Origin of the sequence: Nostoc sp. (genome assembly GCF_036917635.1) — a bacterium.
GTDB lineage: Bacteria > Cyanobacteriota > Cyanobacteriia > Cyanobacteriales > Nostocaceae > Nostoc.
Window position 1 is genome coordinate 1 of record NZ_JBALCW010000029.1, and the last position, 53,890, is coordinate 53,890.

Annotated in this window: 37 protein-coding genes and 2 pseudogenes; 20 read left to right on the forward strand and 19 right to left on the reverse strand. The window is 41.2% G+C overall.

What is annotated here, in order from left to right; translation table 11 throughout:
• The first annotated feature begins 1,291 nt into the window (after positions 1 to 1,291).
• On the forward strand, positions 1,292 to 1,462 hold the full coding sequence (locus V7K32_RS08510) for a hypothetical protein (protein WP_334992117.1): 171 nt from the start codon (positions 1,292 to 1,294) through the stop codon (positions 1,460 to 1,462).
• A gap of 102 nt (positions 1,463 to 1,564) precedes the next feature.
• Here V7K32_RS08510 and V7K32_RS08515 read toward each other — a convergent pair whose 3' ends face one another.
• The 5 genes from V7K32_RS08515 to V7K32_RS08535 form a co-directional block, all read right to left on the reverse strand.
• Entirely contained in the window at positions 1,565 to 2,320 is a 756-nt protein-coding gene (locus V7K32_RS08515) for a peptidylprolyl isomerase (RefSeq protein WP_334992119.1), read from the reverse strand.
• Between the two features lie 123 nt (positions 2,321 to 2,443).
• The gene (locus tag V7K32_RS08520) at positions 2,444 to 3,967 is read right to left on the reverse strand and encodes an HlyD family efflux transporter periplasmic adaptor subunit (RefSeq protein WP_334992121.1); all 1,524 of its coding nucleotides are present in this window, start codon (positions 3,965 to 3,967) and stop codon (positions 2,444 to 2,446) included.
• Between the two features lie 222 nt (positions 3,968 to 4,189).
• The gene (locus tag V7K32_RS08525; RefSeq protein ID WP_334992123.1) at positions 4,190 to 6,919 is read right to left on the reverse strand and encodes a peptidase domain-containing ABC transporter; all 2,730 of its coding nucleotides are present in this window, start codon (positions 6,917 to 6,919) and stop codon (positions 4,190 to 4,192) included.
• Positions 6,813 to 7,538, reverse strand: a complete 726-nt coding sequence (locus V7K32_RS08530; protein ID WP_334992125.1) for a helix-turn-helix domain-containing protein — start codon at positions 7,536 to 7,538, stop codon at positions 6,813 to 6,815. Before V7K32_RS08530 ends, V7K32_RS08525 begins: the two co-directional genes overlap by 107 nt.
• A gap of 635 nt (positions 7,539 to 8,173) precedes the next feature.
• On the reverse strand, positions 8,174 to 9,691 hold the full coding sequence (locus V7K32_RS08535) for a dolichyl-phosphate-mannose--protein mannosyltransferase (RefSeq protein ID WP_334992127.1): 1,518 nt from the start codon (positions 9,689 to 9,691) through the stop codon (positions 8,174 to 8,176).
• A gap of 376 nt (positions 9,692 to 10,067) precedes the next feature.
• Here V7K32_RS08535 and V7K32_RS08540 point away from each other — a divergent pair, with 376 nt between their 5' ends.
• Positions 10,068 to 11,759 carry a peroxidase family protein gene (locus V7K32_RS08540; protein WP_334992129.1) on the forward strand — a complete coding sequence of 564 codons (1,692 nt, stop codon included), beginning with the start codon at positions 10,068 to 10,070 and terminating at the stop codon, positions 11,757 to 11,759.
• Between the two features lie 410 nt (positions 11,760 to 12,169).
• Here the strand turns inward: V7K32_RS08540 and ppsA are convergent, their stop codons facing one another.
• The gene (gene ppsA / locus V7K32_RS08545) at positions 12,170 to 14,668 is read right to left on the reverse strand and encodes a phosphoenolpyruvate synthase (protein ID WP_334992131.1); all 2,499 of its coding nucleotides are present in this window, start codon (positions 14,666 to 14,668) and stop codon (positions 12,170 to 12,172) included.
• 179 nt (positions 14,669 to 14,847) lie between these two features.
• On the opposite strand from ppsA, the gene V7K32_RS08550 reads away from it, so the two are divergent.
• From V7K32_RS08550 to crcB (V7K32_RS08560), 3 genes are all read left to right on the forward strand, one after another.
• Complete coding sequence (locus V7K32_RS08550; RefSeq protein WP_334992133.1) at positions 14,848 to 15,252, forward strand: hypothetical protein; 405 nt, start codon at positions 14,848 to 14,850, stop codon at positions 15,250 to 15,252.
• A gap of 481 nt (positions 15,253 to 15,733) precedes the next feature.
• Positions 15,734 to 16,123: a fluoride efflux transporter CrcB gene (gene crcB, locus V7K32_RS08555; RefSeq protein ID WP_334992135.1), complete on the forward strand. Its 390-nt coding sequence runs from the start codon at positions 15,734 to 15,736 to the stop codon at positions 16,121 to 16,123.
• Between the two features lie 94 nt (positions 16,124 to 16,217).
• Positions 16,218 to 16,622, forward strand: a complete 405-nt coding sequence (gene crcB, locus V7K32_RS08560; protein WP_334992137.1) for a fluoride efflux transporter CrcB — start codon at positions 16,218 to 16,220, stop codon at positions 16,620 to 16,622.
• Positions 16,623 to 16,735: 113 nt separating this feature from the next.
• Here crcB (V7K32_RS08560) and V7K32_RS08565 read toward each other — a convergent pair whose 3' ends face one another.
• Positions 16,736 to 17,482 (reverse strand): hypothetical protein, encoded by a 747-nt coding sequence (locus tag V7K32_RS08565; RefSeq protein WP_334992139.1) that lies wholly within the window; start codon positions 17,480 to 17,482, stop codon positions 16,736 to 16,738.
• A 583-nt stretch (positions 17,483 to 18,065) separates the two neighbouring features.
• Entirely contained in the window at positions 18,066 to 19,994 is a 1,929-nt protein-coding gene (locus tag V7K32_RS08570) for an alpha-amylase family glycosyl hydrolase (RefSeq protein WP_334992141.1), read from the reverse strand.
• A gap of 609 nt (positions 19,995 to 20,603) precedes the next feature.
• On the opposite strand from V7K32_RS08570, the gene V7K32_RS08575 reads away from it, so the two are divergent.
• Positions 20,604 to 21,656: a hypothetical protein gene (locus tag V7K32_RS08575; protein ID WP_334992143.1), complete on the forward strand. Its 1,053-nt coding sequence runs from the start codon at positions 20,604 to 20,606 to the stop codon at positions 21,654 to 21,656.
• A gap of 798 nt (positions 21,657 to 22,454) precedes the next feature.
• Positions 22,455 to 24,326 (forward strand): protein kinase domain-containing protein, encoded by a 1,872-nt coding sequence (locus tag V7K32_RS08580; RefSeq protein ID WP_334992145.1) that lies wholly within the window; start codon positions 22,455 to 22,457, stop codon positions 24,324 to 24,326.
• Positions 24,327 to 24,432: 106 nt separating this feature from the next.
• Here V7K32_RS08580 and V7K32_RS08585 read toward each other — a convergent pair whose 3' ends face one another.
• The 3 genes from V7K32_RS08585 to V7K32_RS08595 form a co-directional block, all read right to left on the reverse strand.
• The gene (locus V7K32_RS08585) at positions 24,433 to 24,825 is read right to left on the reverse strand and encodes a salt stress protein, Slr1339 family (RefSeq protein ID WP_334992147.1); all 393 of its coding nucleotides are present in this window, start codon (positions 24,823 to 24,825) and stop codon (positions 24,433 to 24,435) included.
• A 27-nt stretch (positions 24,826 to 24,852) separates the two neighbouring features.
• The gene (locus V7K32_RS08590; RefSeq protein WP_334992149.1) at positions 24,853 to 25,458 is read right to left on the reverse strand and encodes a vWA domain-containing protein; all 606 of its coding nucleotides are present in this window, start codon (positions 25,456 to 25,458) and stop codon (positions 24,853 to 24,855) included.
• Positions 25,459 to 25,754: 296 nt separating this feature from the next.
• Positions 25,755 to 26,360, reverse strand: coding sequence for a vWA domain-containing protein (locus V7K32_RS08595; RefSeq protein ID WP_334992151.1), 606 nt, complete (start codon positions 26,358 to 26,360; stop codon positions 25,755 to 25,757).
• A 47-nt stretch (positions 26,361 to 26,407) separates the two neighbouring features.
• Here V7K32_RS08595 and V7K32_RS08600 point away from each other — a divergent pair, with 47 nt between their 5' ends.
• A complete protein-coding gene (locus V7K32_RS08600) occupies positions 26,408 to 26,629 on the forward strand; it encodes a hypothetical protein (protein ID WP_334992152.1) in 222 nt (73 codons plus the stop codon).
• Between the two features lie 256 nt (positions 26,630 to 26,885).
• On the forward strand, positions 26,886 to 29,600 hold the full coding sequence (locus V7K32_RS08605) for a PAS domain S-box protein (RefSeq protein WP_334992155.1): 2,715 nt from the start codon (positions 26,886 to 26,888) through the stop codon (positions 29,598 to 29,600).
• Between the two features lie 237 nt (positions 29,601 to 29,837).
• On the opposite strand, the gene obgE is transcribed toward V7K32_RS08605, so the two are convergent.
• Complete coding sequence (gene obgE / locus V7K32_RS08610; RefSeq protein ID WP_334992157.1) at positions 29,838 to 30,866, reverse strand: GTPase ObgE; 1,029 nt, start codon at positions 30,864 to 30,866, stop codon at positions 29,838 to 29,840.
• 73 nt (positions 30,867 to 30,939) lie between these two features.
• Positions 30,940 to 31,614, reverse strand: coding sequence for a Mo-dependent nitrogenase C-terminal domain-containing protein (locus tag V7K32_RS08615; RefSeq protein ID WP_334992159.1), 675 nt, complete (start codon positions 31,612 to 31,614; stop codon positions 30,940 to 30,942).
• Positions 31,615 to 32,107: 493 nt separating this feature from the next.
• Here V7K32_RS08615 and V7K32_RS08620 point away from each other — a divergent pair, with 493 nt between their 5' ends.
• From V7K32_RS08620 to V7K32_RS08640, 5 genes and pseudogenes are all read left to right on the forward strand, one after another.
• A complete protein-coding gene (locus tag V7K32_RS08620) occupies positions 32,108 to 33,208 on the forward strand; it encodes a glutamate--cysteine ligase (protein ID WP_334992161.1) in 1,101 nt (366 codons plus the stop codon).
• 625 nt (positions 33,209 to 33,833) lie between these two features.
• Positions 33,834 to 34,181: a hypothetical protein gene (locus V7K32_RS08625; RefSeq protein WP_334881217.1), complete on the forward strand. Its 348-nt coding sequence runs from the start codon at positions 33,834 to 33,836 to the stop codon at positions 34,179 to 34,181.
• Between the two features lie 503 nt (positions 34,182 to 34,684).
• A complete protein-coding gene (locus tag V7K32_RS08630; RefSeq protein WP_229468618.1) occupies positions 34,685 to 35,224 on the forward strand; it encodes a Dps family protein in 540 nt (179 codons plus the stop codon).
• Positions 35,225 to 35,745: 521 nt separating this feature from the next.
• Positions 35,746 to 35,928, forward strand: a complete 183-nt coding sequence (locus V7K32_RS08635; RefSeq protein WP_229455865.1) for a CsbD family protein — start codon at positions 35,746 to 35,748, stop codon at positions 35,926 to 35,928.
• A 187-nt stretch (positions 35,929 to 36,115) separates the two neighbouring features.
• A pseudogene (locus tag V7K32_RS08640) lies at positions 36,116 to 36,663 on the forward strand (Uma2 family endonuclease).
• Between the two features lie 19 nt (positions 36,664 to 36,682).
• Here V7K32_RS08640 and mutL read toward each other — a convergent pair.
• Positions 36,683 to 38,365, reverse strand: a complete 1,683-nt coding sequence (gene mutL / locus V7K32_RS08645; RefSeq protein ID WP_334992165.1) for a DNA mismatch repair endonuclease MutL — start codon at positions 38,363 to 38,365, stop codon at positions 36,683 to 36,685.
• Positions 38,366 to 38,577: 212 nt separating this feature from the next.
• Between mutL and V7K32_RS08650 the strand changes: the two genes are divergently transcribed.
• Complete coding sequence (locus V7K32_RS08650) at positions 38,578 to 39,234, forward strand: hypothetical protein (protein WP_334992167.1); 657 nt, start codon at positions 38,578 to 38,580, stop codon at positions 39,232 to 39,234.
• Positions 39,235 to 39,558: 324 nt separating this feature from the next.
• Here the strand turns inward: V7K32_RS08650 and V7K32_RS08655 are convergent, their stop codons facing one another.
• A complete protein-coding gene (locus V7K32_RS08655) occupies positions 39,559 to 40,608 on the reverse strand; it encodes an adenosine deaminase (protein ID WP_334992169.1) in 1,050 nt (349 codons plus the stop codon).
• A 367-nt stretch (positions 40,609 to 40,975) separates the two neighbouring features.
• Here V7K32_RS08655 and V7K32_RS08660 point away from each other — a divergent pair, with 367 nt between their 5' ends.
• A complete protein-coding gene (locus V7K32_RS08660) occupies positions 40,976 to 41,185 on the forward strand; it encodes a hypothetical protein (protein ID WP_094352741.1) in 210 nt (69 codons plus the stop codon).
• Between the two features lie 555 nt (positions 41,186 to 41,740).
• On the opposite strand, the gene sppA is transcribed toward V7K32_RS08660, so the two are convergent.
• On the reverse strand, positions 41,741 to 43,576 hold the full coding sequence (gene sppA, locus V7K32_RS08665; RefSeq protein ID WP_334992171.1) for a signal peptide peptidase SppA: 1,836 nt from the start codon (positions 43,574 to 43,576) through the stop codon (positions 41,741 to 41,743).
• Positions 43,577 to 43,659: 83 nt separating this feature from the next.
• A complete protein-coding gene (gene fni, locus V7K32_RS08670; RefSeq protein ID WP_334992173.1) occupies positions 43,660 to 44,709 on the reverse strand; it encodes a type 2 isopentenyl-diphosphate Delta-isomerase in 1,050 nt (349 codons plus the stop codon).
• Positions 44,710 to 45,381: 672 nt separating this feature from the next.
• Here fni and V7K32_RS08675 point away from each other — a divergent pair.
• On the forward strand, positions 45,382 to 46,137 hold the full coding sequence (locus tag V7K32_RS08675; protein ID WP_334992175.1) for a DUF642 domain-containing protein: 756 nt from the start codon (positions 45,382 to 45,384) through the stop codon (positions 46,135 to 46,137).
• 708 nt (positions 46,138 to 46,845) lie between these two features.
• Here V7K32_RS08675 and V7K32_RS08680 read toward each other — a convergent pair.
• On the reverse strand, positions 46,846 to 48,369 hold the full coding sequence (locus V7K32_RS08680; protein WP_334992177.1) for a phenylacetate--CoA ligase family protein: 1,524 nt from the start codon (positions 48,367 to 48,369) through the stop codon (positions 46,846 to 46,848).
• A 219-nt stretch (positions 48,370 to 48,588) separates the two neighbouring features.
• On the opposite strand from V7K32_RS08680, the gene V7K32_RS08685 reads away from it, so the two are divergent.
• Together V7K32_RS08685 and V7K32_RS08690 are read left to right on the forward strand one after the other, a co-directional pair.
• Positions 48,589 to 50,277, forward strand: a complete 1,689-nt coding sequence (locus V7K32_RS08685; protein ID WP_334992179.1) for a serine/threonine-protein kinase — start codon at positions 48,589 to 48,591, stop codon at positions 50,275 to 50,277.
• Positions 50,278 to 50,320: 43 nt separating this feature from the next.
• Positions 50,321 to 52,444, forward strand: a complete 2,124-nt coding sequence (locus V7K32_RS08690) for a serine/threonine-protein kinase (protein WP_334992181.1) — start codon at positions 50,321 to 50,323, stop codon at positions 52,442 to 52,444.
• Positions 52,445 to 52,512: 68 nt separating this feature from the next.
• Here the strand turns inward: V7K32_RS08690 and V7K32_RS08695 are convergent, their stop codons facing one another.
• Entirely contained in the window at positions 52,513 to 53,373 is an 861-nt protein-coding gene (locus tag V7K32_RS08695) for a TauD/TfdA dioxygenase family protein (protein WP_334992183.1), read from the reverse strand.
• 368 nt (positions 53,374 to 53,741) lie between these two features.
• Between V7K32_RS08695 and V7K32_RS08700 the strand changes: the two are divergent.
• Positions 53,742 to 53,890 (forward strand): annotated as a pseudogene (locus V7K32_RS08700) (photosystem II q(b) protein); the annotation flags it as partial.

Below are 53,890 nucleotides of genomic sequence, written 5' to 3' on the forward strand. Positions count from 1 at the left end.
CTGTGAGGCTGCTAGAGTATGGCATTACTACTTTATACAACTTTTGCGCTCACTTTACTTCAACACAGTAAAAGATGTCAAATGGGTTCTATAGTGGGTTTGGGAATTGCCTATGCTATTTATGAACTCACTACTTGACTCAAAGCAGATTTAAAGGAAGAGTCTTGCACCTTATAGCGACTATCTTTGCGTTCGCCTACGCCGGACACCCCGCGCCATCGCGCAGTTTGCGGCACGTCTTACCTGAGTGAGACAGATTGTAGCGAATAGCATGGGGTCTGCTCCTACCGCCAGAATGAAATAACCCTAAATTTTTTTCGTTCAGTCCAAGAAGATTCTTGGGCTGATTTTTTATTGGTTCTTCTAATTTATATCAATGTAAGCAAAAAAGAAGGAGAAAGGACATAAACATTTTATATATTTCATCAAATATCAGGTAGTTTATCCAAATAAATATCATATTTTTGTTTTCCGAGCAATAGCGCATTAAATTTGATTAATAACCAACATATAACTGCATTAATTTTGGCATACATATTCCTTAAACAAAGATTTAAATAATTAATTAAATAAGATAATATAGTAATAGAAAAAAGCAATTAAAAGTCTAATTACAACTGAAAACACTTTACTTAGGAGTACATTCAAAATGGCTAACATTGAAATTTCTGACTTGTGTCCGGTTGACGCAGGCCTTGAAGTGGTAAGTCTGACTGACAAGGAGTTATCAGTGGTCATTGGTGGAGATATGATAAGTTTTTTGAGTGGCAACCATGACTCTGTGAGTAGGACTCCTGGCTCCGGTATGTGGTGGGTGAGGGATGGTGGTTTAGTTTTTTAAGCATTCGTTCTTAAAAAGTTTTTGCAACATAACCCTATTTCGTACGTATCCTGATTACACCTCAGATTGTAGCGAATAGCATGGGGTCTGCTCCTACCGCCAGAATGAAATAACCCTAAATTTTTTTCGTTCAGTCCAAGAGGATTCTTGGGCTGATTTTTTATTGGTTCTTCTAATTTATATCAATGTAAGCAAAAAAGAAGGAAAAAGGACATAAATATTTTATATATTTCATCAAATATCAGGTGGTTTGTCCAAATAAATATTATATTTTTATTTTCCGAGCAATAGCGCATTAAATTTGATTAATAACCAACATATAACGGCATTAATTTTGGCATACATATTCCTTAAACAAAGATTTAAATAATTAAATAACAGAATATAGTAATAATAAGAATTAAAAGTCTAATTCCAACTGTAAACACTTTATTTAGAAGTACATTCAAAATGGCTAGTATTACAATCTGTGACCTGAATTCTTCCGAAAACTTTCTTTGTGATCTAACAGAGGATGAGCTAGGCTATGTGTTAGGTGGTGGTTGGTTGAGTAACGTTCTTGACTTTATTGAGGCTCACCCTGTTTTAGTAAGTATTGCTGTAGCAATAATTTTGGCATAGTTTTAGACTTGCAGTCTAAGACAGTAAACAATGCCCTCTAATTATCAGAGGGCATTATCTGTTAATGATTTTGAATGCTTGACTTTTGAGTTTAATTAAAATTTAAGTTATCCAATTGCTAAAGTTAAGTTTATTAGTAATTTCAACTGGCTCTATTTGCTGCTTTATCCAGGCTGTAAACAAATCCTCAAGAATTTGATAGCGCAGCATAGGCTCCAATTGTGGTTTAATAATTTCCTCAACCAAAATTAGGTGTACTCCTTTAGAGGCTACGATGGGTTTAAGAACCTGGGGAGGCGTGGCAGCAAAAACATTTGTTGAAATCTCCGGTTTCAACTCCTTGCGTTTGACTATTCCTCGATATCCTCCTTTGCGGCTTAATTCCTTATCTTGTATGTATTTGTGAGCAACATCAGAAAAACTCATTTCACCTTCCTTAATGGCATAGAAGAGTTCTATCGCCAAGTCTTCATCATCCAGAATAACCTCATACATAACCACACCAGCATAATCTAGTTGATTTTCAAAGAAATAGGGTTCAACTTTATCTGCAAACAGATGAACAGCTAACTTTCCAGAAATGACGGTGTTGTAGACAATTTCTTCATAATCATCTATACAAAGACTATGTTTTTCCAACCACGCCCAGGTATCATCAGCACTATTAAGTTTGTTGATTAACCGGAGTTGGTCTGCTGCTTTCTGAAGTTCCTCAGTCTCTACTTTTATACCTGCCTCGGTTGCGGCATTTGTAATGATCTTGCGGGTAACAATTCCCTCGATGAACTCAGGAACTTTGCAGGATAGCTTGACTTGAGCAAGAATGTCTTCGTTAGTAATGGTAATAGCTTGAGACATGATTTTTCTCCTAAGTAAATAGACGAGATTAAAAGTTAAATCCCTAGATGCTAGGTTTCAGAAGGCAGAGCCTCCAAAAATTGCGTTTCCAGGCTGAATCTAGGAAGGAGGAAAACAGACACTTTACAATTTCACCCCACCCTGCTGCAACTGCTTAAACGGGTCAAGTAGAAAATCAATAATCCGACGCTGGCGCACAATTACCTCAGCTGTCGCTGTATCCCCAGGATGCAAGGCAATACACTTATTAGCTGAGGGAATACAATTTTGTTTTAGGGCAATTTCCAAGTCATAAGCTGCTACCTTTCCATTAGGTGTATCCACTTCTATAGTAGTAGGAGAAATCTCTAACAATTCTCCTTCCAGCACGCCATAATCCTGAAATGGATAAGCATCAAACTTTAACTTTACTGGTAATCCTCTTCGCAAAGATCCACTCTCAGTTGTCGCCATTTGCGCCCGAATTATTAAAGGCGAACCTTGGGGTGCAATCTCCGCAATCATTGCTCCAGGCTGCACTACAGAGCCAGCCCGTTGTATCGGTAACTGAAACACTCTACCATTCACCGTGGCTCTTAACTCTCGTTGTCCTAACTGAAACTTTAACGAGACAATCTGACTCTTGCTTTGAGCAATTTCTGCCTGAAGTGTAGTAATTTCTGTCTCCAGATTCTTCTGTTGTTCGTCGATTTTTAGCAAAGACAGCTTGCTGGAACGAGTTAAGGTCTGATAACTCCTTTCTTGTTCTTTCAGTCGCAACTGTGCCTGCTCAATATCTGCATTTGCTTGCCGAATAGTCCGCTCATAACTACTCTGTTGTTCTAACAAACGTAGTTTCGCCTGCTGAATATCTGACTGATTTTGTTCGTATAATTGTTGCTTGTCTTTAGCTATATCTTGCTTCTGGACAACATTAATTTCTGGAACAACCCCTGACTGCCAAAGACTGTTATAGCGTTCAACTTCTCGCTCGGTACTCGCTAAACTACTGTTTACTAACTTATTTGCTGTTTGATTATGCTCAAGAGTTTGCCGCGCCTGATTGACTTGAGCCAACTTTTCATCTTTCTGTAAATCATAAGAATTTTTAAGAGCATTCATATTTTGTCGCGCTTGGTCAATTTGAGCCTGCTTTTCTAACTGTTGAGATTGGTTCTGTTGCTGCTGCGTTGTCAAAGATACAACTAACTGACTTTTAGATGAATTTAATTGAGAAAGTCGATTTAATTGTCCTTCTAACTTCTCCTGTGCCTGCCGCAAGTCCGCCTTAACTAATTCCGATTCCAACACCAATAAAGTTTGCCCAGCTTTAACTGAATCACCTTCCTTTACCCGAATCTCGGCAACAGTACCCGCCACAGCAGCATCCAGCCTAACTGTCTTTCCCTTTGGCTCAAGTCGCCCTCTTGCCGTACCCGTTTCATCTACCTTAGATAGCATTGCCCAAGGTAAAATGATCGACACAAACACCACTAAAAAATACAGCAATCCCCTTGTCCAAACCTGGGGCAAGCTATCAAGTAAATCCTTGGTCGCGTATGCCCAATCATCAGTTGAGCTAGCTGGTGTTTGCTCCCTGAAAATTTCCTCGTGCTGTTCTACCTCATAAATTTGGGTTTGAACCCTTCCATTTAATGTGTTTGGCATGATTTTTCCTGATATCAATTTTGGATTTTGAGAGTGGGGAGTGGGGTGACAAGGGGACAAGAAAATTAGACCTCTTGCATAAATATTTGAAAAGAGGAACGAACCGCAGAGGCGCGGAGGACACAAAGGAAGAAAGAGAGAAAGAAAATTTGGTGCAGCCGCTGTTCATAATTTGATTCATGCAAAAGGTCTATTGTCTCCAGTCATCCTTGTCCTCTTTTTTTACCCTGCAACGTCCAACTGCTGATGATTGAGATAAAAATAATGTCCCCGCTTGTCCATCAACTCTTTATGAGTCCCACTCTCAATCAACACGCCACGATCTAGCACTAAAATCAAATCTGCATTCCGTACAGTTGAAAGGCGATGGGCAATTACTAAGGTGGTTCTGCCTTTGAGAATTGTGTTTAAATTCGTCTGAATAATCCTTTCTGACTCTGCATCTAGATGGGAAGTCGCTTCATCTAAAACCAACAGTTTGGGATTACCTAACAACGCTTTTGCGATCGCAATTCTTTGTCGCTGTCCTCCAGACAACATCCCCCCTCCTTCACCAATCTGGGTTTCATAACCCATAGGTAATTTTTTAATAAACTCATCAGCACCCGCCAATCGCGCCGCCTCAATAATAAGAGCCAAAGTAGCCCCAGGATGTGCCAAGCTAATATTTTCCCGAATTGTTCCGCCAAACAAAAAGGTGTCTTGGTCAACTACCCCAACTTGTTCGCGTAGAGAACGCAACGAAAGACTGGTAATATCGTGACCATCAATCAACACTTTGCCATCTGTAGGCGGATATAACCCCAAAACCAGCTTAGAAATTGTGGTTTTACCCGAACCACTCCGTCCCACCAGGGCAACCATTTGCCCACTATGTATTTCAAAACTGAGATTTTCTAAAATATTGATATCGCCTTCAGGGTGATAGCGAAATGTCACGTTGTCAAAACGAATGTTACCTTGAATCGGTGGTAAAGATTGCCGCGCCTGATGCTGCAAATCCTCTTCTGGTTCTGCATCCAATACATCATTAATGCGTTCTACCGCAATCACAACTTCTTGCAATTGATTCCACAAAACTGTTAATCGTTGGAAGGGTCTAATAATATTTCCTAGCAACATATTAAATGCCACTAATTGCCCAATTGTTAACTCGTTGTGAATAACCTGGTACGCCCCAAACCACAGCAACATAGTAGTTACCACTGCTTCAATTGTGTTGCTGAATATTTGCAGGCGATTGCTGATAACTTGCCCAGAAAAGTTAGTTTTTATTTCTTTACTTAATAACTCTTCCCAATGCCAACGCACTGTTTGTTCTACTGCTGTAGATTTAACTGTTCTTACACCAGAAAGGGCTTCAATCAGATAGCTGCTTTCATTAGTAACAGCGTTAAATATTTCTCTAGAAATCTTTTGTAAAAAAGGTGTAGCAATCAATGCCAGCAGGAAAAAAGGCGGTACAATCACCAATACTAGCAACGCCATTTTCCAACTGTACCAAAACATCAATCCTAAATAGATAAAGACAGTGACTAAATCTAGCAGGATAGACAACGCTTCACCGGAGAGGAAGCGTTGAATTTTACGGTTTTCCTGTACACGAGAGATAATATCGCCCACATAACGGGACTCAAAGTAACTCAAAGGTAGCCGCAGAGTATGACGAATAAATCCGACAATTAGTGCTAAATCGAGCTTATTCGCTGTGTGGTCTAACAGATATTGCCGCAACCCCGTCATCGCCACACGGAATAAACTAAAAATTAGTAACCCTAACCCCACCGCCGTTAAGGTTAGTTCAGAACGTTGCACCACTACGCGGTCTAAAATTAACTGGGTGAATAGGGGTGTAACAAGTCCAAAAATTTGGATAAATAAGGAAGCGATAAACACTTCTAGCATTACTAAAGAGTGAGGCTTCATTAATTCAAAGAATTGCCAAAAAGGAGTAGAAGTCTCTTTGGTATCCTTTAGCATGGCTGTGGGTTGCAGCAGCAGTGTATAGCCAGTCCAGTTGGCTTTAAATTCGGCGTGGCTGAGGCTGCATTGCCCGATCGCGGGGTCAGCTACAATGACGTGTTTGGGGGTAATTTCGTAGACAACGATGTAATGTTTGCCTTCCCAATGGGCGATCGCAGGTAATTTTTGCTTCGCTAATTGGTCAAGACTCGCTTTCACAGGTCGCGTGGAAAACCCAATACTTTCCGCCGCCGCCGATAATCCCCGCAGTGATGAGCCATTGCGGTCAACATTGGCGATATCCCGCAGGCGATTTACACTAAAGTTTTTCCCCCAATAGCGAGACACCATCACTAAACAAGCTGCACCGCAATCCGATCCACTCTGTTGGGCAAAAAACGGATAGCGCCGAATCACACGCTGTAATAAATGCCCTACTCGCTGCGTGGAGTTGGGAAAATAGGCTTTGCTTATTTTTGGCTCGCGTGGCTTGACTGCCGGAGTTGACAAAATCTTCGTTTCATGCAGCCGTTTTAAGTCAGATGGCATTACTGGGGGGTTATCCGAGTCCACCTGTTGGGGATTACGAGATCGAGCCTTAGCCCACAAATGCTCCCGAATTTGGGGATATTTAGCCATCAATGGCCATAACAGTTCACCCGGAACAAAGCATAATTGTAAGTTGACTGAAGCCCTTGCAGCGTAAGGTCTAAAGCCAACCTCCTTCAACAAGGTAAATTCCCCAAATGAGTCTCCCGCCTCCAAAGTGGCGATTAACTCATCGGCGTTATCTAGCAACCTGACCTTACCAGCGATCGCAATATAGATTCCTGGTTGAGCATCAGTTCCTTGCCAGAATTTGCCGACTTTCGGGTTGATAAATTTAACTTGTTGAAGACAATGTTGAAATTCCTCTGTCGAAAGAGAATAACCCAGAGTATTGTTGAATTGTTCCAGAGAAACCAACTGAGCAGATATATCTTGCGCCATAAATGTCTGAATCCTTTCCTAATGTTGCGAAGTTCAGAGACATAAATTCGGAATCATCTGGAATAGCTGCCGATTTCAGGTCACTAATCAAGATTTTGGAACTTTTAGCCTGCTCATGGCTGTTTGCTTCAGAATTGCTGGGTTTTGGTAGTGTCGATAATCCCATCTGTTTGAGCAGTCGCTTGATATGGCGATCGCTCACCTCAATCCCAAATTCTTTCGCTAGATGTTTCCCTAGCCAGTTTGTTGTCCACCGTCGAAAAGCATAGCCATGATCGCGGGGACTACTTTTAATCAGTTCTTTTAAACGTTCTAAATACTCCTCATTTACTGCTTTCGGGCGACCAATGGGGCAATCTTGCCATTGGTGCGCCATCCCTGTCCGGGCTATGTGCATCCAATGTCTTGCTGTTGCTGGACAACACCCCAAAATTTGACAAATTGACCTTTGGGTTTTTCCCTCATCTGCCAACAACATGATTTCAATCCGTTGTCGGTACGATTCAGGTAAACTTCTTTCTAAACTTATTAGTAGTAATTTACGCTGAAATGGTGTTAAGTACTTACCGTTAGTTACTTTTATATATCTTGTTTCAATTTTCGCATTGCAGTCGGACATATACATATTATTAACTAGGTTTGTGGACACACGAATATCTTATGAACGATTCATTATTTGCCAATTATCTCTAAGGTTAAGTAGAAACATTGCAAAAAATAATTTTTTTTGCAACTGTAATACTTATCACCATTTAGTTTGAGTTTTATGCAAAAAATAATTTAGTTAAGTGATATTTCTGACATTTTTTTTGAATATTGCTTTTCTAGATATAGATTAGGCTACAAATCCAATTTGTAAATTCCGAAAATAGTCGCTAAATTTTAGTAACGTTTTTGTAAAGATAAATTTCTGGTGAGCAGAGAAAAAAGAAGTCAAAAAAGAGGAAAAGGGGCAGGGGAGAGAACCCCATACATAAATTTAGGGCTGCTGAAAAGTTGGACGCATTATTATTTCTGACTTTGCCCGTTAAGTCCCTCTAGCAAGCTGCCAACCCTCACAGAGGTCATGCAATTTTAACCAGCCCTGCCATAGTTCCTGGATACCAATGACTCTATTACGTCGATGTTTTAAGTAACCCCCTAAACGAGCTAGCGATGCCTACGGCGGGCTTCGCCTACGCAACCAAGCGCGACAGCTTAACTTTAAGAATAAGTTAGGAGTTTCAAGTTATTATTCATCCAATGCCCCTTTAATCAAATCCAAGAGTTGAACCACATTCGCAGCTTATAATCGTGGGGTGAGAGGGGTAAACCCAAATAAATGGGCATCCAGAAAATAAAAGCAGCCAGAATGATAAAAGTAATGGTGACACCTAGCGCCCGGAGTTGTTGATAATAACTGCGAAGACACTGATCGACAAACCAGGCGATCGCTAAAAATACAAACACCACTGCACACATGTAGTGGTAGATAAAAACGCACCTTGTCACTTCCACCCAAGGTAATAAGTTAGCAGCATAATTTATAACTAAATACAAGGCAATCCAAGTATCAGCACTAAGAGTTTTAGGTACAGAAAAACGCTTTTCTTTTACCCAAAGAATTACGGCTTGTGACACCAGCACCCCTAGTAAAAATAATATGGCAGCCACACCAAACCACCACAAAAAGGGATTGCCCATTGCATGGACATCATAAATAACTTTTCCAGCACTGGCAGGTAAAGGCGGACCCATCACAGGTAAGGGTTCGGTGATACTTTTAGCTGTTTCATAATAATATGCCATTGGTCGAGTCATCAACGGCCATTTGTACCAGGCAGCACAATAAGGATGCACGTTAGGACTATTGCCACCTAAATGTAAATGAAACTTTAAAATTTGCTGATGTACTGCAATAAATCCATAAGTTTTATCTAGTTGAAGGTGAGGAATCCAGATAATGCTGTAAATCAAAGCTGGGATAATTCCTAGATAAAACAGCATCTGAAAAATATTTAGCTGAGTTAGGCTTTGTAGTGGTGTCTGAGATGAGGGGGATGAGGGGGAATAAGTACTAGCTTCTAAGTCCTGACTTATAGTTTGTGGCTCCTTCAATGAGAAGGATGTAAAAAAGAGTTTGGGGTTAGGAAAATAATGTATTAAATGGATTACCCAAGCTGCTATCCAAATGAGATAGGCACCTGAGAGGAACCATAAACCGTTCCACTTAGTACCGACTGAAGCACCAAAAGCAATGCCAGCAAAAACTAACCAAAAAGAACGTCGCCGATTTTGGTTATCTAATGCTAATAATAAAAACCAATGTCCTAACAAACCAAAAATGACGATATAAATATTACTTAAAGCATAGCGAGACTCAACTAAAAAGATGCCATCACAAGCTGTGAACAAACCTGCAAGCAGAGCAAAGCTACGACGATAACTCAATTGATAAGCGATCGCACCTACAACTAAAGGAATAAATGAGCCAGTGAGGGCATTTAACCATCGATAAGTCCAAGGCGATCGCAATGAACCTGTCAGCCCATTCACGGTATCGTGCCAAAAAGGAATGTGACTGCCAATCCAAATGCCGATGCCGATCATATATTGACTTAGCGGCGGATGAGCATTAAAAAATGGCGTATGCGTGAGATAATTATTACCAAATTTTGCAAAGTAAACTTCATCAAATACCAGAGTGTTAAATCGCTCCAGCCCCCAAAACCTCAAGGCAAGTGAGAAAATAAATACACTCACCATCCCAATTCGGAACCACTTTTTTGTCATTTGTCATTTGTCATTTGTCATTTGTCATTGGGCATTGGGCATCGGGCATCGGGCATCGGGACAATAAGTCGCCATTAAAAATACTATAGCGGTTCTCGTTTACGTGAGGTACACCCGTAGGGGCACGGCACTGCCGTGCTAGACGTAGTGATGTAATGTTGTGTTGTACCGCATCTGAATTGGAACCGCTATAAGATACTTTTCCGATTTACTGCTCATTTCACCCCACTAGTCAAAATTAATCAGAAAAAATCAAATCTGGACTGGTTTTCGTAGTGATTTTGTATGATTTTATGTCGGACATTTTTTTGACCACCGGTGAACCGTTACAATTATCTTTACTTTTACTCAATCTTCATTAAGGAGCATCATTATTATGAGTGGATTTGGTCACGGTTCCGTTGGCACACGAGAACAAGCATTTACGACTCTGCTGGACTTAAGAAAAGAAGGCTATCCCCCACATAAACTTGTGAAACTTGCCGAAAATATTAAGGGAGCAGTTGATACGGTCAAAGACGGCCCCGATCCCGAAGAAAACCTTTGGGTACCAGCAGGTTATACCTACTTTGGTCAATTCATCGATCACGATCTGACCTTCGACAATACATCATCATTAAACCCAGCAGATACTGGAGAAGAAGATCGTTTACCTACCAACTTGCGTACCCCACGCTTTGATTTGGACTCTTTATACGGCGATGGTCCTGATGCTCAACCTTTCTTATACGCCTCGGACGGTGCCAGTTTGTTGTTCAAAGATAGCAATCAGAGCCAATCTCAAACAAGTTATGAGCAAGCAATTCAAGACTTACTGCGTAGCCCCAACGGCCGCGCTATTATTGGCGACAAGCGCAATGACGAAAACTCTATCATCAGCCAAATTCAATTGGCATTTGTCCAATATCACAATGCAGTGGTTAAAAAAGTTAGCGAAAAGGATAAAGAATTAACTGGGACTGCCCTATTTAATCAAGCACGCAATGAGGTACGCTGGACTTATCAAAAGCTGGTGATTGAAGACTTTTTACCGCGCATTGTCAAAGCTGAAGTGCTTGCTGACCTTCAGGAAGCCACAACACCTGAAGAACGGGAAAACCTCTACGCCCTTTATACTCATCATAAACGTAAAAATTTACCCCGCGAATTTGTGGTTGCGGCTTACCGCTTTGGACACTCAGGAGTGAGGACAGGTTATCGGCTCAACAAAGAGACTAGCTTGACTATTTTCCCATCCAGCAATACCAATCCAAAAGATTCAAAACCAGATGACGACAGTTTACTGGGGTTTGACCCGCTCCCAAAAGCCCATGTGATTGATGACTGGGGTCGTTTTTTTCCAAATACGCAACCTGGAGTTTTCCCCAGCGAAAATCGGGACAAAGCCGCAGATAAGACAGTAAAGACTGAAGTCCGGCTACAATTTGCTTACAAAATTGATACTACGTTGGTAGATCCACTTGGTGTTTTGCCACCCAACGTACTACCGACGAGCGCGACGGTTGGCGGACTGGTTAAGGAAGTTGAAGATACAATCAGCCCTTGCAAGTTACCAGACAAAGTGGCTCATCCCCCGCGCCCCTCGTTAGCCCTGCTCAACTTACTTCGTGGTAACACATATAAAGTGCAAGGTGGACAAGCGATCGCACATGCACTTCAAAGAAATGATTTACCAGTTGAAATACTTGAACAAAAGTACCTTTGTACGCGAAATCAGGTTAAAGATGGAGTTTTCAAATTTAACCCAATTGATTCAAGTCTTCAAAGAGACACTCCTCTGTGGTTTTATATCTTGGCCGAAGCCCAAGCCTCGGTTGTAGATGCAATCAAATTAGATCCAGATGGGACGTTTAGTGACGAACAACTACTCAAAGAAGATGGAGCAAAAACTCAGCTAGGCTGGGTGGGCGGTCGGATTGTAGCCGAGGTGTTTTATGGTCTGTTGGATTCGGATCGTGAGTCCTACTTCAATGCAGCACCTGAATACTGGGAACCGATACTAGGAGGTAATGGAGAAGTCATCTTCGCTAACCTTCTCAAGTTCGCAGGACTAACCGTCGGGAAATGAGCAAGTGGGCTTTTACCGCTCATTAAAACCGATGTAAGGAACTTCCAAATAAAAAAATGTTCCAAAACTGACGCAAAAACTCTCTCTATTTCTTCTCTCTGCGTTCTCTGTGTCTAATAAGGTTCGTTTATTGGAATAATTTCTTTCTTGTCAGTCCCAAAATTTAGAGACACCCAACTCACAGGTCAGAAAATTTTTCTCCTACCAGTTCCAATACGGTTTAGTTAAGAAAGTTAACAGTGTTACTTACAGCTATTTTCAGGTAACTAGACCACGCGGTAGGGGTTTAGCAATGTGCTTTACCCCTACGACATCTGTGGTTCAAATACATGAAAACTGCTGTAAAATAAAAATACTCCAGAAATTAAGAATTACGTAGCTTGCTTCTCGCTGGAGACCAATATTACGAATTACGAATTAGCACTCTCGACTTTTGCCACTTCCAGCATTGTCTTTAAAACCGAATCTGGATTTAGACTAATTGAATCAATTCCTTGTTCAACCAAAAACTGAGCAAATTCTGGATAGTCGCTGGGTGCTTGTCCACAAATGCCGATTTTGCGATCGCATTTTTTCGCCGCTTCTATGGCCATTTTTACCATTCGTTTTACAGCTGGACTGCGTTCATCAAACAACCTCGCTACTAACGCTGAATCCCTATCTATCCCCAATGTCAGCTGAGTTAAATCATTAGAACCAATCGAGAAGCCATCAAATACCTCAGCAAAGTCCTCAGCCAGAATAACATTACTGGGCAACTCACACATCACATAAACCTGCAAGTCGTTAACACCTTGCTTTAAACCATTTTTTGCCATCTCTCCTAAAACTAAACGCCCTTCATCAGGAGTCCGACAAAACGGAATCATCGGAATAACATTTGTCAAACCCATTTCTTCCCGTACCCGCTTGATGGCATGACATTCTAGGGCAAAAGCTTCTCTGTAGCCTTCATCATAATAACGCGCCGCCCCCCGCCAACCCAGCATGGGGTTTTCTTCATGGGGTTCAAACTGGCGCCCACCTAACAAATTGGCATATTCATTACTTTTGAAATCTGACATTCGCACAATCACTGGTTTGGGATAAAATGCCGCCGCAATTCTACCTATGCCTTGGGCTAATTTATCTACAAAATACTGGGTTTTATCGGCGTAAAGTCCAGTAATTTCAGCAATTTTAGCTTTGGCAAATTCATCTTTTAATAAGTCATAGTGAATCAATGCCATTGGATGAATTTGAATTTGGTTAGCAATGATAAATTCTGTCCGTGCTAAACCGACTCCATCGTTGGGAATTGCCGATAAACTCAATGCTTCTTGGGGATTACCCACATTCATTAAAATTTGAGTCCGGGTCCGGGGTAAGTTCTCTAAAGGAACTTCTTCGACTTCAAAAGGTAATAAGCCTGGATAAACTTTTCCCTCTTCCCCTTCAGCACAAGAAATTGTTACCTCTTGACCAGGTTTTAAAATTTCTGTAGCATTGCCGCATCCCACGATCGCAGGTACACCCAATTCTCGCGCAATAATTGCTGCATGACATGTCCTACCCCCAGAATTAGTGACAATTGCACTGGCGCGTTTCATAATTGGTTCCCAATCGGGGTCAGTTCTCTCTGTCACCAAAACTTCCCCAACTTGAAACTGTTCGAGTTTCTGAACATCTAAAATTAGGCGTGCTTTCCCTTGACTAATAGCTTCCCCAATCGCACTTCCCGTAACAAGAGGAATTGGAGATTGGGCTGAAGGGAGTGAAGAGTGGGAATTTTCACCATTCCCTATTCCCCATTCCCTATTCCCTAATAGCAACCGATAACTCCGCAACACATTTCCCCTCTTCTGCGACTGCACGGTTTCAGGACGCGCTTGCACAATAAAAAGTTGATTTGTAATTCCATCTTTTGCCCACTCGATATCCATTGGAGTAAAAATACCGTGGATTTGGGAATAATGGTCTTCAATTAAACACGCCCAAGTTGCTAGTTGTAAAATCTCTTCATCACTCAGGGCAAATTTCCCTCTTTCGCTGGGCGAAACAGATACATTTTTCGTAAATTTGGAGCCGTCATCATAAATCATTTTCAGTTCTTTACTGCCCAATTTTTTATCAATAATTGGGCGGAAACCAGCTTTTAAAGTTGGTTTAAAAACATAGTATTCATCAGGATTGACAGACCCCTGAACAACATTTTCACCTAAACCGTAGGCGGCTGTAATCAGTGCAGCATCCTTAAATCCGGTTTCTGTATCAATGGAGAACATCACCCCAGAGGTTGCTAAGTCAGAGCGCACCATTTTTTGTACACCCACAGCTAGAGCAATGCTAAAGTGGTCAAATCCCTTGGTGTGACGATAAGAAATAGCGCGATCGGTAAATATGGAAGCAAAGCATTTATGACAAGCTGCTAAAACTCCCTCAACACCGACAACGTTGAGGTAAGTTTCCTGTTGTCCAGCAAAACTAGCATCTGGAAGGTCTTCGGCGGTGGCGCTAGAACGGACTGCAACATCTGTCTCTGCGTTGTATCGTTCACAAAGATTTTGGTATGCTGTAGCGATCGCCTCTCGCAATTCTACAGGAAATGGGGTATGGATTAATAGCGATCGCGCTTTTTTTCCCCGTTCTCGTAAATTTTTGACATCCTCAACATCCAAGTCAGCAAAGAGTTTGCGTAGCTTTGCTTCTAAAAGAGCTGATTCAATAAAATAACGATAAGCGTAAGCTGTAGTGGCGAATCCTGTGGGAACGTTAATACCTTTGGGCGTTAGCTGTTGAATCATTTCGCCCAGTGAGGCATTTTTACCACCAACTACCGGGATATCAGCAATACCAACTTCATCAAACCACAAAATGAGCGATCGCTCTTGGGAAAATTGAGATAATGTGCTTTTAGATACTGTAACCATAATTCCCTTTTAAGTTTATACTCAGTTTGTCAGTGCGTAACCGCTAGTATATTTTTCCTATATTCAATTTTATATTTTGCACTGGCTTGATTTTCTATTGTGTAATTAAATACCATATAGTCTATAAATAACAATTATTCGAGATAATGGCTGTATTGTAATATTAGATGCAATGCACAATGGCGCAACTAGAACGACTGTTAAAAATGGCAGAAGATGAGCTAACTGAGTACAGCACTGATGCCCGCAAAATTGAAAAACTACGGCGCAAAATAGGTTTGTCAGTATCCGCAGCCGAACAGCGACAAGTCAAAGAGGCATTACTCGCTACTAAGCAATCTTCTAATATGATTACTCAAATTGTGGAAGAACAAAGACAAGCAGCAGCCTTACCATTTTGGGGAATTGCTGGATTAGGTTTGTTATTCGGAATTTCTTTAAATCAACCTGTATGTTTGTTAGCAGCTATAGTAGGAACTGTATTAGCTTTTAGAATTCAGAAATGGGGTTGGCAATTGCAGGCAAGTCGTCTATTGTTACAAACATTGGAAGATATTGAAGCACGTATTGCCAAACCGAAATAGCGATCGCTTCTAAATAAGTCGGCACAATGAAACTAAACTAGGTAAAATATTGATGCACTAGGCTAAAACTCTCTTCCATTGTGCTTTCTGCCTCCTGTATCCCAACTACAAATATTTCCGCCAACCTCCTAAATTTTTGGGTTTTATGTATTGGTTTGACTGGCAATTGTTACATATATTTATTGCCAAATTCATATTTTGTATTGTATAATCTACTCCAACGATTTTTTAACTGAGACTTTCCAAAAATTATATGCAAGACAATTCCAAAAGCGATCGCAGAGAGTTATAAACCACGTCTATCTTGAAACCAGGAGTTCAAATGTTTTCAAAAGGATTTGCCCTCATCCCCCAACCTATCCCCCATATATAGTCCAAGAGGAGCCAGAATTTCAAACTCCCTCTCCCAAATAAATCTGGGAGAGGGATTTAGGGAGAGGGTGAAAACTACGGTTCTCAACTAAGATTTGGTTTAAAATTAGTGGCAGACTTAACTAATATTCTCTCAATTGCGATAGGTGCAGTTCCTGGAGCGTTATCTCGGTTTTACATCACAGAATGGACAAAAGCTAAATTAGGGACAAAATTTCCCTATGGAACATTTATGATTAATTTGACTGGATGTTTAGCAATGGGTTTCTTTTTCACAATTTCTAAAGGAATTACAGGCTATCCTAATGAATTGGATTTACTGATTAGAACTGGATTTTTAGGTTCTTACACCACATTTTCAACCTATGGCTTTGATACTCTAATCCTATGGCGTAGCAAACAAAAGACTGCGACAGTCTTTTATTGGGCTGGGAGTGCAATTCTCGGTTTGGGAGCGGTGATTTTAGGAGTAGCGATCACCAAGCTTTTCGTGAAGTAATATCAAATCGGGTAGCATTTGAATGATTAAAAAACCGCTCCAGACGCAGAGGGCGCAGAGGTAAAAAATCATACATATTTTTAGGTAAACAACAATGAATCTTTTGAGAGGACGTTATCCCCTAGCTATTGCGATCGGGGCAATTTTTGGAGCGTTGAGTCGTTTTTATCTAACCGAATTTGCAAAAGCTATTTTTGGAAAAGATTTTGGCTTTTATGGGACATTCTTTATTAACGTGACTGGCTGTTTAGTGATTGCTTATATTTTCACTCTAGTAGTCGAGAATATTCGCATCATTTCGCCTGAACTTCGCTTGATGACGACAACAGGTTTCTGCGGTGCATACACTACTTTTTCAACTTATTGCTTGGAATCAAAAAATTTCTTAGATAAAGGCGATATTATAATGCTGTTAATTTATTTTGTTGGCAGTGCGATCGCCGGAATGATTGGTATCCAAATCGGTGTTTTATTGGCAACAAGCAATCAACGAGGTTAAATTAAAACTCAGAAAGCAGATGTAGCACGAAACACTGTCCATTGGTGTCAACTTAACCTAAAAATTATGTCCCGCAAGGAACTTTAGTTCGTATCTGAAGATAATTATTATCCTTATTGCCTCCTCAGAGCAATTGTGTAACTAGGTAGATGTGAGGCATCTGTTTGAGTTTTCACAAGTCGCCAGTCATTATCTATATATAAATGCTCAAACACTTGAGAAGTTGCTAAGGATGTTTTTTGAAATCCATTAGCATGATTTATCTCTATATTTTCTAAGTTGAGAGCTTTAGGTAAAACCCCTGTTGAGCTATTTAGGTTAACTTTAGTGTTAACTACATGAGTAAACCAGTTGTAGACTGATTCTAAAGTTAGAGGAATTTCTCTATTTGTAAAAGCCTGAAATCTATCAATGTTTTGAAGATACCATTTACCATTTTGAACGCCATATTTTTGGATTATCATGAAATCATAAGCTGGTAATCTTGATTTAAAATCCGGTGATACAGACGGCTCTTTTCCCATTATATAGCGAGCTACACTAGCACAGTAACCATCATGCTGGAAAATTTGGAAAGACTGCTCTTGTATTCTTTGCGGTAAACTTTCATGAAACGATATGGTAGACCAGATTGGTGTCCAAACACCAACTAAAAGCCGTAATTGCTCCGTAACACTAAAAACAGGATTTTGTTGGCTCAACTTGATAAAATAGGGAAGCAATTCTGTTTTATAAAATTTTATTTCGTCATTTAAAGCTTCTGGATTTCGACCTTGAACTCGTGCCAAAATTTCCTTTTTAAATTTTGCTTTTTTGGGAGCACTTAATTGATTTTTTAATAAGAGGTCGAACATTACCATTTACCTTTTTCTCATTTTTTTAGATGACTTGGTTGGTAAGTTTTAAAAACTTGTGAATTTAGCGATCATCAAGGTATCATCTATTCTTTTATCCTGTAAAAGATAGAGGCTTTTGCCCCTTTTTTTAACAGTTATTGCGTGATTATCTGCTTGATATTACTTATTTTTACTCACAAAATGGTGTGATCCAGATCACTATAAACTAAAATATATTGAAAAAGCATTTATAAATGAGAGTCTCAAATATTTCGCTGTCCCACTTTGGAATTTTGTAAGGACTATATTTATAAATAATAAAAAGTGAAGAATTAAAATTTTAATCCTTCACTCTTCACACTTTAAGTAAGTGGGTCAAATTAAATATAAAACCTTACCCTCTATCCGGCTTCCCTCTTTGTGAGTTCGGAGAGGGATTGAGGGTGAGGTTTTTTCTTATATTTAATTACGTCTACCTACTAGACATCTCCAGAAATTAAATATGCGTAACCTGAAACCCTTGTAGATACGCGAAATTGCACTTCGTGCCGCTACGAAGAAAGCGTCTCTACATTCATTGTCGGAGATGTCTACTTATTCGATATTTCTACGATTCTCTTCCCGATGCCCAAGTATCACGCCATTTTACAGTGCCTTCTTTGGCAATCACCCAGCGACGGTTAACGAGATTTTCGCGCAGAGGCGATCGCCCTTCCCGCCACATGGCATATTTATAAGCAATCAGCTTACCAGTACTCTCATCAAAGGGAATCTCAGCAGACCAGGTATTCGAGTTGATGTACTCTAAAGGATAGGCTTTGCTGATATCCCAGTTACCCAACTCTGGGCAATCTCCTGTCACCACAATGATTTCACCGGGTTGGGTATCCACGCCATTGAGTTGGACGCGGACAATTGTCTGTGCTTTAATTCGTTCGCCAACGTGGCTAAAAACAAGCACTCCCCGTTCTTGTAGTACCAGATTATAAATCTTGCCGTCTTTCACCTCATACTTATTGCGAGTCACCACGCAAGTATGTTCTCCATCGGGCAATTCTGTTTCTACTTCTGGTAGAGTAACTTCTCCTCCCCGGTTTAAAGCTACAAAACACACAGAGTCACGATAGCGGCGTACATAACAGTATATATCTGCTGTTAAGTATTTTTGCCAGTGGCTACCCATTGACACGGCTGGATTCAGTCGCCGTAAGCCAGACAGCAGCCTGATGCAACGATAAACCTCACTCTCACTATCCCAATTTTCCATCATTGGGCGGTTATACGGATCGTTACCGCCATTGGTGTCGTCATGCAGATATTGTTCTGTGCCGTAATAGATGCAGGGAATACCGCGACAGGTCATAATTAAGGCGATCGCAACCTTCAACATCTTCTCGTCGGGGTTCAGCGATTGAAAGCGGCACATATCATGATTATCGATGAAGGTAACTAGCTCTGCTGCCCCGTTATAGCGATAATCTTGGTCAAAAATGTATTGAATTGTCTGGAATCCCATTTCTGAACCTTGTCCCAGTGCGGCTCGAATTGCCACGCACAACCCAAAGTCTAGAAGTGTCATACCTGAGTGGTTAACAAATTCCACCGAGCGATCGTCGGTAGGATTACTGTAAATCCATTCACCAAAAATGAATACATCTGGTTTATGATTGCTCATATCGCCAGTGAATTCTTGCCAAAACCAGATCGGCATGTGCTTGACAGTATCCACCCTGAGTGCATCTACACCCCGGTCTAGCCATTGTTTAATGGCTGATTTGATATACTGACGATATTCGGTATTGTTTTCATTGAAGGTTGCTAGACCAGATAATTCACAGTTCTGTACTTGCCAATCGTCTTCCCAGTTTTGCACTTCGCCGTAGTGGTGATACCAATTATTGACATCATCATTGAAGTCAGCAATTTTCACTCCATCGTCATACAATTCACCTTTACTACCGCTAGTGTCAGGGCTGCTATGGTTGCAGACAATATCTAGCACCAGCTTCATATTCCGCTTGTGCAGTTCTGTAACTAACCGATCAAAGGTCGTATTTTTTTCTTCTTGGGTAGCGTTTAAAGAAGGATTTTCTCCATCAGCAATGTAGCGAGGATTGAGCCGCTTAAAGTCTTTTGTCCAATAGCCATGTAGGGCTGCATTGCCAACAAATAAGTCTTCAACCTGCTCAAACAGTGGAGTTAACCAAAGGGCTGTCACCCCCATGTTTTTGAGATAATCTAATTTATCGATGATACCTTGCAAGTCGCCACCCCAGTACTTACCCCAATCTTGTCTGTTTGGATCGTACAGTTCTGAGTTTGCACCTTCGCTGTTATCTGGATCGCCATCATGAAAGCGATCGACCACAAGAAAGTAAATGGTTTCCTGACGAAATTCAATATCTCTGGTATAAAGAAACTCTAAGTCAATCTCAGCTTCTGATGGTGGTGTTTCTATAATAGCTTGTACTTTTTCATGTGCAGAATCAACCTTATATTGATCTGGTGAAAACTGAGATGGAGGAGTTTGTACCATAAAAGAACTCAAAATTTAATGTAATTCATACTTGTAGACCAACACTACAACGTTTCGAGTATTGTGTGTAGCTACAAACTTTTGTATTCTCACATCCGGCCTACGGTGTAGGTATCTATCGCTAGCTAGTTTATAATTCTATCGATAGATATAATTCATCTGCTAGAGGATAAAAAAAAACAAATATAGCACTTATTAACGGTAGTTGCTTTATAACAAAAATTTACAATAATATTTAATTAATTGAGTTGCGGTAAATATTGAGCCTAAATAGTGTTTAAGTGTAAGTAAGTGGGCGCAAATAATCATCACTGGCTCGTAGTTGCGCTAAAGCGCAAGAGGGCGCAACTACGAGCCAAATACAGAGATTTTACTTTTCGTTACATAGTTTGGTTTTATCTTGCCTACCTACTTATATTCGACAACAGATTTTAGAAAACCTAAACTCCTTGGAGATTAGCTGCCAACAATATTTTTTTACACTTGACCGATACTGAGTAAACCACCTATTAGCCAACTTTTTCTCTAGAAAATTCGCTCTATTGGTAAACTGACCATTGTCACTTTCAATCTGTTATTACTATCAAAGAATTAATTTAGGTAGCATTTATGACCAAATATGACAAGGTTTTTAACTCACCAAAGACATCAGAGGAATCGCTAAGTCCAGAGGAAGCGGTGGCGGCGATCGCAACTGTGACTGCGATCGCTGATTCATTGATTGAAGATGTCGATGCAGAAAGTTTAGCGGGTATCCTCTGGGAATTCGAGGTTTTCGAGGAATATTCAGAAGATGAAATCACAGAAATTGTTGATAGGCTGATCTCCATTGCCCAAGAAGAGGGAATTGGGCCATTGTTTAATGTCGCCAAGGTATCTCTCTCAGATGAATTAGTACTGGATGGTTTTGCTGCTGGGGTGATAGTGCTTTTAGACGATGAACTCGCCATCCCAAAATCGAAACAACCCTACCTCAAAAAGCTACAAGCAGCTTTAGAACTTGAAGATGAAGAAGCAGAGGAAATCATCAAGGAGGTAATTGCAGCCTTTAAAGAAGCAGAAGAAGAATATACAGACGATGAAGATGAAGATGAGACAGTAGTCATCGAAGATTTTAGTGAACAGACATATCAATCTCCTTTAAGTAATTTTACTGTGCCGATTCCGGTTGATCCGCAGCAGGGCGGTAGAATTCAAAGTCAGGAAGGAGTCGTTGGCTTTTCCGATGACATCGGTACTCTGCTGAGAATCGATTATTATCCTTTTCCCCTGGAACAGTTAGAGGAACTGGAGTCTGTTGGACAAGAAGAATATTTGCAGACAATTTTAGTAGATAAGTATGTACCCCAAGCGATTTTTGTCAATGTACCAGATGCTTCTGTGGAGTATACCGAATATCTGGCAGACACTTTGCGAGGCGCTTACTATGTATTAATCGATATGCCCAAAGGTTCCACAATTTCTAAGCAAGAAAATAATGGAACTGCGATCAGATTAGACGCTTACCGGGGGCTGCTTACCTTTATCAATGGTGAATTTTTGTATATAGTTAGTAGTCAGCACAGCTTTATTAACGGCGAAACTCCCGATTCTCTAGAAGAAGAAGCTGAAGATATCAAGGAGAGTATTTTAGAGTTTGTTGAGACTATAGAGTTTACTTAGCGCATAAAGGGTTGGAAAATGTTGGCTTGACTCACCCGCCTGGAACTAAAGTTCAAGCCTACAAGCTTTAGTCTGCTTAAGTAGACTAAGGAATGTGAATTAAATAACATCCAAATATGGTTTTTAACCTCACCCCGCCTTTGACAAAAGTCAAAGTCTCCCCTCTTTGTGAGTTCGGAGAGGGGTTGGGGGTGAGGTTTTGTACTTTATTAAATCCGCACTCCTAAAGATTTTTGGTATATTTAAACCGCGTCTATCTTGAAACCTGTAGTTCTTCGGGGATGAAAAGGATTTGCCCTCATCCCCCAACCCCGAATCCCAATTTTCGGATTCGGGGAGCCAGAATTTCAAAGTCCCTCTCCCATATCTGGGAGAGGGATTTAGGGTGAGGGCAAAAACTACGGTTCTCAACATAGATGAGGTTTAGTCATCAGCAGCTATACTTTTGCGATTAGTAAAAAACTGAAGTTCCTTGCGGGACATGAGTTTTACCTGAAGTTTACACTAATGGGCAATGTTCCCGACAGAAATCTATATGTATGAAGATTTTCGTAAATTGCGATTAGGAACGGATGCAATACTGCTCGGATAAGACCAAAAACCTTGTGTAGAGACGCGAAATTTCGCGTCTCTACAGGTCTAAAACACTATCGAAAAATCCAAAACCCGAGCAGTATTGGGAACGGATGGCGTTCAAAATTTCAGTCATGAACTTATCTGATGTACATTTGGAAAGGGCAATGTCTGACGACAAGCCCAGAGGCAAAATGTCTCCGGTGTTTACGCTTGTGATTTTTCATGACTTTAACCCTGCTAAACAATCGCTATCAAATTATCCAAGTAATCGGCGCTGGTGGGTTTGGCGAAACCTTTCTAGCAGAAGATGTCCACATGCCTTCTCGCCGTCGCTGTGTAATCAAGCAACTAAAGCCGATAACCAATAACGATCCACAAGCCTACCAACTTATCCAACAAAGGTTTGAACGGGAAGCAGCAACCTTAGAGTATTTGGGTGAAAGTAGTAACCAAATTCCGAAACTCTACGCCTACTTTTCTGAGAACGGGCAATTTTACCTTGTCCAAGAATGGATTCACGGCCAAACCCTAACAAAAATTGTCGAAGCCAAAGGATTTGAGAGTGAAACTGCTGTTCGGCAAATTCTCTTGAGTCTGCTTTGGGTTTTAGATTATGTCCACAGCAAAGGCATTATTCACCGGGATATCAAGCCTGAGAATATTATTCTCCGTTCTGTTGATGCCAAGCCAGTTTTAATTGATTTTGGTGCAGTCAAAGAAACAATCCGTTCTGTGGTGAATTCTCCAGGATACCCTACGCGATCGCTTGTCATTGGTACGCCTGGTTATATGCCTAGCGAACAAGCCGTTGGCCGCCCAGTTTACGCCACTGATATCTATAGTTTAGGCTTAACGGCGGTTTATCTGCTGACTGGCAAACACCCGCAAGAACTACCAACTGATCTCAAAACTGGGGAAATACTTTGGCAAGATCGCGCTCCTCATGTCTCTTCCCAATTGGCAACAGTAGTCAATCAAGCAATTAAGCCTCATGCTGGCGATCGCTACACCACTGCTAGTAAAATGCTACAGGCTTTGCAGTCTGTTAGTAATATACCTTTTGAGTTAGCTGCAAATACTTCTACAGTTAGTTTTCCTCCCACTACATTAACTCGACAAACCCAGACATTATATTCTCCGCCAAAAAATTCTGCGTTAGCGAAGCTCACCGAAGGTATCGCACCCTCTTCTGGTGGAAACTGGCAAAAACCTGCTGTGATTGTTGGTAGTTTGCTGATAGGCGGCTTGCTTGGTGCAGTAGCAATTTCTAACTTCACTCGTCAGCAACAACCAGAAACAACCATTGCCACAAGTCCGACCCCATCGCCAGAATCTTTACCCACTCCTGCATCTACCGAACCGCCTGTTTCTTCCCAAACTTCTCCAGTCCCAGTCGTACCAACCACACGACCAAAACGGCGAGTAATTCTCAATCCTTTGCCCACCTTTAATCCCCCAATTGTATCCATACCACAGCCAGAAAAAGAGCCTGTAACTTCAGATACTCCAGCACCAGTAGCAGTATCCACACCACAGCCAGAACCAAAGAATGAGGCGATCCCTGTTTTGGTCAATCCCAGCCCAGTTCCCATACCAGAAATGTCTTCCACGCCACAGAAGAAGCCGCGCAGCAAATTAGCTGCCACTAGCAGCAACCAAAGCGTTCCCGCATTCCCTACAGGTACACCAAGAAACATCGTAGAAACTACCCTCGGCAAACCAAATCAAGATTTAAGAGGCTCATGGGGCAAGACTCGTGCTGTCGTTTACAAACTAGTGCCAGATAAAATTGACCTTGGCTACTTATTTGATCGTAATTCTAAAGTTTTGCGTCAAACTGAGGTATCTTTTGCCCAATCGGTAGACCCGCAGGTAATGGAGACTACTTTAAATGGAATGTTAAATGGGCAAGCCACTGAAAAAATTCAGCAGGGACTCAAACAAGTACAACAGCGTCAATCTGATAATTTTAGTTTTGATAATGGCTCAGTCAAGGGTCAGATTATCCGCCAAGAATGTGATTTTATTTACATCAGCATTTGGGATGAAAATTTACATGATTTTGTGAGTCCATCTACAGCTAAAAAGTGTTAATTTCCTGCTAAACATTGCCCTTAAAGCGTATCCGAAGTATTGATTTTGACGCCTCGGCGGAGCGTCTTTGGCTCCGCTCCTGAATTCAGGATAGCTGAATTCTTCTTCAATCATTACTTCTTAAATATTCAATCGCTGCCTCTAATTTTGAGGGGTAACTTTCCGCAAACCTTTCAAACCAAAGCCCTTCGGAAGAAAGTGGATCTACTTTGGCTAACCATTCTTTTGCTTGCACTTTCAAAGCCTCTAGTTGTTTGGCTTTAAGTTGTTCTTGTCGAATTCTTTCCTGTTCTAATCTTTGCTGTCTTTTTAACTCAATAGCAGCATCCTCTTGGGCAAAATCAGCCTTAACTTCTGCCAAAATATTATCTATGAAAAATGACGACTTTGGCAATGATGGAATGAACGATTTAGCTGTGGCTGATTTTGACTGCTGTTGAGGTTGTACTTCTTTGTATTCCGTTTGGAGTTCAGCTAATAGCTTATCAATGGAATCCATTTTGGCAATTCCTAATAAATAGTATAGTTAGTCATTAATGGCATTGAGTAGCACTTCCGATAGACTCATATCTTCCATATCTTCCATAGTAATGGTGTCGCAGATATCAAACTTAGCACCAGCACTTTGGAGTTCATCGTCTAAGACTTTGAGAAAGCGGGTAGCTTGCTGATCTGTACCAACTTGAATAAAGGAAATAGCTAATTCTTCATCTCGATCGATGCGGCGAGAAGCTTCAATAATTACCTTCATTACTGCTTTGCGATCGTCTGGTTCACCATCAGTAACCACTAAAATTGTTTCACCATTTGGCTTGGTTTGACCGGCTGCTTTGCGTTGAAGGTAATCATCAGTTGCATGTTTTAACACACCTGCTAAGTCAGTTGTACCAGAAGGATCATTTTCTTGAAAAATTTGTGCTACTTTAGTGGATGTCACATTTTCGTATCGTTTAAATTTACCAGAGAATACATAAATAGTGATGCCATCTGGGTCAAATTGCTCACACTTACTAGCTAAAGCTAAAGTAGATTCCTGGGCTGCAACCCATCTAGTTCTACCACCCTTTTGATCTTTGGTTGCCATGCTGCCGCTTTTGTCGATAATCAACGTATAATCACGATTTTCTAGCATTATTCAATTCTCCAATTAAGAGGCAATCAATTTTGTATTTTAGATTAACCGTTAACCTAAAAATAGGCTATTGGGAAGTCAACTGCCATACCCACTCTTGGGATGTGGCTTGTAACTAGGAAACAGAACCCACTCTTGGGATGAGGTTTTACGCACGATCAATAAATTTGCGATTTGAGATTTTTTTATAGTTGAGATTAGTCGCTCTGAAACCAAATTAAAATTTTGAATTCTTCAATCCAAAATTTAAAATCTAAAATCTAAAATTGGTTACTGGACTATGGGCGATCAACACATTAGTCAGTTATTGCGTTCGTCAAGACATCTACAAGGCTCATTTCTTCTAAATCGTCTAAAGTAACCGTGTCACAAATATCAAATTTAGCACCGACACTTTGCAACTGATCGTCTAAAGCTTTGAGGAACTTAGTTGCTTGGGCATCTGAACCCACTTGAACGATGGAAATTCCTAATTCTTCATCACGTTCCATCTGGCGAGTCGCATGAATGATCACTTCAAACACAGCTTTGCGATCGTCTGGTTCACCATCGGTGATGACTAAAATTGTCTCTCCGTTTGGCTTGCTTTTGCCGGCAGCTTTGCGTTGAAAGTAGTTATTGAGTGCATCCTGAAGTACACCTGCTAAGTTTGTTGTCCCAGAAGGGTCATTTTCAAGAAATATTTGTGCCACTTTAGCAGAAGTGACATCATCATAGCGTTTAAATCTACCGGAAAACACGTACACGGTAATGCCATCGGGGTCAAACTGTTCGGCCTTTATTGCCAAAGCCAGAGTAGATTCTTGGGCTATCTCCCATCTACTTCTACCACCCACTTGATCGGGTGTGGACATACTACCACTTTTGTCAATGATTAATGTGTAGTCGCGATCGCTCATCATAATATTCCTATGATTGTTGCCCTGTGGTTCTAGTCTAGTCTAGGAATTTGACGATACAGCAAGCACTAATCGGTTTTGTATCAATCCTGCTAGTTAAAAAAGCCCTGCCACAGTTGATGCTAGGCGATCGCCTAGCATCTTTGAACAAAATCTTCCAGTCCCTAGTCTCCTGGAAACACCAAAAGTTAGTATTGGTTTGCTTGTTGCAACCTATATTTAGTCTGGGAATAATAAATACTACTACTACTGGCACACACAAAGCTAAATAAACGTGAGTTCGCCAAACCTCTCTCTGGCTTGAACTTCCATTAAAGTGTATCCCTCCCCGACGAGCGAGAGGGACGATTTTATCTAGTAAGTAAGTAGGTCAAATTAAATATAAAACCTCACCCTCTATCCGGCTGACCCCGACAATAATAAGGAGAGGGATTGAGGGTGAGGTTTGCTCTTATATTTAATTACGCCTACCTACTTAAAGCCAGGGAGAGGTTTCTTTATTGCTCAATTTTAAAGATAAATTCGGGTATGAACCATCCTAGATTTTTAAATAACCCCGTGGAAAAACAAAACACGCAGCAAAACTTCTCCCCAGCATTTCTGCATCAGATTATCGATAACATATCTGACCTAATTTTTGTCAAAGACCGTCAACATCGCTGGGTATTACTTAACGATGCCTACTGTGATTTTGTCGGTCATAGCCGAGAAGAATTAATTGGTAAGTCAGACTATGATTTTTTTTCTCAAGCAGAAGCCGATGTGTTCCGGGAAAAAGATGAACTGGTTTTCACGACAAATATTGCTAATGAGAGCCACGATTTTTTTACCGATGCTCAGGGTATAACCCATCTTATCTCTACAAAAAAGTCTTGCTTTGAGGATGAGACTGGTAATAAATTTCTGGTAGGTACTATTCGAGACATCATTTTACACAAAGAAGCCGCTAAAGTTCCGGCTGTACCTGGTATTACAGATATTACCGATCTTGACGAGCAACTCTTAGAGACGCCACGCGAACGCTTACGCCAGCAAGTAGAGAAAGACCTACACCGCATTAATGCTGTACTGCAAGCTCAACAAGAAGCTTCTATCGACGGAATTCTAATTATTGATGAAAATCGTACAGTTACATCATCCAATCAAAAATTCTCCCAGTTATGGCAAATTCCGGCGGCACTACTCCAAACAGGCGACGATCACCAGGTCCTCCAATGGGTAGTAGACAAAGTAGTAAATCCAGATGAATTTTTAGCTAAGGTGGAATATCTTTACCAGCATCCAGAAAAAACTAGCCGTGATGAAATTTTGCTGAAGTCTGGAAAGATTTTTGAGCGCTATTCTGCACCCGTCCTTAAACACCAAGGATCTGATGATGAGACATCACCTTTAAGAGACGATTACGGTAGAATTTGGTATTTCCGCGACATTACCGAATATAAGCAAGCAGAGGCAGAACTTAGGGCTTCACAGCAAAGACTGGCGTTGCTGATTGAACAAACACCTTTAGCCATTATTGAATGGAATACCAACTTTGAGATTCAGACATGGAATCGGGCAGCAGAAAGAATCTTTGGCTACACCACAGAGGAAATGCTGGGGAATAACTTTGAGATCATAATATCTGAAAACGCCAGAAAGCACGTAAATGAGATTATCACTGCCCTGTTAACACAAAGTGGAGGAAGTATTAGTGTCAACGAGAACGTCACTAAAGATGGCAGAACGATGGTCTGTGAGTGGTATAACAACCCGTTAGTGGCTCCTGATGGCCAGATAATTGGCATTGCCTCAATGGTGTTAGACATTACAGAACGCAAACGAGCTGAAGAGGAACAGCAAAAATTTGTAGCGTTGGTTGAAAACAGCAGTGACTTTATTGGCATTTCTTCAATGGAAGGGCAAGTTGTCTATGTGAACCCTGCCGGACTCAAGATGGTAGGGCTTAGTAGCCTGGAAGAAGCCAAAACCAAGCCCGTGGGTGATTTTCATTCACCAGAAGCTTTTGCAGAGTTTCAGCAACAAATTTTTCCTTTGATGCTTCAACATGGTTCCTGGCAAGGTGAGTTTCGCCATAGGCATTTTCAAACGGGCATAGAAATTCCTACTGATTGCAGCCTGTTTATGGTAAAACATCCTGAAACAGGAGAGCCTTTCTGTCGGGTAGCTGTCGCTAGGGATATTACAGAACCTAAACAAGCTAAAGAAGCCCTGCTAAAGTCGGAAGCGCAACTAAGAAAACAAGCCGAAGAACTTAAAGTTGCACTCCGCGAACTTCAAAACACCCAAACTCACTTAATTCAAAGTGAAAAGATGTCCAGTTTGGGTCAACTAGTCGCAGGAGTGGCACACGAAATCAACAACCCGGTCAATTTTATCTATGGCAACCTCGCTCCTGCCAAGGAATACACCCAAGATTTACTTTCACTTTTGCAACTTTACCAAAATCATTATCCTGAACCTGTGCTAGAGATTCAGGATTTTGCACAATTAATCGAACTGGACTTTTTGAAATCAGATTTGCCACAAATAATCAACTCAATGAAAGTTGGGGCAGACCGCATTCGAGAGATTGTGCTTTCCCTGAGAACTTTTTCGCGCTTGGATGAAGCCGAAATGAAAGCTGTTGATATCCATGAGGGAATCGACAGTACTCTGATGATTTTGCAAAACCGCCTCAAGGGTAATGACCAACGCGGGGCAATTGAAATAATCAAAGAATACGGCAAACTACCGATGGTTGAATGTTACCCAGGGCAGCTAAATCAAGTATTCATGAATATTTTGTCAAATGCGATCGATGCTTTAGAAGAGGGAGTGGGGAGTGGGGATGAGGGAGCAGGGGGAGTAGGGGGAGTAGGGGGAGCAGGGGGAGAAGAACTAGTGATTATTGACCAATGCCCACTTGCCCTGAGCGTGAGCCTAGCGTCTCTAAGAGTTGCTGAAGGGATTCCCAATGTCCAATGTCCAATTCCAACAATTTGCATTTGCACTCAACTACAAGAGCAAAATCAGGTAACAATTAGCATTGCCGACAATGGATTGGGAATACCAGAAAATGCTAAAAAACAACTATTTGACCCCTTCTTTACCACCAAGCCCATCGGCAAAGGTACGGGAATGGGACTTGCCATCAGCTACCAGATCATTACAGAAAGACATGGCGGTTCCTTAGAATGTATTTCGCAGCTAGGACAAGGCGCTGAGTTTGTGATTAAGATTCCCCTGATTCAGGATACATAATTCTAATTCGTAATTGACAATAACGTTCCTGCGTCGCTAAGGTAATTCGTAATTTTAATATCATAAGTAAAAACACACTATTTCCGATGCCAGCACCTACTTCCGTTTCAAACCCTTTGGAAGTAGTAAGCTAATCGGCATTCAAATTGCATGATCAGGGCAGATATTAAGAAAATTTTGATATGCAAATTAGATGTGTTTTAGCTTAATTACGAATTACGAATTACGAATTACGAATTATCTAAATACCTCCACTTCTTGAGGAACCTTCATTTGGTCGAGAATTCCCCAAATTTCCTGTAACATCGGCTCTAACCCGGTGCGGGTAACTGCTGAAATCACAAAAACCGGCGCGTATGAGAGATGATTAAGTTGGGTAGCTAACGCCTCCAAATCGACAGTTTCCCGATCAACTGCATCAATTTTGTTCAGCGCCAAAATTTGCGGACGTTCTGCTAAACCCCGTCCATAAGCTTGTAATTCTTCTTTAATTGTGTTATAATCTCTAACCACATCATCGCTAGTGGCATCAATTAGATGAAGTAGCACTCGCGTGCGCTCGATATGACGTAAAAAATCGTGTCCCAACCCTGCACCGTGAGCCGCTCCCTCAATTAATCCGGGAATGTCGGCGAAAACAGTACCATCGCCAGTAGGTTTTCGTACTACACCCAAATTTGGGATGAGGGTAGTAAAAGGGTAGTCTGCTATTTTTGGACGTGCTGCTGATAAAGATGAAATTAGAGTGGATTTACCAGCATTTGGTAAGCCAATAATCCCTACTTCTGCCAAAAGTTTCAACTCTAGGCGCAGCTGCCTTATTTCCCCTGGTAATCCTGGGAGGGCGTATTCTGGGGCGCGGTTACGGTTACTCAAGAAATGCTGATTTCCTAGTCCACCTTTACCACCTTGGGCAATCAGCAAACTCTGCTTAGGCTCAATTAAATCACCCAACAATTCGGCAGTTTCAGCATCATAAATGGTCGTACCACAGGGAACTTCGATGATTAAATCCTTTCCTGCTGCTCCAGTGCAGTTATTTGGCCCACCACGAGTGCCTTTTTCTGCCTGAAAGCGATGGTTATATCTGAAGTCCAGCAAGGTTTGCAGGTTTTCGTCGGCAACGAAAAATACCGAACCGCCTCTTCCCCCATTACCACCAGAGGGGCCACCAGTTGGCACGTATTTCTCCCGCCGGAAGGCGACAATACCATCGCCACCCTTACCAGCTTCAACTTCAATTTTTGCTTGGTCGATAAATTGCATACTTAAATAATAGTGAAAAGTGAGGAGTTAGGAATTAGGAGTTAAAATTATAACTCCTCACTCTTCACTTTAACTAAATATATGGTGAAACATCTTCACCGCATTTATCTGCCAGATAGCAGAGGGCGCGGAAACGTAAGCCCACCAGTTGCTCATACAAGGGGTTAATTTTACACATCGGCGGTATGTGGACAATCTTGTGTCCAAATAAGGTAACATCCCGCTCAAAGGGACACTGGGAGGGAATCATTTTACACAAAAACCGGGCTACTCTTGGGTCTTGAATATCTAGCCTATCCAGCCAGTCGCGCAGGGGGCGTAGTGCGTCAATTTGACGCTTTGTAAGCACAGGGCTGGCGATAGTGGGGGTAAGCTGTGGGTGTTCTAGGGTGTGGCGAAGGGCTTCTAGTAAATTCTCTGGCTGTTCTAAGGCTTGGCAGAACTGATGCAGAACCCGATCTTCGCTGGGAGAATAAGTGCCATCTGCGATCGCTACCATTATCCCTGTCCTTAAAAAATTTTCCGCAGCTGGTGTACCTTTACCCAACACTGCGGCTAATTCTTGTGGCGTAATTACCTCTAGTGAGTCGCATTGAATCTTGGGAGCTAATTCATCTTTGGTGATGGTAGCAATTAATTCCTGTTCTTGATCGTCAAAATTACCATCTGCCCAAGCAATGGTGAGCAGTCCACGCAACCAAGCGGCAATAATATCGCTGCTGTAGGGGGATTGAACGGTACTTGTCATAAACATCACGTCTCAAGCTTTCCTGAGTTACTACTAAGCTATCCTACCCAGTGATTATGAAGATAGTGAGACAGCAGAGAATAATCAGAAACCGCGTAGGCTTCGCTACCTCAAAACATAAACCAGAAAAGTTTTCAAATCGCAACAGTCGGTCTTGGGGTAAAATCCATTTGAGAGGAATCTTCAGAATTTTTTCTACTTAAAACTGAAAAGGGAAATTTAATCTGTGTTCTGGAGGTATTCATAAATAAAACCAAAGTTCACCTCAGCATCATTCAAGAAACACTACTAATACCGCTCTGGGCTAGAACTTGTCAGCTTGAGGCAGCAAATATAATTAATTATAGTAGACCCGAAATCATTTGAGCCTACCCTAGGCATCTCTTACAAATTTGATTAAATTATTACTACAAATTTTTCTTACAAAGGCTGTTTTTTATGAGGAACTATCGTCTACAAGTGGTTACGCACCTACACAATAAAGGTATACATAATGTTTTTATTTGGCATTGAGCATGAAGTCGCTTTTCTAAACAAAGAAGGAAAGTTTGCTGATTTTTCCCGCACCCAATTTGCTGATTTAAATCAAATTATTGAAAAGCTACCTACATACCCCAGCGACTATCCTCAACTACGCATAGGGGATGCGGGTATTAAGATGAAGAGATGGTACATTGAGGGATTTGAAAGATTTGCAGATTCCGACAAGGTGATAGACTGTCATGTTAAAGGTATTGAAATTAGAACGACTATACATTCTGACATTCAAGGCGCTATTACTGAATTATCAGAAAGTTTTCACTTACTACGTGAGGTTGCTGCTAACTTTGGTTTCTCACCAGTTTTAGTCAGTTTTAATCCCTATAATCCGGTTTTTGAACCTCATCCCCCATTAAACGATTACGAAATTCAAGAGCTACAGGCTTATCCTGACGAACAAACTGCTAATATTCACATGGTGTCTTATGGGCCTGATTTAAATATTTCAGTGGTAAATTTGTCTACTGAAGATGTGATTGATATTGGCAGAAAATTAACTTATTATAGTCCCTATATCGTCCCTTTTAGTTATAGTTCCCCTTTTTATAAAGGAGGTTTATGGGATGGGCTATCAGTAAGGACATTTGTGAGAACAGGGAAAAGACCAGCAGCCCTAGTTTTTGTTCAAAAACAAGAACAACTAATTGATAGCACACCTTCATTAACAAAAATCGCTCGGATTCCGGCTGAAGTGGGACGCATTGAATTTAAGGCTTGTGATAGTTGTGATAACTTTTTAATCTATGCAGCTTTACTGACATTATTAAAAGGTTTGGTGTTAGATAAAACCTTGCTGGGTAGAGAAACTGTACCCGATGCAGCATTACACCAACTTTCGGCAAAAGAAGGGTTTGACAACGAGGATATTTTTGGAAATGCGACAAAAGTCTTGCAAGCAGCCGAAGTTGCTTTGGGAGATGACCCAGATGTTGATTATTTAACGCCGTTAAAAGCAATGCTGGCGATGCGAAAAACAAGAACCCATGAATTAATAGAAATGTTTCATCGCCTAAGTTCAATAGAAGAAGTAATAAGGCAGACTTATCAAGTTTAGAAGAAATTGCGGTTTTCTGTTTTCTGGTTCATCGACCCACCGAATTCAGCCAAACCCTCAGCAGCACCGCTTCCCGGTACACAACAAACTCAGACGCCTACGGTCACTACAACCTCCTCACCGCACTTTTTTACGAAATGGCACATTTGGCAGGCTTCATGGCTAGCAACTCCAGTTATTGTGCCATGTTCCCTTCTAGTGATTGGATAAAGTCGAGCTAACTTAAGATAATAGTAAAGCCATTAACTTGGTAAAACTATATTAAGTCGATATACCTAGAGACTGATTTTATTTATAACTAAAGATATAGTAAATTTCACTCTAGAGATTGATGCAGGGGTTAGTATTTTCAAAGTACAAGTAAAAACAGGGAACCTTGACAGAAGATTGTCAATAAAAAACCTAATGATTTTGCTAAAGAATTAAGGTGGTATTTGCTTTTTATCCCTTAACTAGTTCGATGCAGAAATTCTTTGACAATTTCTTCGTCAGGTTCGTTTATAAAGGACTTTCAGATTGAAGCCTAGCTGGCTATTTTTATTATTGCTCTTTACCAAGTAAGGTGCGATATGCCGCTATTTCAGTCAAAGTTCTGCATTGTTAAAGCTGTTATCGAGGATTTCAAATGAAATTTATTGCTTCTGTCTTAAGTCCAGTACGCTTCCTAGTTGTGGCTTTTACTTGCGCCTTACTATTGTTATCTAGTGCTTTTCCTGCTTTTGCGATCGATAGCTATCAAAGTGAACCTACCGAAGGTACTACACAACTGCTTGACATTCAGGCCAAAACTGACAAAGCTGGTCAAGAGCCACCAATAGGATTGAAAAAGACTCAAAAAGAGACTAACGAAGGACTTAATGAGGTTCAGGGAGCTGCTGATATTGACAAGCAGAAGCGTCCAGAAAATTCACAGGCTTCAACATCTGTCGAAGAAAATATAAAGAAGGTGTTAGAGAAAGTTACAGGTAAGTAACTCAATTAATAGTTCTGGTAATTTTTCGTTAGTAATGGGTGATTGCATAAATGCAGTGACCCATTACTAATTAGTACTGTTAAGGTGAGGACTACAATTTAATTATAAAAATATGTTCGCCCTGAGCATCTATGGTAAAATAGGGCGTGCATATTTTTGGTTAAAGATATCTTAATTAATAATTAGTATATAGGACTAATATTTTATTTCTGAAAAACCTCAGTACAACTCGAAAAGCCTAATTCCCTACTCCCCACTCCCCGCCTACGTAGATAATTTCAAAAATCAAATACGATTCCTAGATGTATATTTTATTGTTGTAGCCGAAAAAATCAATAAAATTTGCTATTTACTAGAATATTGACTTACTACTACCTATTAAGACATAGGCATAATTATAAATATAGTAATTAATTTCAGCCGAAAATGTTACCTTTGGTTGATGTGGAATCTGTCTAAAATTTGAGAAGTTAATAGATAAGTTTGCTTAGGGATGGAAAACAATGCGTTCGATAAACATTGGTTTGACTGAAGAACAGCGTCAAGGTGTAATTAATCTGTTAAACCAAGATTTGGCAGATGCTTATCTACTGTTGGTGAAAACCAAAAAGTATCACTGGGATGTCGTTGGGCCTCAGTTCCGCTCTTTGCACCAGCTTTGGGAAGAACACTACCAAACCCTGACTCTAAATATTGATGCTTTGGCAGAGCGGACGCGTGCTTTGGGAGGTTATCCTGTTGGCACAATGGAAGGATTTCTCAAGATTGCTAGCCTCAAGGAACATGCTGGTAATGTTCCCACAGCAACGGGGATGGTATCTAATCTAGTGAATGATCACGAGCAGGTTATTCGTAACTTAAGAGACCATGTAGATCAGTCTGGTGACCAGTTCCACGATCAGGGAACTGCTGACTTTCTGACTGGACTGATGGAACAGCATGAGGAAATGGCTTGGATGCTACGCTCATTCATTGAAGGCGAAGCACTCGGACCAGATGGTAGACAGCCAGCAGAAGGGGCTAAGACTCCTGTAGGTGTGTAGCTCATAACGTCTGAGTAGAGATAGTTGTCTATGAAACCAGTTAGAAGGAGCATTGATTTCTCCTTCTAACTGGTGTGAAAAAATTAATCTGTCTGCATCTACCTATTTACCATATTCAGTACAAAAACAAGATAATACATTTTTGCAAGCAGCCCGAATAATGTCAATAATCTGACTTATCCATATATTTTTTTGACGTTTTGTTGTCACTCCTTTACTTTCCTTTTGTTGAAAATTTGCTTTGACTTATACTAATTCTCTATGAAGCTGCATATAGCGGCCTTAAATCCTTCGTTAAAAGTTAGATCGCCGATTTATTTGAGAAATTGGGGATTTAGACACTGCGAATTTATAATTTATAATATTTTCATATTTTTTGAGTTGGTTATTCTGTCGTACCCGTATCTATCTTAAGATACATAATCTCCTAAATTATTGTATCGGTTGATGGAAGTCGAAAATAATACACTATTGTTAGTTTGTGTAATAGCTTAATCAACTACAAGCTAGAAATAAAAATCATGAGTGCCGAAAAAAGAGTAGAAGCTACTGCAAAAAATATTGAAGGCAAAATTCAAGAGGTTGTGGGCGAAATAACCGGGAATCCACAAGATAAAGCTGAAGGACAAACAAAGCAAGCCGAAGCACAAGTTGCTCACACTGTAGAAAACATTAAAGACGAACTTAAGAAAGCTTTAGATTAATTTAGATTTTGCAGTGTAAATAGAAATACTCGAATAGCGATAATTCATTACTCCTAGTCTAAGATTAATTACTCCACTTACTTTGAAAGAGTGGAGTTTTTGTGTTGTTAGGATAATATTTTAAACTTCCTTTTAAATACGTTTAAGATGGAAAAATATTAATAATTATTGGGAGGAATCAATCGTCATGACTGTTATTGTTGCAAAGTGGACGATTGACGAATATCACCGCATGATTGATGCTGGGATTTTGAGCGATCGCAAAGTAGAATTACTTAAGGGAGAAATTGTCGAAATGTCGGCGGAAGGGGAACCCCATGCTTATTGTAGTCATGAATCGGCAGATTATCTAACGAATTTGTTAGGTAAACTACCATACGTCAAGCCAAGCCTATCACATTACCCAACGACTCGGAACCAGAACCAGATATTGCCATTGTCCAACGTTTAGGACGCGAGTATCGAGTGCATCATCCCTATCCAGAAAATATTTTCTGGTTGATTGAGTATGCTAACTCCAGTTTAGAAAAACATTTAGAGAGAAAAAGCAAAATCTACGCAGAAGCAGGTATTTTAGAGTATTGGGTTGTCAATCTCAAAAAGCTCCACTTAGTGGTGTTTCGAGAAATCTTAGACGGAGAGTACGCGACAAAACTAACATTGACTGCGGGAACAATTCAACCTCTGGCATTTCCAGATATTTCTGTTGCGGTGGAACAGATTGTTAACAGTTAAGGTAATTAAAATAAAAATATCAAATTCCGTGACTTTTACCAATTACCCAATTACGCCGGAAAAACCGGGCTAAAGCTGATTCTTCTAAAGATAGATAAATTGGGCGTCCGTGGGGACAGGTGCGAGGGTTGCGAGTGCGTTGCCAATTATCTAAAAGTGTCTGCATTTCTTGTTGATTCATGGGTGTACCATTACGAATAGCACTGCGACAGGCGACAGCTACTTGGGCTGTTTGTAAATCGCCTCCCCAACTAAGTTCTAAAATTGCTTCTGCACAGTCGTCTCGCTGCTGCAAAGGTGCGGGGATGTTTCGCACTACCCAAAGTTGTTCGCCAAAGGGTTCTATTTCTAAACTGATGCGTTGCAGTTGCGATACTTGCGCTGGCGACAATTGATAAAGAATGATTGCCGGTTCGATGGGGACAAGTTGCCAATTATCAGATAATTGCTCATACAAAACTCGCTCATGGGCAATGTGCTGTTCCACTAACCACATACCATTTGGATGTTCTGCCACAATATAGGTGTTACTAACTTGAGCGACAGCTTTTAAGGAGTTAGGAGTTTTGAGATTTTTGTTAGGATTTTGAGGATTGAAATTGTAGCCGCCTTTGGCTTCTGCGGCTTTGAGTAATTTACTCACTCGTGTTGTGTGGACAGCTTCTTTGAGATTGTTAGAAGAAATGCTGAGTGCTTGGTTAATTGCTTGGGTAATTTGCTCTTGCCAATAAATGATTTCGTTGAGGTAAATTTCTGTTTTTGCTGGATTGCGATTCCAGTTAATTTGACCGGGGGAAATGGCAAGATGTAAGAAACAAATTGGATAGCGATCGCGTGGTAATGTTCTGTGAAATGCTGATAATATTGTTTGCTCTAGTTCTGGTGTTTTAACCATCCTGCCGTTAATGGCTACACGTACCCAATCTGGACGATGACGATGAGTGCGATCGGGTAATCCTACCACTAAATTTAGTGCGGAGTTAGGAGTTAGGGGTGAGGAGTTTAGAGGGTTGGGTATTTCGAGTTTGATTTCTTGCAAGTCACCTTGTCGGACTTGGGGTAAAATCTGCGATAGTAGTTGCCCAGTTGTGGCTGCTGGAGAGATGGTGAACCATTGACGGTCATTTTGGCAAACTTGCCAGGTGACGTGGGGATGACACAGGGCGATTTGGTGAATTGTAGCTTGCACGGCTTTCATTTGCTGTGCTGCTGTGGGCAATCCCTGACGACGAGATGAGCAATTACCGAAAAGATGAGAAACTGTCACTACTGTACCAGGTGCGATCGCAGTTACTTCAACTTGCCCAACTTCCCCGCCATCGCTATAGCTAATCCGCCATCCTAATTTTCCACCCACAGGACGACTCAAAATTTCTAAATCTGCCAAAGTCGTTAAGCTATGTAACGCCTCACCACGAAACCCCAAACTGTTAATTTTCCATAAATCGGCACTAGAGCGAATTTTACTGGTGCTGTGGGCTGTGGCTGCTTGTTGCAAATCATCTAGGTTCATTCCACAACCATTATCTGCAACACGAATTCGCCATTGTTGCGGCCATAAAGAAACCACAATTCTTGTTGCACCTGCGTCTAGGGAATTTTCTACCAATTCCCGTACCACAGAAGCTAAAGAGTCGATTACCTCACCAGCTGTAATGAGATATACGACTTCTGTTGGTAGAGCTTGAATAGTAGATGCCATAAATTATAGTTTATAGCTTCTGGGTGCAGGGGAAGTGAGGAAGTTGAGCGAGAAGAGGAAGCGAATTTAGAATAAATTTTTCTCGCTGACATGGTAGCATTTATGGCGAACTACGAATTAAAAATTGGTATTCTATTTACTTGCTAGAAAATTGATTCTCTAGCTCATAGCACAAAGATTCTGCTCGTTGTCGTTATAGTAGAGGTCTTCAAATGACACTGCGATCGCACAGTATATGTCTTGTTGGGCTAGTTTTGTCTTTAATTAGTGTGGGTGCGAGTCCGACAAAAGCGATCGCCCAGACTATTTATCCATTTGATGTAGTATACAACACGGAAGTCACTCTTACACCTATCCCATCGACCGACGTATCAAAAGCATTTGTCTCCGGCTTTAATTCTGATGCTCCTTACGGTCTGAGTAACTTTTCAAGCATAAATAACTACAGCCGAACTGATCCCAATACTGGTAATCTCGTATTCTTGCAAGACCCAGCAAAATTTGGTTTACAAGGCTTGCCAATCGGCAGAGATGAGTTTTTTGGCAGTGGCGATGATAAATTATTTGGCAGCAGTAGCGCTACTGTTTCATTCGACTTTATCAACCGCAAATTAGTAGGTTCTGGTACTATAACAATTACTGGTGGTGCAGGCAGGTTTACGGGTGCTACAGGCATATTAAACTTTAGTGAAATTGAGCCACTCGATCAAGCTCCAACTGCTCCATTGATTGGTCAAGCTTTTTTGAGTGGTTCCTTCCAGACACCGCAAAAAACTCCAGAACCAAGAACTAACGCAACATTATTCGGTATATGTGTAATTGGGATTGGTTTTATCTTACGTAGACGTTACCTTTTAGCTACTGGGTGAATTATGACATTCACAAACAATATTAACAAAATATTAAGTAAGTAGGCGTAATTAAACACAAGATAAAACCTCACTCTCAATCCCTCTCTGTGAGTTCGGAGAGGGAAGCCGGAGGCAGGGTGAGGTTTTATATTTAAGCCTTGGTTTTCAGCATTAATTTAGATTGATTTTACAAGAAAATCTTACTTATTTTGGTGAAGTTTAGAGCATTTTAATGAGCTTTTTGACAATTTAGTACAACTCTAGAGCATCAAAAAAAAGTCACTGATTGCAACATTAATTAACATTAAATCATCTTACTTTCTGCTTACCTCTAGGTGGTGGTTAATTACTATTTCTTGTTGCCAAAATTTTAGGTGATTCAGGTTTCAGTAACCCATTCAACAGGGATGCGGGACGTTGAGTGTAAGGCCAAGCAAAAGCATGACGGAAAGCTGCATCCTGACAAGCTTGTAGTTGTGCAAAATTAATAATGTCGTAAGTCAAGAGATTCTCATACTCAAACGGCAGACGCACATTGTGCAATCCAGCATTGTCAGTACAGATAGCGATATCTACCCCAGCTTCAAAACAACGGTCAAAAACTAATTTGAGTTGACGTATATCCTGTAAAGTACCAGTTTTCAGGTAAGTTGTGGGGCAAACTTCTAAACACTGTCCGCGTCTAGCTACATCATTAAGTAACTCTGGATATAGTAGGGGAATTTGGATGCCGTGACCGATTCGCATGAGATAGGGTAACAGTTCGGGGTAACAGCCAGCAGTGGTTTCATATAGATGTCCAGTGGTTTTAACGCCCTGCGATCGCGCATAATCATATAAGCTAATCCATTCTTCTAAGCGATCGGCATAATAGCTATCACCCCCGGCTACATCTACTGCACAGACATACTGCTTATTTTGCGCCGCTAAATCAACAATCGCCTTGTTCACCTCATAAGGTAGGCGCGTATGCATACAGAGAATTTGGCTAGTAACAATCGGATATTCTGGCTGGTTGCTAGCAAGCCCTACTACTTGGACAATTTCTGCCATCTTGTCAATTCTTTCGGATTGACTCAGATGCTCAGGTGTCCGCAAATAGGGAGTGTAGCGTAGTTCCAGATAAGCCAAATTTTCAAAGATGTAAGCACCCCGCACCAAGCGATAGATAAAGTAAGGTAAAGTCTCAACAGTTTGCACACTTTCTACCAAGGTGTGTAATTCTAGATACTCATCCAGGGTGTTGCGTGGACGGGTGTAAAAATCCTCAAATTGTGAATAGTCAACAAAGCCGGAAATCAACTCCGAAGAATGTCGCTCGAAATATCGCCATAGAACTCTTGGTACGACCGAGCCGCCCAGATGTCTATGTAATTCAGCATATAAAGACATAATGGTATTTTTAGGTAAAAATTTCATTAATTGTAACAAAAACATAGAAGTAAAAAATCTGGACTCGAAAAAATTTAGCTCCAGAGAAATTGCATGGGAGGTTTCCCACTATCTGAATTTTTTAAATGAGGCTTCCGGCCTAGAGGCTGCGCGAAGGTCGGGATTTTATGCTTATTTTCTGAAAATCCAGCATTTATATAGCGTTTTGAGCATAAATAAACTTGACATTATCAAGATTAAATTGATACGATTAAATACTTTAATTTTTGTGTTATACTTAAATAAACATTGCTATTGTTGAGGAAAGTGAAATATAGCAATATATTTTTCCTTTAACGAAGCAAATTCCTGGCAAGGTTGGTATTAATTGAAAATTCAAGCGTTGGAAGTAAAGGCTGGCGATCGCATTATTGCTTACTGCAATAATAAAATGCAAACCTGCAAGGTAAAACGCATATTAGATCCCGGTCAAGCTAATATCACACTATCAGTATTCACCTCCGAGAATTATCGCGGTTGCTCAGTTTCATCTATAGTCCGCTTTCAGAGCAATGCCTTGGTTGATTTAGTAAGTTAAAAATCAAGTAAACATTGAATCTCAAAAATATCTCTAGCTATTGTCCAGCCTCAAGCTGGATATAGTTATTTTAAAGGTGCGATGCCTGGGTTGGGCTATTCGGCGTCGCACATACAAATTTTTTAATTGTGGCTGGATAATTTTCCAGAAAAACGCCATCACACTATAGCAGTGCAGGCAAAATTTTTGAGCAAACTGATATTATGTTCATGCGCGTGCTGAAAAACCTAGTGGATGCGTTAAGCGAAGTTTGGGTGAGAGTCGGGCAGTACTGTCCAGTACCATGGAATTGAGCCAGAAGAAATACCTTTTTTTTTAACCTGGCTAGTGACAGAAATTCTTGACGAACAGATACCACGCGAAGGAAGAAGTAACCCGCGAGTTGTTAAAAAAACTAGAGCTAAATTTCCCTCCAAAAAACCGATACACAAAGGAGTTGGAGCAAAAATTGTGACGCTCCATTTCTCTGTATACAACACTGCTTAAACCTTAACCGAACCGTATTGGGACAGGGTGAGGTTTTTGTTTTGGGTAATTCGATGCTCAAAAAAACATTTACTCAATCTTCAAGTTGAAAGGCAAACGGGCGTAAACCCCTTGTGGATCGTTCATCTTTTGCAGAAGTCCGATTTCCTGTTGCAACTTTTGGAATTCATTGGTGAGGGGATTGGATTGTTTGAGTTGCGCCCCCTCAATTCCTAAAGCAGCCCGCACCTCTTGTGTTCCACGTCCAAAAAAGCGTTCTCCAAAACTGTTAGTGCGAGGATATTCTTGCACTTCCCAGTCTTCTCCTAGTTTCGCCTGTTTGGCAGTGTATGCGATCGCACTCTTCAAACCGCCAATTTCATCGACTAAACCAATTTCTTTCGCCGCCACACCAGACCAAACCCGTCCTTGGGCAATTTCTGCAACTTTTTGTTCTGGGAGTTTCCGACCTTGAGAAACTTTATTCAAAAACATATCATAAATTCGGTTCACACTGCGCTGATAAAGTGCCAACTCTTGAGGCGATTTCGGACGCGAAACTGTTTGACTATCAGCATAAGTTGCAGTTTTTACCGAATCCCAGGTGATGCCGTTATCACTCGCTAGCTTTGCACCATTGAACAGCAACCCAAATACACCTATTGAGCCTGTAATAGTATTTGGTTCGGCAAAAATGCGATTAGAGTCGCTAGCAATCCAATAACCACCAGAGGCGGCTACATCACCCATTGACACTACAACTGGTTTTACTTCACGAGTTAATTTTACCTCTCGCTGCATGACTTCGGCTGCGGTAGCGCTACCACCAGGACTATTAATTCGTAATACAACAGCTTTTACATCCTTATCTTGTCGGATTTTCTTGAAGATTTTCGCAAAGCGATCGCCTCCTACTTGCCCATCTTCTCCTTTACCATCGACAATCTCGCCCTCAGCATAAACAACGGCAATTTCATTTTTTGAACTACGTTCTACACCCAAAGATTTGCCAGAAACTTCTGCATAGCTATTCAGGCTAATTTGTCGGAATGTTTTGTCGTCTTTATCGCTATCTGTCAACTTTTTCAAATCAGTTACCACTTCATCGGGGTATTGTATTTGATCAACTAAACCCCTAGTTTTGGCTTCTGTGGCTTCTAGTAGCGCTTGACTATCTGCGATCGCTTGCAACTGGTTAGGTTCAATTTTTCGACTTGCGCCTACAGTAGTGCGCCACTCTCCCCAAACATCATCCAACAATTTCTGAGTTTGTTCGCGGTTTTCTGGACTCAATTTTGTGAGGATAAACGGTTCTACAGCCCCCTTAAATTTCCCCACCCGCACGACTTGAACACCAATGCCATATTTCTGCAAAGCACCTGCTAAGAACATCGGTTGCGAACTCAAGCCGTTGATTTCCATCATTCCCAAAGGATTAAGTACAATGGAATCTGCCACTGAACTAAGGTAATATTCTTTTTTACTCCAATCACTGCCATAAGCAATAATCTTTTTCCCAGAAGCGCGAAACTCTTCCAACGCTTTGCGAATTTCTTTCAGGGAAGCATAGCCGACGTTACCACCTTGGCTTGTGCTTGTTGCATCTAAATAGATTCCGACAATTCGCGGATCGCGCCGCGCCTTTTCCAAAGTTTCCACAACTTTGCGGAGTGCCATGCTATCGTCATCCACACCTGATATTGTGTTTTGAAACAGTTCGCCTGAACTAGGTTCGCTATCAGTAATTTTCATTGACAAGTCAAAAACCAGCATTGACTTATCTTTCACATTCGGCCCAGTATCTTTAGAGGAGGTAGCAGCCAATATTAACAAGAACAATCCAGTGGTTCCCAGACCACCGAAAATAATTAGTCCTAGTAAGGTGCCAATTAAACTAGCAAAAGTTTGTTTGATAAAATTACGCATTAGTTATTAGTTATTGGGCATTGGGCATGGGGCATTGGGCATTGACAATTGACAATTAACAAATGACAAATGACCTACTTAATTTATTCTATGCGCTGTAAACTATCAGAGTGCTTTAACTCATACAAGCTGGCGTTGCCAGTGCAGAATAATACAGTGGTGATTTCGGCAATTAATACTTCAGCGAGTTCTGCAACTGCTGTCTCTGATGTTGCTGCTGCTTGCAAAAAAGGCATTGCTAAACCAGCTATATCTGCTCCCAAGGCGATCGCAGCTGCAATATCCAATCCATGACGCAAACCTCCCGAAGCAATTAAAGGCACATCTTTTGCGCTCGCTCTAATAGTTGCAATACACTCTGCTGTCGGTAAACCCCAATCGGCAAAAGTCCTCCCTAAGCGACGTTGCAATGGGTTTTCTGCCCGTTCGCTTTCTACTTTTGCCCAAGAAGTACCACCCGCACCAGCGACATCAATTGCTGCTACTCCGGCGGCGATTAGTTTGTTGGCGATCGCTGCTGAAATGCCGTTACCTACTTCCTTCGCAATTACTGGCACTGGCATTTTATTGCATAATTCAGCTATTTTGTCAAGTAAACCTCTAAAATTAGTATCACCTTTGGGTTGAATGCACTCTTGTAGAGGGTTAATGTGTAAAATCAGGGCATCAGCTTCTAGGATATCAACTACGCGCAAACATTCATCTAAGCCGTACTTATAGTTAAGTTGCACAGCGCCCAAGTTCGCAAATAGCAGAACATCGGGGGCATACTTGCGGACAGCAAAAGTATCAGCCACTTGGGGTTTTTCTACTGCTACGCGCTGGGAACCGACACCCATTGCAATTTTGTAGTGTTGCGCGACTTGGGCTAAACGTTGATTAATCATGGCGGCTTGTTCTGTTCCGCCAGTCATGGAAGAAATTAACAAGGGTGCGCCAAGGTGTTTCCCCAGGAAAGTTGTACTGATATCAATATCGTTGTGGTTGAGTTCGGGTAAGCAAGAATGGGTGAAGCGATAACGTTCCAGTCCATTGGTGATTTTATGAGACTGAACATCTTCCTCTAAACAGATCCGAATGTGATCGGCTTTGCGATTCTGAGTTTGTGCAGATATGTTGGTAGGGGCGTTCACTGGTAGGTAGGGCTAAAAGTATTTGCTTGCGATCGCTATTGTTACATTGTCTGCAACCGTCTTTTTAATATTTTATTCAAACCACTCCAGACGCAGAGAACACAAAGAGATGAAGAAGAGACAGGATTGTTCTATGGGAGCATCCCAATTTCGGCTTAAATCTTTTCCCTCATCCCCAGCCCCTCTCCCGTCATATGGGAGAGGGGAGACATAATATCTAGTTCCCCGAATCTCATATGACGGGAGAGGGGTTAGGGGATGAGGGCTATCAAAGTTTTTGCACATTTAGGATGTTCCCGTTCTATGAGATTTTTAGATGTTTTTTAATTTCAAAATCCTTTTAAATAACTCTTCAGCTTCAGTATGATGGTTGCCTTGATTCTTTGAAAGTTTCTTGCCTTTGATTGTCGTGTGAGTAATTACACTTTATGTAATTCTACTAACCTCAGTATTTATACGAGTCTTTGGGATTTGACATTGAAGTTCATAAACAAATTAATAAAACCCGTTTTTGCAATAAAAATTGGTAAACATATTCGGTTTATCCTTGCTTGTTTATACGGAAGAAACTAAAGTTTAGAAGTGACAGAAAAAAATAAAAACCTAGCGTTTTTAATTTCATCTTTTTGGTCTAAGTCTTAACATCATCTTTCAACCATCTAACAATTCATTATGAAGTTATCTCTCCAAACTTTATCAATTCGTGCAGCATTAGTTATTTTTTCATGCGTAGGTATCAGCCAAGCACCCGCTTCTGCCGCTTCAATAGTAGCTTCCCCAGTTAACCTACTCGTTAATGGTAGTTTTGAAGATACTACTTTGTCTGGTACTTCTCAAGCTCAACTGAGTAGTGATTGGCAAACCTACTCCAAAATCAACGGTTGGAGTGCAACACCAAACGGCCAAATTGAAGTTCAACGTGGTATAGCTGGCACTCCTTATGCTGGTTCAAACCTAGCTGAGTTGGATAGTCATAATTACGATCCGAATAAATTTTCTGCACAAAACCCCTTGGGTTTCTACCAAGATGTTACAACTGTAGCAGGTCAAAATTATACTTTATCTTTTGCCTATTCTGCTCGTCCAAATACAGCCGCAGTAGAGAATGTCTTTGATATCTTAGTTGGTGATGTCAGCAATCCTGGTAACATCTTCAAGCAGACTATTTCTGATGGTACTGGTGGATCAAATACTGCTTGGTCAATCTTTACTAAGACTTTCAAGGCTACCAGTGGACTATCACGGGTGCAATTTAACTATAATGGACCATTAGATACTTACGGTGCTTATATTGATGATGTGAAGTTGGTAACTGCCACTACAACAGCTGTTCCAGAACCAAGTGCAATTACCGGAATCGTGTTAGCTGGTCTAGGATTAGTTACTTTGAAAAAGCGCAATGCTTCTAAGAAATCACTGGTGGTATAATATCAGCTTTGGTTAAACACTTATAACATCTGTAGGTTGGCTTGAGAAACGAAACCCAACATTTTATCCCTGTTCATGTTGGCTTTGACTGCCGTTCAACCCAACCTACATTGATAGTTCTTATACAAAGCTGGAGACGTTTCCTGTCTTCTCTGGTCAGAATTGGAAAGTAAAACAGGCTTTATATCTGGCTTTGAGACTTAGCTTGTATACAACACCCAACTTCAAATCTGCTGTAAGGGACTTCCAAATAAAAAAATGTTCCAAAACTGACGCAAAAAATCTCTCTGTTTCTCCTGTGTGTGTGTGTTCTCTGTTTCTCCTGTGTGTGTGTTCTCTGTTTCTCCTGTGTGTGTGTGTTCTCTATTTCTCCTGTGTGTGTGTGTTATCTGTGTCTGGAGTAGCTAGAGTGCGGCAAGCCGAGCGTCTACGTTTATTTGGATAATTTATTTCTTGGAAGTCACTAAGTAATCAGCCAAACTTGGTATAACCAAATAATTACTAATTCGTAACGATGCAAGAGCGTGGTTACGAATTAGTAATTAAATGGGTACAAGCCTCCAGTGAAATATTTGATTCAGTTGTTAACAATCAGCTTGTTTATTTCAAGTCCACACTGATTACAACTACGAATTAAGTTAGCGAGTTTGCATACTCCTACGGGGAAGCAAGCTAGGTACAGCGTTTCATAGAAAGCGTAATTATCAATTACGAATTATGTTGACGGGTATAACGATGTTTCACCCCAATGGGGAAATATTCAAAATCACCCATTGGGGCTAATGTAACTTGTGGTGTTTGATATTCTGGGGGAACATAATTAGAAAACTCGCTATTTAGACGTAGCAATTGTGAAAGAATAGAAGATGCGATCGCAAGTCTTTGAGCTTCACTACCCTCTACCCCTGGTGCTAATTCCACAACTACAGATAAAAATCGGTTTTTGTCTGCATCTTCCTGCACCTGCAACACGAATTTACCTGTTACCCATTCTTGAATTACTGGTTGCTCTAATCCCACCGTCACATTTTCTGGATAGATATTTGCACCAAAGTAAGAAACTGTAAAGTTAGAACGCCCGAAGACATAAACGAAAGGTAGCTGATGAATACCTCTAAGTGATTGTTGAGTGTCAGAACGGAGATTTTCAAGCGGATTAAATCCCCATTTTGCTAAAAATTCCAGCATGGCATCATAACTAATTATTCCGCCAGTATCCAAGATGTCATAACGTACTAAAGGAATACCGTTATCTCCAGAAAACAGCAATCCGCCATCTTGAACTTCAAAAAAGCGACTGCAAGGATCATACTGTACTAATGTGGGTAAACGCGATTCCCCAAATAAAGCTCTAGCGACATCAGGATTTTTTGCCAAAAAACGGCGAATACAGATACTTAGTGGTGTTTCATTGCCCAAAACGCCTGCATCCGCAGTGCCGTAAAGTGAGGCAAAATCATAGCAAGGATTTTGTGAACCAACTCTTTCGCCAACTAAACTTCGCCATTCTTCACTAAATACTTCTCCTGCCATAACTAACTTAATCTGATATTGCTGCCACTCCACACCACAAGCGATACCAGTATCAATCACATCTTTTAAAAATGGCGGGTATCCCAATAACACCACTTGTTCAAATGCTGAACCTAGTTCTTGGACAACTCGCAAGATTTCTTCTTTGTTGTTACCAGGAGTAATTAGAGTGATGGGATAACCTTTGCTAGCAAGATAACGACAGCAATTAGTAGTAAATATTCCACCTACCCACGTACCCAAAGTGAAACAAATTACTGCTAGGGTTCGTCTGGTATCTGAATAAAAACTATCGTGAAAAATCTGTTCAAAACGTGTGGCAATTTGGAGTTCATCTGTGAAAAAACGAGGCCAAAATGTCGGTTTCCCGCTGGAACCCGAAGAAGCAGCTATCATGTCGCACTCTTGGAGTTGTCCGTTGCGGCACAAGTCAGCTAAAGGATAACGCAGTATATAATTTTGTTTAGCGATCGCTGGTAATTTTTGAAACTCCTCTAATGTTTGAATAGTCGCGGGATTAATTTTCCTTTCTGCTAAAAAAGCCTTGTAGGCAGGTACATTAGCCGCCACATCGTGAAATAAACTCAAAGCTGCCGAACTTTGAGTGTTGAGATGCCGTTGCAATACCGTTTCTAGGGGGGTAGACAAAAAATCTTCAAATGCTTTAATTACTTTCTGCTGTCTTGATTTGCAGTTCATGACACTTGTTATTTATCCTAAAGTAGAACCAACACCGTTAAAATAATTCGTAATACTTCGACTCCTTTCGACTTCCAAGAAGGCAAGTCGCTCAGTACAAGTTCGTAATAACGCTCCTACGTCGCTAACGCTGCGCTAAGGTAATTCGTAGAATATCCGAAAATGAGGGTATGCGCGTTGTAGTCATTCAATAAAACCTTAATTTATCCTTGGGGCATCATGCAGCTCTATTGCAGTAAACAACACACAAATAATGGTGGGAACCGCTTTTGCACCCATTGTGGTGAACCATTACCTCTTGCTGTGGGACAGATGGTGGATAATCGCTATCAAATTATCCGTCATTTAGGACAGGGTGGCTTTGGACGCACCTATTTAGCGGAGGATATAACTAAATCCCATCAAACTTGTGTGCTGAAAGAATTTGCACCCCAAGTAGAAGAAAAGCAAGATTTACAAAAAGCTAAAGAGTTATTTGAACGAGAAGCAAATGTTCTGAAAACACTCCAGCATCCACAAATTCCGCGTTTTCACGCCTCGCTACAAGTGAAGATAGGCACTAAAGATTTTTTCTTTCTAGTGCAAGATTATGTGGATGGTGATAATTATTACCAATTATTAGAACAGCGCGAAACTCAAGGAAAAACCTTTAGTGAAGAGGAAGTAATCACCTTACTGCAACTGATTTTACCCGTGTTATCCTACATCCACTCACGAGATGTGGTTCACCGTGATATCTCTCCTGATAATTTAATTTGGCGGCGTTCTGATAATCTCCCAGTGCTGATTGATTTTGGTGGTGTCAAGCAATTGCCAGCTTCTCAAGGTTTTTGGCGGACTAAGTTGGTTGGAAATAACACTTTACTGGGTAAAAAGGGCTACGCTCCAGAAGAACAGTTACGGCAGGGAAAAGCATTTTTTAGCAGTGATTTATATTCTTTAGCGGTGACATCACTGGTGTTGCTCACCGGGAAAGAGCCGCAGAAATTATACGATAGCTATCAGGGAATTTGGGCATGGGGAAAGGAAATTAAAGTGAGTCAGCAACTAGAAGCGGTGTTAAAAAAGATGCTGGCTTATAAACCGAGCGATCGCTATCAACGAGCCGAGCAGATCCTCAAAGATTTACCATCACCAACTGCGACTAAATCCACAGGAAATTATATTACCACCAAGATTAAGACAATGGTAGTTGCTCCAGGAAGACAACACGCTGCTGCTGTTGTGAGTAGATTCCAGAATAAGACGCAAGCGATAGCGAAACCTATATCTTGGCCTGTTTGGATTCGCCCTTTTGTGATGAGTTTAGGGGGAACAGCTTTAGTTGGATTAACTGTGGCGGTGGGAAATGCAGTCATTCGGAGCGTATCTTCAATTACTATTCCCTCAATCTCATTACCGCAAATTCCACAATTCCCAAATCCAATCGGTAAACCAGTCAGCGACAAAGGAAAAAATCGCAATCTTCAGGAAATTATCAGTCGTCGTCAACAGCTAGAAATTACTGAAGGATTTTTTACTCCCTTTGTAGATGATTTATTTTATACAAAAAAACCAGAATTAAAGGGACGTAGCCTAACATCTAAATCTGAAGACGCTGGTTTACGAGATGAATGGTCTGGTATCGCTGACGATTTATTGAATAAAATAGAACAGGCTGACCTCAGTACAGCAGTTCGTCGGAAATTGGGTAAATATAGTCAAAAAGATTATGCAACATGGAGACGACTTGCGCGATCGGGGCAGTTTGGGAACTATACAATTGATCAACTGACCAAAGACACAAATGAAAAATTTGATCGGTTGTTTCCCGATCAGGATCGTGGGAAACTCAATCAACAGACTTTCGGTCAAATTTGGTATGCGATCGCAGCCGTTCAAGTCAGTAAAGTACAATCTGACAAGTAAAGGGACTGGGGAAGAATAACTAATGACTAATAACTAATGACTAATGACTAAAATATATTGTTCTCAAGGACATGAAAATTCCCCAGGTAGTCGCTTTTGTCTCCAGTGTGGTGAAAAGTTGTTGGATACGCCTATTAGTTATAGTATCCAACCGGGACTCACTTTAGGCGATCGCTATGTGATTGTGCGTCAAATTGGCCAAGGTGGCTTTGGACGCACTTATTTAGCTGAAGATGTCAACCGTTTCCGCGAATTTTGTGTCTTAAAAGAATTTTCCCCCCAAGTTCAAACCGCTTACGTAGTTCAAAAAGCTGAAGAACTGTTTGAGAGAGAAGCTAGTGTTCTTTATAAACTGCAACATCCCCAAATTCCCCGCTTCCGGGAACTGCTTCGCATGAACTTAGGGGGGAAAGAATATCTGTTTTTGGTGCAAGATTATGTGGAAGGGGAAACTTATAACTCGTTGTTAAATACCCGACTACAGCAAGGTTTGCGCTTTACAGAAGTAGAAGTGCGCCAATTGTTGCTTTCAATTTTGCCAGTATTGGAATATATCCACTCTATAGGCGTTATTCATCGAGATATATCTCCAGATAACTTAATGCTTCGCACTGTTGACAAACTGCCAATGTTAATTGATTTTGGCGGTGTCAAACAAGTAGTAGCAACCGTAGCTTCCCAATATTATCAACCCGGCGTAGTTGCATCTTCTCCATCACCAACCCTATTAGGTAAAATAGGATTTGCGCCCCCAGAACAAATGCAAACTGGGTTAGTATCTCCCCACAGCGACTTGTATGCAATGGCCGCAACAATGCTGGTTTTACTGACAGGGAGACAACCCCAAGAATTAATTGATACTTACAACCTTACCTGGCAGTGGCGACGGGAAGTAAGCGTGAGTCAAACTTTGGCACAGGTATTAGATAAAATGTTATCTGCCAGACCAAGCGATCGCTATCAATCAGCCCGTCAAGTACTCCAAGCCCTCAACCCGCCCCCAGCTAATCCCCCAACTCAATACCCCACCCCACCGCAACCCACAGCCGCCACCGTCGCCGTCTCTCCCCCTCTTCCATCCCCCTCATTCCGCTCATCTCCACCTCCCTCCTGGTGGACACCAACAAAAACCTTCCTAGTGGCGGTGGTAGTAGCCGCTACTGTTGGATTACTTTGGTGGGGACTCAATAGCAACCGCGATATAGGGGACAAACCGAATCCTACAGCCAGCCCGACCCCAACCGATCCTTTAGCGCAATATTCACCAGGCGAACGGGAACGTAAAGAAAGATTAAGCGATCGGCGTCAACAGTTGGGCATTAACTCTAACTTTTACGTGAAATTGGTGAATCAAGTTTTTTGGGACAGAAATCCCAGTTTCCGAGGACGCACTCTCAGCGATAGCCCAGAAGATGAGAGTTTACGGGCAGAATGGGATAAAACAGCCTCAGAATTGCTGGAAAAATTAGCGCTACTGAGTTCCAATCCCCGCCGACAACTGGGAACTTATACAAGTGCTGAACGCGATCGTTGGAAAGTAGAAGTCAACAAAATCAACGTTGGTAGTCGTTCTTTGTCTGATTTGGGAGATGCAGCTTTCTTAAGTGTATTCCCTGAACAGCGCGGTAAAGATTTTCGAGATCAGCCCATTGGACAAGTTTGGTACGGATTTGTTAGCGATCGACTCAGTGCTATCCTCGACGGTAGCGCTTTCCAGAAACTTGTCTTTGATCCGGGCGCTATCAGCAAAACAGTCAGTGGTACTCTTCAACCTGGTGGTGGTAAAGTATTTATTGCTGGACTTGCCAAAGAGCAATCTTTGGAATTGAAGCTACAAGCAAATTCCCAAGTTTTGTTATCAGTCTATTCACCCTCTGGCAAAATTAAATTTTTAGAAGATTCTAAAGAGCGAAGTTTGTCAACTAAATTACCAGAAAACGGATTTTACGAGTTTGTCGTGGTTTCCACAGCATCGAAACCAGTAGATTATCAACTCAGCATTACAGCAGAAAATCCCACCCCTCCCCCATCGCCAACACCAACACCAACGCCAACACCAACACCAGCGCCCATCGAAACACCCACGCCAACGCCAACACCAACACCAACTCCCACAGAAACCCCTACTCCTACATCGACACCAACGCCACAGACAACACCTCAGTAAAGGGCGTTGCATAGTTGCAGGATGATTTAGCAACTTCCAAAATTCTCCCCATGCCCCCCTGCCTCAAATTATGCCTTGTCCACGACCCCTAAACGCAACGCAATTCGCTTGTATTTCGTTGCATCATAGGGTCTACCTCTGTGCATCACCTGGGAGTTGTCCCAAAAAATAATATCTCCTGGCTGCCAAACATGCGAGTAGACTGGTGTACAGTCTAGAACAGTCGCAAACAAATCCTGCCAGAAACGTTTTGCTTCCTCTGGTCTATCTTCCATACCAACTGCGATCGCAGTGTCCGAACCTAGATATAATCCCTTTTTACCAGTGACTTTGTGAGTAGACACAATGGGATGCACTTTCTTTGGTACATCATTGCTACTCTTAGAAAACACTGGTGGTGAGTGATACATCTGCATCTGCTCTAACTGTTGCTGATGTTGATGTTCTAGGTTATTATAAGCCTCTATCATGTCCAGAAACTCTGTAGTATGGGGCTGCCCATTTACACCTTCGGGAGGCACTTCTACACCATAAAGCATGACAACATATAGTGCATTCATATCCAGTCCCTCTGTGCCGGGGACACCATCCTTATCATGATGCCATTCCCAAGCAAACTTCCCTACAGGTGTTTCAGTAAGTCCCTTGGGATTACCCAAGATATACACACCCTGGCTTTGCAGGTCTGGGCTAATATCGGGATCTAATGTTTTGGTTTTGGAATAGCCAAACATGAAGTCACCAAAGGTTTTCCTAGAAAATTCTCCCAACTGGTTTGCGGTGAGGTGTTGCTGTCTAACTACCACAACGCCGTGTTTCCAAAGTGATTCCTTTAATTCACGCGACTCTATATCTGTGAGGTAGCTAAGATTGCAACCCCGTAGGACTTCAACTCCGAGTCTTGATTGGTGTTTAGTTATTGGAGTCATTGCTATGCAATTATTTTTGGAGCAAATTATATAAACAATCAGTGTAGATAAAAAATTGTGTACTAGTATCTTACCTAAGAAAGTTTGCAAGTAGAAAAATCTTCTACTAGAGCAAGTATGGGAGTTTTCGCAACAAAGCACCTAGATGATAAAAGTGGGTACTCGTAGATATAGCTCTCATCGCTACTGTTGATTACGCAGATCCTCCCTTTTTTCAGTGAGTTGGGGATTTTCCACTTTGGGTGCGTAAATCCCAAGAGAAAACTTTTTTCTGAAAGTACTTTACAAAACGCAATAAATTATTTAATATATGTAACAGGTAGTGAAACCTACCTAATTCATTCACAAATAATCGCATTTATAAAACAATGACAACAACCTTACAACAGCGCTCAAGCGCTAACGTATGGGATCGGTTTTGCGAGTGGATCACCAGCACCAACAACCGTATTTACATCGGTTGGTTCGGCGTAGTAATGATCCCCACCCTGCTAGCCGCCACCGCTTGCTTCGTAAT

Coding starts and splice junctions, on each gene's coding strand:
- V7K32_RS08510 (WP_334992117.1), top strand. CDS start 1,292: ATGGCTAGTATTACAATCTGTGACCTGAATTCTTCCGAAAACTTTCTT.
- V7K32_RS08515 (WP_334992119.1), bottom strand. CDS start 2,320: ATGTCTCAAGCTATTACCATTACTAACGAAGACATTCTTGCTCAAGTC.
- V7K32_RS08520 (WP_334992121.1), bottom strand. CDS start 3,967: ATGCCAAACACATTAAATGGAAGGGTTCAAACCCAAATTTATGAGGTA.
- V7K32_RS08525 (WP_334992123.1), bottom strand. CDS start 6,919: ATGGCGCAAGATATATCTGCTCAGTTGGTTTCTCTGGAACAATTCAAC.
- V7K32_RS08530 (WP_334992125.1), bottom strand. CDS start 7,538: ATGTCCGACTGCAATGCGAAAATTGAAACAAGATATATAAAAGTAACT.
- V7K32_RS08535 (WP_334992127.1), bottom strand. CDS start 9,691: ATGACAAAAAAGTGGTTCCGAATTGGGATGGTGAGTGTATTTATTTTC.
- V7K32_RS08540 (WP_334992129.1), top strand. CDS start 10,068: ATGAGTGGATTTGGTCACGGTTCCGTTGGCACACGAGAACAAGCATTT.
- ppsA (WP_334992131.1), bottom strand. CDS start 14,668: ATGGTTACAGTATCTAAAAGCACATTATCTCAATTTTCCCAAGAGCGA.
- V7K32_RS08550 (WP_334992133.1), top strand. CDS start 14,848: ATGGCGCAACTAGAACGACTGTTAAAAATGGCAGAAGATGAGCTAACT.
- crcB (WP_334992137.1), top strand. CDS start 16,218: ATGAATCTTTTGAGAGGACGTTATCCCCTAGCTATTGCGATCGGGGCA.
- V7K32_RS08565 (WP_334992139.1), bottom strand. CDS start 17,482: ATGGTAATGTTCGACCTCTTATTAAAAAATCAATTAAGTGCTCCCAAA.
- V7K32_RS08570 (WP_334992141.1), bottom strand. CDS start 19,994: ATGGTACAAACTCCTCCATCTCAGTTTTCACCAGATCAATATAAGGTT.
- V7K32_RS08575 (WP_334992143.1), top strand. CDS start 20,604: ATGACCAAATATGACAAGGTTTTTAACTCACCAAAGACATCAGAGGAA.
- V7K32_RS08580 (WP_334992145.1), top strand. CDS start 22,455: ATGACTTTAACCCTGCTAAACAATCGCTATCAAATTATCCAAGTAATC.
- V7K32_RS08585 (WP_334992147.1), bottom strand. CDS start 24,825: ATGGATTCCATTGATAAGCTATTAGCTGAACTCCAAACGGAATACAAA.
- V7K32_RS08590 (WP_334992149.1), bottom strand. CDS start 25,458: ATGCTAGAAAATCGTGATTATACGTTGATTATCGACAAAAGCGGCAGC.
- V7K32_RS08595 (WP_334992151.1), bottom strand. CDS start 26,360: ATGATGAGCGATCGCGACTACACATTAATCATTGACAAAAGTGGTAGT.
- V7K32_RS08605 (WP_334992155.1), top strand. CDS start 26,886: ATGAACCATCCTAGATTTTTAAATAACCCCGTGGAAAAACAAAACACG.
- obgE (WP_334992157.1), bottom strand. CDS start 30,866: ATGCAATTTATCGACCAAGCAAAAATTGAAGTTGAAGCTGGTAAGGGT.
- V7K32_RS08615 (WP_334992159.1), bottom strand. CDS start 31,614: ATGACAAGTACCGTTCAATCCCCCTACAGCAGCGATATTATTGCCGCT.
- V7K32_RS08620 (WP_334992161.1), top strand. CDS start 32,108: ATGTTTTTATTTGGCATTGAGCATGAAGTCGCTTTTCTAAACAAAGAA.
- V7K32_RS08625 (WP_334881217.1), top strand. CDS start 33,834: ATGAAATTTATTGCTTCTGTCTTAAGTCCAGTACGCTTCCTAGTTGTG.
- V7K32_RS08630 (WP_229468618.1), top strand. CDS start 34,685: ATGCGTTCGATAAACATTGGTTTGACTGAAGAACAGCGTCAAGGTGTA.
- V7K32_RS08635 (WP_229455865.1), top strand. CDS start 35,746: ATGAGTGCCGAAAAAAGAGTAGAAGCTACTGCAAAAAATATTGAAGGC.
- mutL (WP_334992165.1), bottom strand. CDS start 38,365: ATGGCATCTACTATTCAAGCTCTACCAACAGAAGTCGTATATCTCATT.
- V7K32_RS08650 (WP_334992167.1), top strand. CDS start 38,578: ATGACACTGCGATCGCACAGTATATGTCTTGTTGGGCTAGTTTTGTCT.
- V7K32_RS08655 (WP_334992169.1), bottom strand. CDS start 40,608: ATGTCTTTATATGCTGAATTACATAGACATCTGGGCGGCTCGGTCGTA.
- sppA (WP_334992171.1), bottom strand. CDS start 43,576: ATGCGTAATTTTATCAAACAAACTTTTGCTAGTTTAATTGGCACCTTA.
- V7K32_RS08675 (WP_334992175.1), top strand. CDS start 45,382: ATGAAGTTATCTCTCCAAACTTTATCAATTCGTGCAGCATTAGTTATT.
- V7K32_RS08680 (WP_334992177.1), bottom strand. CDS start 48,369: ATGAACTGCAAATCAAGACAGCAGAAAGTAATTAAAGCATTTGAAGAT.
- V7K32_RS08685 (WP_334992179.1), top strand. CDS start 48,589: ATGCAGCTCTATTGCAGTAAACAACACACAAATAATGGTGGGAACCGC.
- V7K32_RS08690 (WP_334992181.1), top strand. CDS start 50,321: ATGACTAAAATATATTGTTCTCAAGGACATGAAAATTCCCCAGGTAGT.
- V7K32_RS08695 (WP_334992183.1), bottom strand. CDS start 53,373: ATGACTCCAATAACTAAACACCAATCAAGACTCGGAGTTGAAGTCCTA.